Origin of the sequence: Rhodanobacter sp. Root179, assembly GCF_001428465.1 — a bacterium.
Taxonomy (GTDB): domain Bacteria; phylum Pseudomonadota; class Gammaproteobacteria; order Xanthomonadales; family Rhodanobacteraceae; genus Rhodanobacter.
The window spans coordinates 1-52,608 of record NZ_LMHR01000079.1; the positions used below are offsets into that span (position 1 = coordinate 1).

The window sequence follows — 52,608 nt, forward strand, 5'->3', positions numbered from 1 at the left end:
GGGTTTCGCTTTTGACCTTGGCTTCCAAAGACAAGCTCAAGAGCACCCCACCCCAGCCCTCCCCTGCAAGCAGGGGAGGGAGTAAAGCTGCAATCAGCCGGCCTTCTGCAGCGCGGCGATGCGCTCGTCCAGCGGCGGGTGGCTCATGAACAGTTTTTTGAAGCCTTCCGCCAGCGGGCCGGAGATGCCGAACGCGGCGATGGTGTTCGGCAGCGTGCTTTCGCCGTGGTTGACCTTGAGCCGCTGCAGGGCGGAGATCATCGCGCTGCGGCCGGCAAACTGGGCGCCGGCCTGGTCGGCGCGGAACTCGCGCCAGCGCGAGAACGCGGCCACGATCATCGAGGCGAACAGGCCGAACACCACCTGCAGCACCATCACCACCACGAAGTAGCCGATGCCACCGCCGCCACGATTCTCGTCGCGACCACCGCTCATCCAGCTGTCGACGGCGCGACCGACGATACGGGCGGCCAGGATCACCAGGGTGTTCAGCACGCCCTGGATCAGGGTCAGGGTGACCATGTCACCGTTCGCGACGTGGCCGATCTCGTGGCCGAGCACGGCGCCGACCTGTTCGCGATCCATCTGCTGCAGCAGGCCGGAGCTCACCGCCACCAGCGAGCTGTTCTTCGTCATGCCGGTGGCGAACGCGTTCATCTCCGGCGCGTCGTAGATCGCCACCTCGGGCATGCCGATGCCCGCGTTCTGCGCGTGGCGACGCACGGTGTCGACCAGCCAGCGCTCGGTCTCGTTCTGCGGCTGCTCGATCACCCGGGCGCCGGTGGACCACTTGGCGATCATCTTCGACATCGCCAGCGAGATGAAGGCGCCGCCCATGCCGAACACGGCAGCGAAGGCCAGCAGGCCGCCCATGCCGCCGTAGCCGCGGGCGGCGGCCATCTGGTCGATGCCGAACAGGCGGCAGACGATGCTCAGCAGGAGCAGGACGGCAAGGTTGGTGGCGATGAATAGCGCGATGCGGCGCATGGCTGTCTCTCTTGTGGCAGTCATGAAGGGGAATGGTGGATGGTCGAAGATTCGGGGCGGCAAGGCGCGCTTTCAAGGGTCCGGAGCGGCATTTAAGATGCGCCGATGACTTATCGCGGCCGCTTTGCCCCCTCGCCCACCGGACAACTGCACTTCGGCTCGCTGGTCGCCGCGCTGGGCAGCTGGCTGTGCGCGCGGCATGCCGGCGGCGAATGGCTGGTCCGGGTGGAGAACATCGATCCGCCGCGCGAGGTTGCCGGTTCGGCGGCGGCCATCCTGGCGGCGCTGCCCGCGTTCGGCCTGGTCGCCGACGGGCCGGCGCTGTTCCAGTCGACGCGAACAGGAGCGTACGCGGCGGCGATCGAGCAACTGCGTGCCGCCAACGCGCTGTTTCCCTGCTGGTGCAGCCGCAGTGAACTGGCGCGCGGCGACGGCCTTCATCGCGATGCCTGCTGCGTTGCTTCGCCGCAGACCGATCATCCGCCGGCCTGGCGCTTGCGCGCGCCGGACCTCGACGTCGCGTTCGAGGATGCCTTGCAGGGCCCGCAGCGGCAGAACCTGCGCAACGAGGTGGGCGACTTCGTGCTGCGCCGGGCCGACGGCCTGTACAGCTATCAGCTGGCCTGCGTGGTGGACGACGCCTTCCAGGGCATCACCGAGGTGGTGCGCGGGCTGGACCTGCTCGACTCCACGCCGCGCCAGATCTGGCTGCAGCGCTGCCTGGGCCTGCCGACACCGGCGTATCGCCACCTGCCGCTGGTGCTGGACAGGGACGGCACCAAGCTGTCGAAGTCCGCACAGGCGTTCCCGGTCGACCCGACCGACCCCGTGCCGGCGCTGCGACGCGCCCTCGTCTTCCTGCAGTTGCCGCTGCCGCACGCCGCGTGCGGGGTGGACGATTTGCTGCAGCATGCACTGGCGCATTTCGATCCGGCGCATTTGCCGCATTGCAGCGGTCACTCTGTCGGCTGAACGGCTATAACTACGCAACGCGTCGAGGCAACCAGGGGACGGCTGAAACATGCGCCTGCCATGCTTCGGCGCGATCGCATTCGCGCCTAACCGAACAGGAGATTCAGGGAAATGACTCAGCGTACGGCATTGGTCACAGGCGGCACCGGCGGCATCGGCAGCGCAATCGTCCGCTACCTGGCCAGGCAGGGGCATCGGGTGGCCAGCAATTACCGGGACCCGGACAAGGCCGAGGCCTGGCGCCAGGCGATGGCGGCCGAGGGCATCGATGTCTGCCTGGTCGCCGGCGATGTCACCGACCCGGACGCCTGCACGGCGATGGTGCGTGCGATCGAGGAGAAGTGCGGCCCGGTCGAGATCCTGGTCAACAACGCCGGTATCACCCGCGACACCACCTTCCACAAGATGAATTACCAGCAGTGGACGGACGTGATCAACACCAACCTCAACGCCTGCTTCAATGTCACCCGCGCGGTGATCGACGGCATGCGTGCGCGCAAGTGGGGCCGCATCGTGCAGATCAGCTCGATCAACGGCCAGAAGGGCCAGTACGGCCAGGCCAACTACGCCGCCGCCAAGGCCGGCATGCACGGCTTCACCATCTCGCTGGCGCAGGAGAACGCGAAGTTCGGCATCACCGTCAACACGGTATCGCCCGGCTACGTCGCCACCGACATGGTGATGGCCGTGCCGGAAGAAGTGCGCGCCAAGATCGAGGCGCAGATTCCGCTGGGCCGCCTGGGCAAGCCCGAAGAGATCGCCCACGCCGTGGCCTTTCTCACCGGCGAGGAAACCTGCTGGATGACCGGCGCCAACCTGGCGATCAACGGCGGGCAGTACATGGGCTGGTGACGGAGCAGGAGTGAGTGGAGAGGAGTGAGAATAGAGAGAAAGCAGGCTCTTCACTCACTTCTCGCTCATCTTCACTCACTTCTCGCTTTTCCCCAGCAGCTTCTCGATCACCTTGCCCACCGCCGCGAAGGCGAATGCGCCGGTGATGTGGGTGGCCGCGCCCAGGCCGCCGCCGCAGGCCAGGTTCAGCGAATCGCCGCCCGGCGGGCGGGTGCCGCACACGGTGCCGTCAGGTTGCGGGTATTGCACGTTCTGCAGCGAATAGACGGCTGAAACGCCGAAGTAGCGGCTGGCGTTGCGGGGGAAGTTGAAGTCGGCGCGGAGCTTCTTGCGGATCAGGCTGAACATCGCGTCGTGCTCGGTGCGCGACAGGTCGCGCACGCGGATCTGGGTGGGGTCGGTGCGCCCGCCGGCCGAACCCACGCTGACGATCGGCAGCTTGCGCCGGCGGCACCAGGCGATGGTTTCCAGCTTCACCCGGAACGCATCGCAGGCATCCAGCACCACGTCGTAGCCGCGGTCGAGCAGTTCGTCCAGGGTCGAGGTGGTGAGGAAACGCTCGACCGCCTCCAGCCGGATGGTCGGGTTGATCGCATGGGCGCGGGCAGCCATCACGCCCACCTTGGTCTTGCCGTACTCGCCATCCAGCGCATGCAGCTGGCGGTTGGTGTTGGATACGCAGACCTCGTCGGCATCGATCAGGGTGAGCCGGCCCACGCCGCTGCGCGCCAGCGCCTCGACCGCCCACGAACCGACGCCGCCGATGCCGATCACGCACACATGCGCCTGCGCCAGCGTGGCCACGCTGCCGTTGCCGTACAGGCGCTCGACGCCGGCAAAGCGTTCGGCCGGGAAGTTCGGTTCGCTCATCGCGGGCCGCCGTTGCGGCATCGGGTCATCGTTGGACGGATCACGGGCGGGCCTTGCTGTGGGGAGCGGGCATTTTATCGTGGACGGTGGCTACGGGTGCGTCGGCGCAGGGTATCCTTGGCGTTCTCTTCATGATCGGAACCTCATCCATGCGCGCAGCCCTGATGATCCTGCTTGGCCTGGTGATCGGCGTGATCGGCACCGTCAACGTGATGAACGCGCTGAGCGCACGCAATCCGATGCCGAAGGCGGTCATGGATACCATGGGTTATCACGTGGGCGAACTGAAGAACGCGATCAAGGCGAAGCAGTGCGAGCCGGCCAGGGTGCAACACCACCTGGAACGCCTCGCCTCCACCGCCAGCGACATCACGCCGGTGTTCGGCATCAGCGAGAAGACCTTCACCGACGACGCCGGCAAGCTGCAGACCCAGCTGCAGCAGGCGGTGCAGGCCGCGCCAGCCAGTTGCGAGGCGCTGGTGGCCGCCATCAAGCCGGTGGGCGAAACCTGCAAGAGCTGCCATCAGCAGTATCGCTGAGGTTGAAGAGCGACCCCACCCCGCCCCTCCCTGCGACCGAAGGAAGTCCCTTCAGGGGCACGCAGGGGAGGGAGAAAATCAAAACGGGATCTTGCCGCGCAGCATCTGGGCGTACATCACCCAGTCGCCGGCCAGGCTGTACAGCGGATGCCTGAAGGTCGCCGGGCGGTTCTTCTCGAACACGTAGTGGCCGATCCAGGCGAAGCCGTAGCCGCACAACGGTGCCAGCCACAACCAGCGCCACTGCCCGCTGGACACGGCGAGCACGACCACCGCGATCACCAGGCTGCTGCCGATGAAATGCATCCGGCGGCAGCGGCGGTTGCCGTGCTCGCCGAGGTAGAACGGATAGAACTCGGCAAAACTGCTGTAGCCGGACATGGCGAAGCTCCGCGGTGTGGACGGCCCGATTCTGCCGCATCCTTGCGGGATACGGGCCTTACGCCGGCAGGGGAATGAATTCGTCCTCGTCGCCGGGCACGGTGGGAAAGCGCCCTTCGCTCCAGTCCGCCTTGGCCTGCTCGATGCGCTCGCGGCTGCTGGCCACGAAGTTCCACCACAGGTGGCGCTCGCCATCCAGCGGCGCACCGCCGAACAGGATCAACCGGCTTGGTTCGCTGGCGCGCAACGGAGGCGGCTGGTCGCCGGCCTGCACCGCCATCTGGTGTTTGGCGATCTTCAGTTCGCCCCAGCTCACGGAGCCTTCGATCACATGCACGCCGCGCTCGGCGTGCCCGGCCGGCAAGGCCAGCTCGGCGCCGGCCTGCAGGCTTGCTTCCAGCATGAACATCGGCGCGAACACCTTCACCGGTGAACGCTGACCGTAGGCATTTCCCGCGATCAGCACGCCTTCCACGCCCGGCTCGCTGATCCGCGGCAAGGCCTCGCGATCGTGGTGGTGGAACTCCGGCGACACCTCGGCATCGGCCTGCGGCAGGGCGACCCAGACCTGGATGCCGTGCAGCTTCTGGCCTGCGGCACGCTCATCTGGCGGCGTGCGCTCGGAGTGGGTGATGCCGCGGCCGGAGGTCATCCAGTTGACCTCGCCGGGGCGGATGTCGGCCAGGCTGCCCAGGCTGTCGCGATGGCGGATCGCCCCGTCGAACAGCCAGGTCACCGTGGCCAGGCCGATGTGCGGGTGCGGGCGCACGTCCATGCCCTTGCCCGCCGGGAAACTCACCGGCCCCATGTGATCGAAGAACACGAACGGACCGACGTGGCGCGCCTGCAGCACCGGCAGCATGCGACGCACGACGAAGCCGTCGCCGAGGTCGTGCTCACGGGCGTCGGCGATCAACTGGGGACGACTTTCCATCATGTGCTCCTTACCAGGCCCGCTGATATTGCGCTGGCGCGACGATTTTTGCGCCCAGTTGCTGTGCCGCCCGCCGCGGGAAGTAGGGATCGCGCAGGCTTTCGCGGGCGATCAGCACCAGGTCCGCCTCGCCATCGGCGATGATCCGGTCGGCCTGTTCGGCTTCGGTGATCAGGCCCACGGCGCCGGTGGCGATGTCGGCCTCGCGGCGGATCTGCGCGGCGAACGGCACCTGGTAGCCCGGCCCCAGCGGGATCTTCACGTGCGGCAGCAGGCCGCCGCTGGAAACGTCGATCAGGTCGACGCCCAGAGGCTTCACCATGCGCGCCAGTTCCACGCTCTGCGCCGCGTCCCAGCCGCCTTCGTCGGCCCAGTCGGTCGCCGACACGCGCAGCCACAACGGCAACTCGTCCGGCCACACCTCGCGCACGGCGGCCACGACTTCACGGGTCAGCCGGGTGCGGTTTTCGAAGCTGCCGCCGTAACGGTCGTCGCGCCGGTTGCTCAGCGGCGAGAGGAACTGGTGCAGCAGGTAACCGTGCGCAGCATGCACCTCGACCAGCTGGAAGCCGGCCTCCAGCGCGCGTGCCGCCGCGGCGCGGAAATCGGCGATCACCGCCTGGATGCCGGCCTCGTCCAAGGCCAGCGGCACGTTCCAGCCGGTGTCGAACGGCAGCGCCGAGGGCGCCACGACGGGCCAGTCGCCCTGCCCGGCCGGCACCGGACCATGCCCGTCCCAGGGACGCAAGGTGCTGGCCTTGCGCCCGGCGTGGGCCAGCTGGATGCCGGCGATCGCCCCGTGCGCACCGATGAAGCGGGTGATCGGTTGCCACGCCTGCAACTGGGCCTGGTTCCACAGGCCGGCGTCCTGCGGCGAGATGCGTCCCTGCGCCGAAACCGCCGATGCCTCGGCGATCACCACGGCGGCGCCGCCCACCGCGCGACTGCCCAGGTGCACCAGGTGCCAGTCGTTCGGCACACCATCGGTGGCCGAGTATTCGCACATCGGCGAAACCACCAGCCGGTTGCGCAAGGTCAGGCTGCGTTGCTGGAACGGATCGAACAGGTTCATCGGGGCATCCATCGGATCGAAAGGGGCGACATCCGGGCGACGGCGCCGGGAATCAAGCCGTCGACTGGGCGTGTTCGGCGAACAGCGCATCTTCCACGGCGAACCATTCGGCCATGCGCGCCGCGATCGGCGCCGGCGTTTTCATCCAGCCGAAGTGGTCGGCCGGCTTGCCACCCAGATCGTCACGGCTGATCACCTCGATCTGCCGGATGCCCGCACCCAGCTTGCCCAGCAGCCATTCCAGCGAAGCCTGCGGACCGAGCCAGTCCTCCTTCAGGCGCAGCGCCAGCACCGGCAGTTGCAGGGCGGCGAGTTGTGCCTCGAAGTCCTGCGACATGCCCGTGGCGGCATAGCGACCGCTGCGGCCGCTGCGCGCCCAGTCGTCGATCACGCCACGCGCTTCGTTGCCGCCGAAGCCGATGCGCCGACCCGGCAGATGGCCCCTCAGTCGTGCCAGCCACGGCGCCAGCGCATAGGCCGCGGCGATCAGCCAGCCATGCCGGAAGCGACGCCAGTACGGCGAGCCGCTGGCCACCAGCAACAGCCCGGCGAACACCGACGGATGCAGGCTCGCGTAGAGCAGCGCCAGCTGGCCACCCAGGCTGTGGCCACCCAGCCACTTGCGCGCCTGCGGCCAGCGCGCTTCCAGCAGCGCCATCCCGGCAGGCAGGTCATCCTGCAGCAGCTGGCGGTAGGCCCAGTCGCAGCGGCGACCGGCGCGGCGATCGCTGGAACCGATGCCGCGCCATTCGTGCAGCACCACCGCGACACCGCGTTCGGCCAGCGCCTGGGCCAGCGGCAGATAGTGACGAGCCGGAATGCCCATCGCCGGCAGCCAGTACAGCAGCCGCTGCCAGGGACCGGACGGCAACACCGCCAGCAATTCGAAGTGCGCGCCGTCGGCGGCAGTGACCGGGATCACCAGCGGGGTGGCGGCGGAAGCGTCGTCAAAAGAAGGTTTGGACATTCCCACAGGCTAACCAATCGCCGCGACGACCACAAAAAAGGGCCGGCTTGCGCCGGCCCTTCATACAGGTTTCGCTACCGCGATCAAACGGGGGTAACGTCTTCGGCCTGCAAGCCCTTCTGCCCGTCCACGACATTGAAGCTCACTTTCTGACCTTCCTGCAGGCTCTTGAAACCCGAGCCGGTGATGGCGCGAAAATGCACGAACACGTCAGGGCCATTATCGCGGCTGATAAAGCCGAAACCCTTGGCGTCATTGAACCACTTCACAGTACCTACTTCACGATCCGCCATGACTCACTCCGATCCTAATCCGAACGCTGAGACAAACCGGCCCCAACGGGCCGACGGTTTTACTGAGCATGCAGGGTCCGGTGCAACAGTCGGATTCAGGAAATCCCTACCGGGCACTCTTGTAGCCAAGCAGACGCAGCGCGCCAAGCATAACGGATTTTTTGTCGGCAAGTGATTTGTCAAGCGGCGCCGCAGGAGGATATTTCCTGAAGGGAAAACCGGACATCCCTGCGCGGTTTTCCTGTCATGGCCAGCATTAGTACCGGCAAGTTCCCCGGCCCGACGATTCGTTTCGCCGGGTCGGATCGACAAATCAATCTGCCCGCCCTGTTGCACGTCGTGGAAACCCCTGTCCGGCATGGAACAGGAAAATGCCGGATCCCCGTCATGGACCAACCGAACCGCAAGCCGCTGGATTGTCCACCCGATGGCGCCATGCATGGCACCATCGGATGCGCGAATCACGTCCGCATGCATGGGTGCCGATGCCATGGCAGCTGGAAATTCAGGTTTTCTTGACTGGCCACGCGGTCTAGTAGCCGGAGCCGGCCGGAGCCCTGCATGCATGGATCCGCCCACGACCCAGACACCCGAGGAGACCGACATGCCCAATCTGCCCCGCCCGATCCTGGTTGGCGCGCTTGCCGGCCTGTTGCTGGCCGGCTGCGCCGAACACCCGACCACCCGGGCCACCGGCACCACCGGCACGAGCGCCGTCACGCCCGCGCCGGCCAGCCGCGCCCGGCACCAGAACACGTCCGGCACCTCCAGCGCGGGCAGCGATCAGGCAGAGTCGACGGGCGAGACCGGGATTCCCGCCTGCGACGATTACCTGTCGAGTTATCTTGCCTGCCATCGCGCCGCGGACATCTATGCGCCGGACCAGTTGCAGTCGCGTTACGAAGCGATGCGCAGCAGCCTGCTGCGCGATTCGAGGAACCCGTCCATCCGGCCGCAACTCGCGGCGCGCTGCAATTCGCTGTCCACTCAATTGCGCCAGGCACTGGACGGGAAGTCCTGCGCGGAAAATCCCGCACCTGCGGCCAGCACACCGTAAGAACCGCTCAGCCCGGATCGGCAAGCTTCACCTGGGCGGCTCGCCACTGCGCACGCAGCAGCCGGGCCAGCGACGCGGGTTGGGTGGTTCCCAGCCTGATCCTTTCCGTGCCGTGCCATGCCGCGGTGGCCGCGATGGCCCTGGCCACAGCACTCACCAGGGTCGGTTCGGCCTTTGCGTCCGGCTCGAGGAACAAGGCCTTGACCTCGAACACGCCGGTGGCGCGATGCGCCTTGGCGTCCAGCCGGCCGACCAGGCGTCCCCGATGCAGGATCGGCAGCACGAAGTAGCCATAGCGACGCTTCGCGGCCGGCGTGTAGCACTCGATCGTGTATTCGAAGCCGAACATCGCCAGCGCGCGGCTGCGATCCCAGACCAGCGGATCGAACGGCGACAACAGCGTGGTAAGGGTGGCGCGCAGCTTCCCGGCGAGCGCCTTGTCCAGCCATGGGGCATGTTCGCGGTGCACATAACCGGGCGTGCTCCAGCCTTCGACCGGCACCGCCAGCAATTCGCCGCTTTCCACCAGCGGAGCCAGTTCACGATCGCTGACCCGGGGCTTGAGCCGAAAGTAATCGGCAATCCACCCCGCCGGCGTCACGCCCAGCGCCCGCACGGTTTCGAGGATGAAATGCCGGCGCTGTTGCGCCGCCGAGAAGGCGAGCGCGGCGTCGAACGGCGGGTCGAGCCCGGCCAGCACCCTTTCGGCGAGATCGTAGACGCGCTGGAACCTGTCGCGCCGGGCCACCATCAGTTCGCCAAGGGCAAACCATGCCTCCAGCCAGCGCTTCTCCGGCTTCCACTCCCACCACCCCGACGGGGCGGCGCCGCCGCGGCGCTCGAAATCCGCGGCGCGAACCGGGCCGGAGGCGCGGATGCCCGCGAGCAATGCATCCATGTCCTTGCGGTGCTCGCGATGAACGCGCTGCGCATTACGATGCGCCCAATGATGGCTGCGATGATCCTGCCCGCCCCGATGCCAGGCGATGTCGGCGGCGCTGACGAAACACGCCTCATGCGCCCAGCACTCGGCCAGTTGTCCCTGAGCCAGCGCCTCGTCCAGCCACGCTATCGGGTAATCGCCCAGGCGCGAATGCAGGACGAAGTACGGGCTGCGCGCCACCACGTGGATGGTATCGATCTGCAGCATCCGCATGCGCTCGATGGCAGCCACCAGGTCTGCCCGTCGCGGCCGCCGCTTCGGCGGCTGCAACAGGCCCTGGGCGGCCAGCTGCATGGCTCTGGCCTGGGCCAGCTTCAACATGTGGCGGCTTGCTGAAGCGCCGCCCAACGGCCCCGATTCTTCACGCCTTCGTGACCGAAACCTTGAGACGGCATTTACAAATCCCCTGCTAGCGTGGACTTCGTTCGATCGCTGCGGGCGCTTTCCGGCACCCGCCAACTTCACCCGATCATTTTGGCATGGAGTTCCGATGATGAAATATCGCAAACCACTGTTGACCGCCCTTGCCGCCTCGGCCCTGATGCTGGCGGGCCAGGTGATCGCCCAGGACACGACGCCCCAGAGCACGCCGACTCAAGACACGATGCCCCAGAGCACGACGCCCCAGAACACGACACCTCAGAGCACGACTCCCCAGGACACGACAACCCAGGGCACGATGCCCCAGAACACCGCGCCCATGCCCGCCGACCAGACCACCGCCACCATGAATACGCCGAGCGGCGAGCTGACCGTGCATTCGAGCATGCCGACGCCCCCACCGGCCGGTCCGGCGCCCTCGTTCGAGCAGTTGTCCGGCGGCGCCCGCTACATCACCGAGGATCAGGCGTCAGCCTATCCCTTGCTGGCCAACGACTTCATCTACGCCGACCACAACCGCAACGGCCGCATCAGCAAGGACGAGTACCAGCGCTGGACGGCGCAGAAGTAAGTTGCAGTAAAGCGCCGGCCATCCGGGCCGGCGCCGGTTCGTGCCCGCTCCATCCTCATCCACAGTCGACACCAGCTCCGCTAGACTGCTGCGCCCCATCCAGGAATCCGCTCCACATGAAGCCATTGATGGCGGCCGCGGCCGTAACCCTGGGCGGCTTCTGCGCCGCCGCTTCCGTGCATGCGCAGAATCCGGACCCCACCGACATCCGTGGCTGCACGGCGATCGAGAGCGATGCGCAACGCCTCGCCTGCTACGACCACGCCACCGGACGCGTCAACCTGCCGGTGGCCCGCAAGCGCGTGGATGCAAGCACCCGGACGCCGGAGATATTCGGCCGCGACGACAAGCGGGCGTCCGCCGACGAGCCGGGCAACAGCGAGGTGGCGCAGCCGTTGTCATTGCTGGACAGCCGCTGGGAGCTGTCGCCGGAGAGCAAGCTGGGCACCTTCAACATCCGCGGCTACAACCCGGTCTACGTGATGCCGGCGTTCATGACCAGCCACCAGAACAACCAGCCGCACAGCCCGAGCCCCGACAACACGGTCAGTGGCACCAGCGAGCAATTGCAGAACGTCGAGGCGAAATTCCAGCTCAGCCTGAAGGCGAAGGTATGGCAAGGCGTGTTCGGTGACGCCGGCGACCTGTGGGTGGGTTACACCCAGTCATCGCGCTGGCAGGTCTACAACTCGACCCTGTCGCGCCCGTTCCGCGAGACCAATTATGAACCCGAGGCGATGCTGGTGTTCGACACCCATTACCAGGTATTCGGCTGGACGGGCCGCCTGCTGGGCATTGGCGTGGACCACCAGTCGAACGGCCGCGGCGACCCGCTGTCGCGCAGCTGGAACCGGGTGATCGCCGATGTCGGTTTCGAACGCGACGGCTGGACGGTGATGCTGCGTCCGTGGTGGCGCATCCCGGAATCGCGCAGCGACGACGACAACCCCGACATCAGCGATTACATGGGGCGCGGCGAAGTGCAGATCGTGCATGAATGGCGCGGCCAGGAATTCGGCATGATGCTGCGCCACTCGATGCGTGGCGGCAGCCGCAGCCATGGCGCGGCGCGTTTCAGCTGGAGCTTCCCGATGGCCGGCAACCTGCGCGGCTACATGGAAGTGTTCAAGGGCTATGGCGAAAGCCTGATCGACTACAACCACAACGCCATCTACCTCGGCGTGGGCATTTCGCTGCTCGACTGGTACTGAAGACGACGAAGGCCCGGCAAGCTGCCGGGCCTTCGTTCATCGGTGCCGCGTCGCGCCTGGCGCAAACTCAGTGGTGATGGCCACCGGCGCCGTGCACGTGACCATGCTGCAGCTCTTCGGCGGTGGCGTCGCGCACGTCGGTCACCTCGATCGCGAAGTGCAGGGTCTTGCCCGCCAGCGGATGGTTCGCATCGATGAACACCACGCCGTTCTCGACCTTGCTCACGGTGACGTTGATCTGGCCTTCCGGACCGTTGCCCTGGAACTGCATGCCGGGCTGGATGTCCTCAACGCCCTGGAACGCCTCGCGCGGAACCTGCTGCATCAGCTCGGCGTGATGCACGCCGTAACCTTCCTCGGGCGCCACGTGGGCGTCGAACTTGTCGCCCACCGAACGGCCTTCCATCTGCTTTTCCAGGCCCGGCACGATATGGCCCTGGCCATGCAGGTAGGTCAGCGGCTCGCGACCGGCGGAGCTGTCGATGACCTGGCCTTCGTCGTCGGTCAGCGTGTAATGGAAGGCGGCTACGGAGTTCTGGGCAATCTGCATGGTCATCTCGCGATCGGGTTCGGGTTCGCCGGCCACATCGCCGACATGAACCACGCAGTTTAGCAGAGGCTGCCAAGGCGCCTGCGGCAGACCGGAAGGCGGGTCACGCGGGACCCGCGAATCCGGCGTTCCGTGGCCCCGGGCGGCCACTTCCGCCCATCAGCCGCCGAGTCGCGCCAGGGTGTCCTTGCCGATCTTCTCCGGCGTGTCGGTGGAGGCATAACGCCTGACCACTTGGCCTTCCGCATCGACCAGGAACTTGGTGAAGTTCCACTTGATCGATTCGCTGCCAAGGATGCCCTTGCCTTCGCTCTTCAACCACTTGTACAGCGGATCGGCGTGCTCGCCGTTCACCTCGACCTTGGCGAACATCGGAAAGGTCACGTCGTACTGGGTGCTGCAGAAGTTGCGGATCTCGGCCTCGTCACCGGGTTCCTGGTGACCGAACTGGTCGCACGGAAAGCCCAGCACCACCAGTCCCTGGTCGCGCTGGTCCTGCCACAGCGTCTCCAGTCCCTTGTACTGCGGAGTGAAGCCGCACTTGGAGGCCACGTTGACGATCAGCAGCGTCTTGCCGCGCCACTCGGCCAGTGAGCGCGGCTGGCCCTCGATATCGCGAACGGTGAAATCGTAGACGCTGGACATGGCCGGACTCCGTGTTGATGGGTCAATCCGTCAGCATACGCCATCGGTGGCCGGGCCCGTGGCATAGAATGCCGCATCCACCCGCTGGCCAGGCCCACGTCGTGATCCGTTTCGTCGATGTCCACAAGTCCTACCGCGTCGACGGCAGGGACATTCCTGCATTGCAGCCGTTCGATCTCGACATTGCCGATGGCGAAGTGTTCGGCATCATCGGCCTTTCCGGCGCCGGTAAATCGACGCTTATACGGCTGATCAACCTGCTCGAACGACCCAGCGGCGGGCGCATCTTCGTGAACGACACCGAGATGACTGCGCTGGCCGAGCCGGCCCTGCGCGCGCAGCGACGGCGGATCGGCATGATCTTCCAGCACTTCAACCTGCTCGCCTCGCAGACGGTGGCGGACAACGTGGCGTTCCCGCTGCGACTGGCCGGAGAACGCGACACGGCCGCATTGCAGGCCCGCGTGGGCGAACTGCTGGCACGGGTGGGCCTCAGCGACCACGCGGACAAATACCCGTCACAGCTTTCCGGCGGCCAGAAGCAGCGCGTGGGCATCGCCCGCGCGCTGGCCAACCGGCCGTCCATCCTGCTCTGCGACGAAGCCACCAGTGCGCTCGATCCGCAGACCACCGCCTCGGTGCTCGAACTGCTGGCCGAGATCAACCGCGAGCTGAAACTCACCATCGTGCTGATCACCCACGAGATGGACGTGGTGCGCCGCGTGTGCGATCGCGTGGCGGTGCTCGACGCCGGCGTGATCGTCGAGCACGGTCCGGTGGCCGACGTGTTCCTGCACCCGCAACACCCGACGACCAGACGCTTCGTCAACGAGGCCCTGCCCGAGGAAGCGGCCAGCGAACACACGCCATTCGCCCAGGTGCCCGGCCGCATCGTGCGCCTGAGCTTCCGCGGCGACGCCACGCTGACCCCGTCGCTGAGCCGTGTGGCGCGGGAAACCGGCGTGGAATTCAACATCCTGGCCGGGCGCATCGACCGCATCAAGGATCTGCCCTACGGTCAGCTCACCCTGGCGATGCGGGGCGAACAGGTGGACATCGCACTGGCCGCGCTGCGGGATGCCGGCATCGAGATCGAGGAGCTGCCACGATGAATCCGCTGCAAAGACTTTTTCCCAATATCGACGACTGGGGCGAGATCGGCCGCGCCTGCATCGACACCTTGCTGATGCTGGGCGGCTCGCTGGCGCTCACCGTGCTGATCGGCCTGCCGCTGGGCGTGCTGCTGTACCTCACCGGCAAGGGCCAGCTGCGGCCGATGCCGAAGCTCTACGCGGTGACTTCGCTGCTGGTGAACGTCCTGCGCTCGGTGCCATTCATCATCCTGATGATCGTGCTGATGCCGGTCACCTACGCCTTGGTCGGCACCAAGCTGGGCATCCGCGGCGCGATCCCGCCGCTGGTGATCGGCGCCGCGCCGTTCTTCGCGCGGCTGGTGGAAACCGCGCTGCGCGAAGTGCAGCAAGGCGTGATCGAGGCCAGCCAGGCGATGGGCGCCAGCCTGTGGCAGATCGTGCGCCACGTGCTGTTGCCCGAGGCACGCGGAGGCCTGTTCGCCGGCATTACGGTCACCGCGATCGCCCTGGTCGGCTACACCGCCATGGGTGGGGCGATCGGCTCCGGCGGCCTCGGCGACCTGGCCTACCGCTACGGCTACCTCAGCTACAAGTCCGACTACATGCTGGTCACCGTGGTGCTGCTGATCGTGCTGGTGCAGCTGCTGCAGATGATCGGCGACCGCATCGTGCAGCGTTATAAGCAACGCTGACTTGATCATTTGTGCCTGGCGCCATGGGCGGCCTACCTTCGTGGACCGCTCATGGGAATCGCCGCCTTGGAATTGCTGCTCGCCGCCCTCGCCGCCACCCTGGCCCTGCTCCTGCTGGCCGGCTACTGCTCCCGACCCAAGGTCTGACGCGTCATCGTCGGCGCCATCGCACAATTTGTATTTGGCGGTATAGACGTCTATTATTGTGCATTGCACAAGCGAACCTCCGCCATGAAACTGCTCCACGTATTCCTCGCCACGACCCTGATCCTGCTCTCGCTGACGGCCTGCTCCGCGCCAAAACAGGACGACCACACCCTCACCGTGGCCGCTACGGCGGTTCCCCATGCCGAGATCCTCAAACAGGTGAAACCGCTGCTGGCGAAGCAGGGCGTGGACCTGCAGATCAGGGTATTCGCCGACTACGTGCAGCCGAACACCCAGGTGGCCGAGAAAAACATCGACCTGAACTACTTCCAGACCAGGCCGTACCTGGATGCGTTCAACCGCGAACGCGGCACCGACCTGGTGATCGTCGCCGGCGTGCACATCGAGCCGTTCGGTGCGTACTCGCACAAGTACACGAGCGTCGACCAGTTACCCGACGGCGCCAGCGTCACCCTGCCCAACGATCCCAGCAACAACAGCCGCGCGCTGCTGTTGCTGGCGAAACACGGCCTGATCACGCTGAAGGACCCGAGCAACGAGATGTCCACGCTGAAGGACGTCACCGCGAATCCGAAGCAGCTGAAGTTCCGCGAACTGGAGGCGGCGATGCTGCCCCGAACGCTGGACGAGGTGGACCTCTCCCTGATCAACACCAACTACGCGCTGGCCGCCGGGCTGAACCCCACCAAGGACGCGCTGCTGATCGAGGACAAGGACTCGCCCTATGTGAACTACCTGGTCGGCCGCCCCGACAACCGGAACGACCCGCGCGTGCAGAAACTGGCCAAGGCACTGACCAGTCCCGAGATCAGGGCGTTCATCGAACAGAAGTACCACGGCGCCGTGCTGCCCGCGTTCTGACCTCGCGCTCCCTCCCCTACTTGCAGGGGAGGGTTGGGGTGGGGTGCTCCCGACCTTCCTCGCCGCCCGAGCAACCCCACCCCTGCAAGCAGGGAGGAGAAACTCGCCTCACCCCTGCGATGCGGGGATGTCGAAGACCTGCCGCAGGTACGCCACGTACTTCTCGTCGTCGCACATGTTCTTGCCGGGCGAGTCGCTGAGCTTGGCCACCGGCTGGCCGTTGCAGCGGATCATCTTGATCACGATGTTGAGCGGCACAGGGCCCACATCGTTGGTGAGGTTGGTGCCCACGCCGAACGCCAGCAGGCAGCGGCCGCGGAAGTGCTCGTACAGCTGCATCACCTTGGGTATGTCCAGCCCGTCGCTGAACACCAGCACCTTGCCGCGGGGATCGACCCGGTTCGCGCAGTAGTGCGCCAGCACCTTGTCGCCCCAGGCGAACGGATCGCCGGAATCGTGGCGGGTGCCGTCGAACAGCTTGCAGAAGTACATGTCGAAGTCGCGCAGGAAAGCGTCCAGCCCGTACACGTCCGACAACGCGATGCCGAGGTCGCCCCGGTATTCCTTCGCCCACGCCTCCAGCGCCGCCACCTGCGAATCGCGCAGGCGCGGGCCCAGCGCCTGGTGCGCCTGCAGGTATTCGTGCGCCAGCGTGCCCAGCGGCGTCAGGTCGAGCTTGCGCGCCAGCCACACGTTGCTGGTGCCAGCCAGCTGGGCGCCGAGTCCGTCGCGCAGCGCCGTCACCACTTCTTCCTGCCACACCCGCGAGTGGCGCCGGCGCGTGCCGTAGTCGGCGATCTTGCAACCGCTGTAATCCGGCGTGTCGCGCAGCAGGGCGATCTTCGCCTGCAGGCGTCGGCGCCCTTCGCCGAGATCGAGGCCGGCGCTGGTGTTGCGAAAGTACACCTCGTTGACGATCGCCAACAGCGGCACCTCGAACAGGATGGTGTGCAGCCACGGCCCGCGGATGCGGATCTCGATCTCGCCATTGCCTGCGGCGGCCGGCGCGATGTCCACGTACTTCTCGTTGAGCTGGAACAGCCCCAGGAAATCGACGAAGTCGCTCTTGATGAAACGCCAGGTGCGCAGGTAGTCGAGCTCGTCCGGCGTGAAGCGAAGCTGGCACAGCGCCTTCAGTTCGCCGCGGATCTCGTCGATGTACGGCACCAGGTCGACGTTCGGCGTGCGGCACTTGAAGCGGTACTCGACCTGGGCCGCGGGATACTGGTGCAAGACCACCTGCATCATGGAAAACTTGTACAGGTCGGTGTCGAGCAGCGATTCGATGATCATCAGTGGCCCAGCGGCGAACGGGAATGGTCCATTATCCATGCCGCAGCCGCGCCCACGCGATGGACAAAAAAAAACCCCATCAGCCAGGGGAGGACTGATGGGGTTTGTCAGGTGGCATCCAGGGGAGGAAATGCCGACCCCTCAGTGATGCGATCAACTGCCTCACTTTTTGTCGCCCTCACGGCGATACACAGGCTTAGTGTGGGTGAGCCCATGTGAGTTCAATGTGCATGACGGGGTTCGTTCAGCTGGGCGACAGGCTGTCCGAAACGCGCGCTGTCGCCACGGGGCATCCCTTGTGTTCTACGATCGCCGCTTCCCGTCGGAGTCCACCATGAAACTGCTGATCGCCGGCCTGTTCGCCCTGAACCTGTTGCTGCCGGCCACTGCCGCCGAGCTGAAGATCGATCTCGGCCACGGCCCGACCACCTGGCAAACCGGAGCGCTTCTGAAACGCGGCGACGTGCGCACGATCAACGTGCCTGACGACGTGGCCTTCGGCCGGCCGATGCGCTATCGCGCGGTGCCGCTGAACGATCTGCTGCAAGGGCTCGACGCCGGCGACCACCTGCAGTTCGTGGCCAGCGACGGCTTTGCCGCCGAAATCCCCGCCGCCCTGCTGCTGAACGGGAAAGGCAGCACGGCCTGGCTGGCGATCGAGGACCCGGCGCAACCGTGGCCCCGACTGCCTCGCGACAAGGGCAGCGCGGGACCGTTCTACGTGGTCTGGACCCGGCCGCAGGCCGCTCATGTGGGCCCGGAGCAATGGCCGTACCAGCTGGCCGCCATCCGCAAGCTGGCCGGGGTCGCCGCGCGCTTCCCGGCCCTGCAGCCCGACCCGTCGCTGCCCCCCGACAGCCAGGTGCGACAGGGCTTCGTGGTGTTCCAGCACACCTGCCTGGCCTGCCACACCCTTAACGGCCAGGGCGACGCAAAACTCGGCCCGGACCTGAACCTGCCGCACAATCCCACCGAATACCTGCGCGCCGACCTGCTGCGCGCCTTCATTCGCGATCCGCAGTCGCTGCGGCGGTGGCCGCAGGCGAAGATGCCCGGCTTCGACCGCAGCGCGCTCTCCGACACGGACCTGGACGCCGTGCTGGCCTATCTGCGACACATGGCCGGACGCAAATCCACGCCGTGACCGCCGTACGGCTCAGCTGCGGTCGACGATCCGGCTGATCCGCCCACCGGCGAACTCGAATTCCGACTCGCCCTGCAGCGTCAGCTCGGCGCCTGCGCGCGGGCCGTCGGGCACGTCCGCGGCGAACACGCCGCGCCAGGCAATCGTCACCAGCACGGAGGCCGGCCGAAACTCCCAGGCGGTGATCGTCTGCCGGCGCTCGGCGAACAGCGCTGCACCCTGCTCGGCCAGCTGGCGGAACTCGGTGGTGCCATGCGTGGCGACGTTGAGCTGGCCGTCCGCAATGTTCTCGAACAGGACGTCCGGCGTCAGCGTGGCCAGCATGCCGTCCACGTCGAAACGGTTGTAGGCCTCGACGTAGCGCTGGATCAGCTCCCGCTTTTCGGCATTGACCATGGCGACACTCCGGCGATGGGGGCTTCAGTCTGCCCCGGAACAGGCACCGTTGCACAGCTGGCGCAGCGCGGCGTCGCGTTCGGCCTTCGGCTTGCGGGCCAACTGCCGAACGTCAGCGTAGAAAGCGGGCCAGCTGCGCTCCGATCGCGCGAACAGTGCGGCGAACGCGGGCGTCCATTGCTCGTACAGGCCGAACGGAAGCAGGCGGGCGTTGTTGATCGGCGCGGCAACCCAGGCGTCATACCGATGCTCACCCGGCCAATGGCTGTCACGCCACTGCGCATAGCGGACACGGAACGCCGCCAGCTCGCGCTGCTTGCCCGCCTCCATCGTCGCCTGATCGCCACCGTCCGCGTAGACGATTCTCAGCCGGTTGCGCAGGTCGAGCACCAGCCGGGTGAAGCCGTCTTCCATCGCCTGGCGCCGGCCATCCGCGGGCGGCAGTCCGCGCGAGCGGCGCCACTGGCGCAGGCCTTCCTGCTGCACGAAGCTGGCAAACGATTCATTGAACGTCGTGTCGCCCTTCACGTAGACCAGCTGGTGGGCCAGCTCATGGAAGATCGTGCCGTCCAGTTCGTCGTCGTCCCAGCGCAGCATGCTTGACAGGATCGGATCGTCGAACCAGCCCAGGGTCGAATAGGCCGGCACGCCCCCGACCCACACGTCGTCGCCGCGGGCACGCAGCCGCGCCGCATCCTGCTGCGCGGCGACCTCGCTGAACCAGCCCCGGTAGGCGACGCAGCCGGCGATCGGAAAGCACTGCGGCACCGCCTGCACCGAGTAGCGCGGCGTGGCGAACACGTTCCACACCACGTACGGGCGGTCCAGCGAAACATAGGTGGCATAGCTGCGATTGTCCGGCAGCGCGAGTTGCCTGCTGGCGAACGCCCGCGCCTGCTGCGCCAGCCGCAGCCGCGTGGCCAGGGGCGCCGGCGTGGCGGGATCAGCGATCACCTTGTCCAGCGCACGCCGATGGAGAACCAGGCTGCCCTGTCCGTGCGCGGCCTGCGCGTAGTAGCGAAGACTGTTGCAGCCACACGACAAGAGGCTCACCGCAATGACTGCGATGAGCCTCGGCAACAGCCCGCATGCAGAACCGGCAGCGCGCATTCCCTGCCGCTAGTGCCGGGCGTCAGTGGCGATCATTGCCACGCTCACGATGGCCGTGGCTGCCGCCACGCCCGCCTCCGCCACTGCCGTGCGAACGCTGTCCGGAGCCGTGCGAGTCGGAACCACGCCAGCCGGAATCCCGGGAACCCCGGCGATCACCGCCGTGGTATCCGCTGCCGCCGTCGCCCCGATGGCCGCCATCGGAACGCCCCTGCCAATGCCCGGCATGACGATCGTAGTCGCGACGTCCACGGTAGTCGTCGTGCCGGTAGCGCGAACCGCCGTACCAGACGCTGCCCACGCCAACGCTCACACCGGGTGCATAACAGCAACCGTAGTAGCCGCCGCCGTAGCCGTAATAACCGTTGCCGTAGTAGCCACCGTAGTAGGACGGCGCCACGTAGGTGGCGCCGCCGTCGCCGTAGTAGGCATCGCCGGCGTCACCCGAACCACGCACGTAGCTGTAGCCCGGATCGTAGTAGCAGCCCGACAGTGTCGCCGCGGCGACCACCATGAGCAGACCGGATAGAACGCGTTTCATGACCTGTCCCCGCTGTGGATGTGCATCGCCAGACTGCGGCCAACCGCTTGAACGGGCGCTAAAAGCCACCTGCGCGAGAAACCGGCGTTCAACCGCCGGCCATGTCCGCCACCGCGCGCCGGTCATGAACCCTCCGGCCCGGCAGGTGCGACTCAGCTGTTGCTGCGCTTGGCCTGCTCGCCACGTTGCGGTGCCAGCACGCGGCCATCGGAACCCTCGATCTCGCCGGTCGCCGAAGGATGCAGCTCGGCATGACCGCCTCCCGGCTGGGCCGGATTCGCATCCGGCCAGGTCGGTCCCTGGCGCACCCGCTCGTTCTTCGCCTCCAGCAAGGCCTGGATCTTCGCCACGGCGTCTTCCTGGCTGATGTGCTCGATCGGCGCTTCCATCGGCGGCTTGCGGGTGGCGGCCGGCTTCCGCGGCGTGGCCGTCCGAACGGAAGACACGGCCGCGGGTTTCTTCGCGATCGGTTTCTTCGCGGCAGGTTTCCTGGCCATCGGCGCGGGGGCAGCGGCTCGCTTCGCGACCGGCTTCCGGGCCACGGATTTCGCGCCCGCCGGCTTGCGGGCGGCCGGCTTCTTCGCGACGGGCCTTTTTGAAGCCGCCTTCTTCACCGCGGCTTTCCTGACCGGGGCCTTCTTTACCGCGGATTTCTTGGCCGGCGCCTTTTTCGCCACGGGCTTCTTGGCCGCCACCTTCCTGGCTGCGGGTTTCTTCACCGCCGCCTTCTTCGCGGCCGGAACCTTCTTCGTCACCGCCTTCCTGACCGCCGACTTCCCGGCAACCGTCTTCTTCGCGACGGCCTTTTTAGTCACGCCGGTCTTCTTGCCGGGAGCTTTCTTTGCTGCGACCTTGCTGGCTGCCGCCTTGCGCGGAGCTGCCTTGGTGGAGGCGGCAGGTTTGCGGGAAACCGACTTCTTTGCCGCGGACTTCTTGGCAACCAACTTTCTGGACGTGGCCATGCGTTAGTTCTCCTGCGGTGATCGATGACGTAGTGCGTCCCAGTATGCACGCCTCGGCCGCGTCGGGCATTTCGCAATGCAGAAACCGTTCATCATCGGAAGGTCGGTTGCATCAGCGCGCTGAGGAAATGTCCCAGCACGCGTGGCTCGACCAGCAGGGTGAACAACACGCCATAAGCCGCACCCCACAGGTGCGCGCTGTGATTGACGTTGCCCTGTCCGCGCTGGTCCATGTAGATCGAATAACCGGTGTAAAGCACCGCATAGACGATCGCGGGCATCGGGATCACCAGCACGATGATGCGCGACCACGGCGCCAGCAGGACGAAGGAGAACAGCACGGCCGACACCGCCCCGGAAGCGCCCAGGCTGCGATAGTTCGGATTGGCCCGGTTCTTCAGATAGGTCGGCAGGATCGAGACCACCAGGCCACCGATGTAGAACAGCGCAAAACCCAGCGTGCCCAGGCGCGCGGCGAAGAAACTCTCCATCGCCCGGCCGAAAAAGAACAGCGTGACCATGTTGAACAGCAGATGCATGGCATCCGCATGCACCACGCCGTAGGTCACCAGGCGGTGGTATTCGCGCTGGCGGGTGATCGCCGGCGGCCACAGGATCAGGTCGTTCATCAGGCGGCTGTTGTTGAACGCCATGAACGAGACGATGCAGGTGATGGCGATGATGAGCAGGGTGATCAGCATGGACGGTTCCGCGTCGGGCAGCAAAAACACGCATCTTGGGGCCAGCGTCATGGCTTGTCGACTCGACGCGCGGCTTGCCACCGAGCGATGGAAAGCTTCCTCCCCGCCATGGCGCTTATGTGCCGCGCTTGCACCGACATGACGAATCGTTACTGCCGCCGGCCGCGCGCGCCCGCTATCATTCGGCGCTTTACGCGGCGCCTGGCGCCCGATGAACCGAGCTGATGGATGCCATGACCCCGCTCCGCTATCTGCACCTGGACGTCTTCGCGGCCACCGCTGGCGGTGGCAATCATCTGGGCGTGGTGATCGGCGCGGACACCTGGAGTACCGCGGCGATGCAGCGCTTCGCCCGCTGGACCGCCCTGGTCGAGACGACCTTCCTGCTGCCGCCGACCGATCCGAAGGCCAGCTATCGCGTGCGCATTTTCACGCCGCACAAGGAGATCCCGTTCGCCGGCCATCCCAGCATCGGCAGCGCCCATGCCGCACTGGCTTGCGGCCTGGCCGAGCCACGCGACGGGATGCTGTGGCAGGAATGCGGCGCCGGCGTGTTGCCGATCCGCATCGTGGGCCACGGCGAAACACGCGAGCTGCTGCTGCAATCGCCCGGCGAGCGCGTGCTGTCCACCGGACTGGATGCCCATCCCCTGCTACCCGCGGCGCTGGCCGGCATCCGGACCGGCCTGCTGCCGCCCGCCCTGGTCGACGGTGGCCGGCGCTGGTGGCTGGCCGAGGTCGCCGATGAGGCCAGCCTGCGTGGATGGCAGCCGGAACACGCGGCAATCCTGGCGCTGGCCCAGGCGAGCGACAGCATGGGACTATGCGCATTCGCTCGCGCCGACAGCGGGCGGCAACTGGTGGTGCGCGCCTTCCCGGCCGGTGTGGGCATCGTCGAAGATCCCGCGTCCGGTGCGGCCAACGGCCTGATCGCCGCCTACCTCGCCCACGCCGAACCGCACGGACTGCTCGCTCGCGGCTACGAAGTCAGCCAGGGCCGCGAGATCGGCCACGATGCGCGCCTGGTCGTGCACATCGACACCGATGCAATCTGGGTCGGCGGCTGCAGCCGCACCGTGGTCGACGGCAACCTGCACTGGGAAACTTCGCTCTCCTAGAAGCGCAGCGTTCTCAACGCGAAGCGCAGCGTTCTCAGCGCTCGTCCAGATGGGCGCGGCGAGCCGCCACCAGGGCCAGTGCGGACCAGTCGAGTTCCTCGTCGCCGGCAGCCAGTGCCTCCAGCAGGCTGTCGCGCAACACGCCGGCAAACGGCAGCGGCACCCGCGCCGCATCACCCGCAGCGAGAGCCAGCCCGACGTCCTTGTAGCCCAGTGGCAGGGCGAATCCGGCCGGCTTGAAGCGCTGTTCGGCGATCAGCTTGCCGTAGCCCTGATACGCGGGCGCGGCGAACAGCGTATGGGTCATCACCTCGAGGAAATCCGCCGCACCCACGCCGTAGGCACGGGTCAGCGCAGTGGCTTCGGCCATGCTTTCGATGGCGCTGGCGAGCATGAAGTTGCCCGCGATCTTCGCCACGTTCGCACGCTCCGGCGCATCCCCCATCGGCCACACCCTGCTGCCCATCGCCTGCAGCAGTGGCTGCACCTTCTCGATCGCCGCGGGAACACCCGCCGCGAGAATGTTGAGCTTCGCCGCCGCTGCCATGTCCGGCCGGCCGAACACCGGCGCGGCCACGTAGGCCAGCCCGCGCTCTTCGTGGGCTTGCGCCAGTTCCTGCGCCAGCGCCACCGAGATGGTGGCGTGGTTCACATGCACCATGCCCCGATCCATCGCATCGAGCAGGGCGTGTTCCAGGAACACCTCGCGCACGGCCTGGTCGTTGGCCAGCATGCTGCAGAGCACATCGCCCTGGGCGGCGCGATCGGGCGTGCTGGCCACCTTGGCACCCAGTGACGCCAGCGGCGCGCAAGCCGCCTCGGAGCGATTCCACACCGTGACGCTGTGCCCCGCGGCAATCAGGTTGCTGGCCATCGCGCTACCCATGGCACCGAGACCGATGAATCCGACTTTCATGAAACCTTCCTCGACAGGAACCAGCGCGCAGTCAAGCACGCGTCGCGTTCAGGTATCGCGAAACGCCACCGCGGATCGTCTCGCGCGGCGGGCTACTGCAGGCCGGGCAGCGCGTCCAGGCAGCGCTGCCGGCACAGGTAGCGCTTGTTGAGGCCGTGGCTGTCGGACAGGTAGGCCGCGCCGCCGGCGAAGATCTGCCACTGCCGCAACTGCCCCGACATTTTGATCGAACCGCTGTAGCTGCACGGCAGGATCATCGCCTCGTCGTGGAAGGTCTCGCCATCGACTTCGTCGGCCAGCCGGAAATAGGTCGCCACGTCGGCGCGGGTCAGGGTCAGCGAACTGCACATGTCGTGATCGGGCCGCGACGGGTCGATCTGCCGCGCCAGCGAAACCACCTCGACCGCATCGTCGTGGCGCACCGGTGCGCAGGCGATCAGGGCGATGCCCAGCAGCGACGCGACCACAACCGTCTGCAACACGCTCATGGCTTGGCTCCGGTCAGCAGCGACTGCAGCAGCTGCGCACCTTCGGAGACTTCCTTGCGGGCGATCGCGCCGTGGGCGTAGACGTCGCTGAGCAGGTTGAGCTTGAACTGGGCGACCAGGATGTCCACCAGGTATTTCACCGACTTCAGCTGCTCCGGCGTCGGCAGCTCGAACGCCTTGTTCGCGGCCACGAACTTCCCCACCACCTCGATGCCCAGGGAGTCGCTGTTGGCCGGATACCGCTGCGGATAGGTCTTGGCCACTTCATGGCGCGAAAGGTTCTTCGCCCGCGTGCTGAACGACAGGCCTTTCTCGTGGAGCAGCGCGGTGATCGTCTTCAGCTCCTGCGGATCGCAGTTGCTTTCCGCCTGGCAGCGCGCCACCAGGATGCCCACGTGCCAGCAGACCTGGTCGACGCGGGCGGTCTGGTAGATCTTGCCAAGCTTGTCGATCAGGAAATGCGCGCCGGTGGTCTTGCCGCCTTCGTAGGCGCTCAGGGTGCCGGTGGCCGACGAGGAATCGGTACGGTGCAGCACGATCGAGGCGACCGACGTCAGGGCACCATGCTCGATCGACGTGTAGAGCTTCACTTCGACTTCCGGGTCGATCAGCTTGCCGTTTTCCACCGTGGCCATGGCCTGCTTCCCTTGGATGAAGAGCCTGCGTTCCCGGGCATCCAGCGAGCCGCGCCGGGAGATCCTGTCCGGCGATGCTGCGGCCGCGGACCGGGGGCGTCAAGTGACTTGTGCCGAGCGGATCAGGACCCTAGGCCACGGCGCCGGCCGCCTGGCCCGAGGCCCAAGCCCACTGGAAGTTGTAGCCGCCCAGCCAGCCGGTGACATCCACCACTTCGCCGATGAAGTACAGACCGGGTACCCGTTTCGACTGCATGGTGCTGGAGGAGATGCCGTCGGTGTCGACGCCGCCCAGGGTGACCTCGGCGGTGCGATATCCCTCGGTACCGCTGGCGATGATCGGCCAGGCGTTGAGCTGCGTGCCAACCTGCACCAGCTCGGCGTCGCGGTACTGGCGCATCGGCCGATTCTCAAACCACTGCTCGCACAGCCGTTGCGCCAGCCGTTTCGGCAGCAGCTCGCCCAGCACCGTCTTCAACTCGGCCAGCGGTCGCGCCGCGCGCTGTTCGACCAGGTGCGCGCCGACGTCGCTGTCCGGCAACAGGTCGATGCGCAGGTCGTCGCCGGGTTGCCAGTAGGAAGAAATCTGCAGGATCGCCGGCCCGCTGATGCCGCGATGGGTGAACAGCAGGCCGGCGCGAAAACTCTGCCTGCCCACGCGGCTTTCCACCACCGGCAAGGCCACGCCGGCGAGGTCCTGGTAATGCTCCTGATGCTTGCCGCTCAAGGTCAACGGCACCAGGCCGGCGCGCACGGGCAAGACCTGATGGCCGAACTGTCGCGCCAGCTCGTAGCCGAAACCGCTGGCGCCCATGCTGGGAATCGACAGACCGCCGGAGGCCACCACCAGCGATTCGGCATGCACCTCGCCGCGCGCGGTGTGCACGCTGAAACCCTCCGGCGTCTTGCGCACGCGCTGCACGCCGCAGCTCGCCTCCACCGTGACGCCAGCGGCAGCGCATTCGTCCAGCAGCATGCGCACGATCTGTTTCGACGAATCGTCGCAGAACAGCTGGCCCAGTTCCTTCTCGTGGTACGCGATGCGGTGCTTCTCGACCAGGGCGATGAAATCCCACGGCGTGTAACGCGCCAGCGCCGACTTGGCGAAGTGCGGATTGGCCGACAGGTAGTTGGCCGGCGTCGTGCCCATGTTGGTGAAATTGCAGCGCCCGCCGCCGGACATCAGGATCTTCTTGCCGACCTTGTTGGCATGGTCGACCACCAGCACGCGCCGGCCGCGCTGCCCCGCGGCGATCGCGCACATCAGGCCGGCGGCGCCGGCGCCGATGATCAACACGTCCACTTTCACGAATAAGGGTTCCCGCCCGCTGCTGGTTGCGCATTATCGCCCAGTCGCATCGCTTACACTTCCGGGCCTGTTCCCCAGCGAGCCACCGCCATGCCTTCCTTTGACGTGATCTCCGAAGTCGACAAGCACGAACTGACCAATGCGATCGACCAGGCCAACCGCGAGCTGGGCACCCGCTTCGACTTCAAGGGCGTGGACGCGAAGTACGTGCTGGACGATTCGGTGATCACCCAGAGCGCGCCCAGCGACTTCCAGCTGCAGCAGATGCTGGACATCCTGCGCGGTCGCCTGGCCGCCCGGAAGATCGACATCCGCGCGCTGGACATGAGCGAGCCCGAAGTGAACCTGGGCGGCGCGCGGCAGAAGATCACCGTCAAGCAGGGCATCGAGCAGCCGGTGGCGAAGAAGCTGGTGGCCACGTTGAAGGCGGCCAAGCTCAAGGTCGAGGCGCAGATCAACGGCGACAAGCTGCGCGTCAGCGGCAAGAAGCGCGACGACCTGCAGGAAGCGATGGCCGTGCTGCGCAAGGCGGACGTGGAACTGCCGCTGCAGTTCGACAATTTCCGCGATTGATCGGAATCCCTACGCCTTCGACAACAGGCGTCCGCCCATCGCCGCATTGACAGCCACCACGAAGGCCACCGCCGCCGCGTGGGTCAGCAGGTCGGTGGCGGCCGAATCGTAGGCGTGGCAGATCTCCAGCAGGCTGGCCGAGGCGGCCGCGCTGGCCAGGCCGATCAGCACCGCGGTGCGCACCGGTCGCAGCGGGCAGGCGCGGCGCAACAGGACCACCAGCAGCGCCGACAGTGGCACCGAGAAGCTGATGATGAACAGCAGGCAGTCGGCCGACTGATGCAGGCCAGCCACCTCGGTGCCCGGCGCGATCCACGTGCGCAGGCAACCCAGGCCGCTGGCGCCGATCCACAACGCCGCCGCGGGCAGCGGCAGCCATGCCCAGGCACGGCTGCGCCCCGGCACGCCCAGCGCGAACGCCGCCCACGCGCCACTGATCGCCGTCGCCACCGCGCCAAGGCCGGCCCAGGCCAGGTCGGGAGTTGCCGCCCAGCGCAGGCGCATCGGCTGGATGCCGTAATGCATCACCAGCAGCACCGCGATCGCCACCACCGCCAGCAACCATCCCGCCGTGCGCAGCCACGGCGGCAACAGGCGCCGCACCGGCACCAGCTCGGTGCCGAGCCGGTCGATCAGTGCCTCATGCGGTCGCAACTCGGACATGGCCTCAGGGTTCTCCGTGGAAACGTTCGCGCAACGCCTTCAGGGCGCGATGCAGGTTCACTTTCAGTGCGCCGGTGTTGCGCCCGGTCAGCTCGGCCGCCTCGCTGAGCGAGCGCTCACGCAGGCCCAGTTGCTCGATGGCCTCGCGCTGGCCCGGCGGCAACTCGGCGATCGCGTCGCGCAGGCGCTGCGCGCGCTCGTCGCTCTCGGTGGCGGAGCTGGCATCGCCCTCTTCGGCATGGCTGTCGAAGGCGTGTTCGTCGTGCACCTCGCGACTGTCGCGCCGACCGCGGCTGCGCAGGGCGTCGATCGCGCGGCGACTGGCGATCGCGGTCAGCCAGGCGTCGTACGAGCGCGCCGGGTCGTAGGTATGGCGCACCCGATGCACGGTGATCAGGGTTTCCTGCACCACGTCATCCAGATGGTCCGGCGCCACGCCCTGGCGTCGCGCGGCGGCACGGATCAGCGCCACCGAGTCGGCCAGCAGCTTCTCGTAGGCGCGTCGGTCGCCGGCCTGGGCAGCCGCCATCCAGGCCGCCCGACGCTGGTCGGGCGACTCGCTGTCGCGGGCTTCGGTAAAGTCGACTGGCACGATCCGGCAGGGACCCGTCCGCAAACAAAGTCCGCTATCTAGGCCCAACAGGCCGTTGGCAGTCAAGGCTTGCGACATGCGTGCTCCATCGTGTGACCCTCACCCTCTTTCGCCGCATCCGCCGCCCGGGTTACCTCGTAAACCTCGGGTAACCGGCGACAGTCCCCCGGCGAAAGACCAGACAACCACCCACGGATGACATCCCATGCTCGTGTTGATCCTCGCCTATCTCGGCGGCGTCCTGACCATCCTCAGCCCCTGCATCCTGCCGGTGCTGCCGTTCGTGTTCGCCCGATCGGACAAGCCGTTCATGCGCAACGGCTTCCCGATGCTGCTGGGCATGGCGATCACCTTCGCCGGCGTGGCCACGCTGGCGGCGCTCGGCGGCGGCTGGGCGGTGCACGCGAACCAGTACGGCCGGATCATCGCGCTGGTGGTGCTGGCCTTCCTGGGCCTGACCCTGCTGTCCACCCACCTGGCCGAATGGATCACCCGCCCGTTCGTGGCGCTGGGCAATCGCCTGTCGCAACGTTCCGCCACCGACGGCGATTCGATCTGGGGCTCCGCCGGCCTGGGCGTGGCCACCGGCCTGCTGTGGGCGCCGTGCGCGGGGCCGATCCTCGGCCTGCTGCTGACCGGCGCGGCGCTGAATGGCGCCAGCGTGCAGACCACCCTGCTGTTGCTCACCTACGCTGCTGGCGCGGCGACCTCGCTGGGCCTGGCGCTGCTGATCGGCGGCAAGGTGTTCGCCCTGATGAAGCGCTCGCTGGGCGCCGGCGAATGGGTGCGCCGGGCGCTGGGCGCGCTGGTGCTGTGCGGCGTGGCCGCCATCGCGCTGGGTCTGGACACCGGCCTGCTCACCCGGGTGTCGCTGGCCAGCACCGGCGGCATCGAACAGAAACTGATCAACGCCGTGCGCCCCGCGCCTGCTCCCCAGCCGGCGCTGAAGGCCGGTGAACCGCTGCCGGTGGAAGGCACGATGCCGTCGCTGGCCGGCGCCACGCAGTGGCTCAACAGCGCGCCGCTGAGCACCGAATCGCTGCGCGGCAAGGTGGTGCTGGTCGATTTCTGGACCTACTCCTGCATCAACTGCATCCGCTCGCTGCCCTACGTGCGTGGCTGGGCCGACAAGTACAAGGACCACGGCCTGGTGGTGATCGGAGTGCACGCGCCGGAGTTCGCCTTCGAGAAGGACCCGGCCAACGTGGCCAAGGCGGTGAAGGACCTGGGCGTCGACTACCCGGTCGCGCTGGACAACGACTACGCGATCTGGAAAGGCTTCAACAACGAGTACTGGCCCGCGCATTACTTCATCGACACGCAGGGGCAGATTCGCCATCACCACTTCGGCGAAGGCGAGTACCGGCAAAGCGAGGACGTGATCCGCCAGTTGCTCACCGAAGCGGGCCAGAAGAACCTGCCAGGCGGCTACGTCAGCGACGATCATCGCGGTGTCGAGGCGGCCGCTTCGGACGATCCCACCCGTTCGCCGGAAACCTATGTCGGCTACGCCCGCGCCCGCAACTTCGTCGGCGGCCGGGTGGCGCACGACGACGCGCATGACTATCACGCACCGAGCGCGCTGGCGGCCAACCAGTGGTCGCTCGACGGCCGCTGGACGGTACGCGACGAGAATGCCCGGCTGGAGCAGGCCGGCGGCGCCATCGTCTACCGCTTCCGCGGTCGCGACCTGCACCTGGTGCTCGGCCCGGCGGCGGACGGCAAGCCGATCCGCTTCCGCGTCACCATCGACGGCAAGCCGCCCGGCGCCGACCACGGCATGGATACCGATGCCGACGGCAACGGCACGATCGACAGCCAGCGTCTCTATCAGCTGGTGCGCCAAGCCAACGGCAGTGGCGAGCGGCTGTTCGAAATCACCTTCCTCGACCCGGGCGTGCAGGCTTTCGCCTTCACCTTCGGCTGATTCCCCACCCACCGTTCCGGAGGTTGCCATGTCACGACTTGAACAAACCCTCGCGATGGATCGCCGCCGCTTCCTGCGCGCCGCGCTCGGCGGTGGTGCCGTGCTGCTGGCCGGTGGCGGCCTGCTCGCCTCGCGCGTGCGCGCCGCGGCCAGCACGCCGGTCGGCCAGCCCGGCAAGGTGCTGGTGGAAATCTTCGACGACCACGGCCGCGATCTGGGCCCCCGCGAAATACCGCGACTGGTGCTGACCGACGCCCAGTGGCAGCAGCGCCTGCCGCCGGCGTCCTACGACATCATGCGGCGCGACGGCACCGAACGCGCGTTCAGCGGCGAGCACGAGCGCCCCGCCGTGGCCGGCCTGTTCCGCTGCAGGGCGTGCGACACCGCGTTGTACGACGCCGCCACCGAATTCGATTCGGGCACCGGCTGGCCCAGCTTCTGGCAGCCGATCGCCGCGCGCAACGTGATCGAGCAGAGCGACCACCTGTTCGGCATGACCCGCACCGCGATCAGCTGCAAGGGCTGCGACAGCCACCTCGGCCATGTCTTCGACGATGGTCCCGCACCCACCGGCCTGCGCTACTGCATGAACTCGGTGGCGTTGCGTTTCGTTGCGCGCACGGCAAGTTGAGTCAAGCGCGATGTACCGCAGATAACCTGCCGGCGTTTCACCGACGATGCCGTCACGTGGCCTGCGCATACTGCAGGCGACATCCGCCTGCGGGAGATCGCCATGAAACGCCTGGCCCGATTTGCGCTTGCATCATTGTCGCTGGCGTCGTTGTCGCTGGCCGTACCGGCGCTGGCACACGCCGAGGATGGCTACGTCACCGGCAACGTCAATCTTCGCGCCGGCCCCGATTCGGGCTATCCGCTGATCGACGTGATTCCCGCGGGCACCGAGGTGAACGTGCAAGGCTGCACCGAAGGCTGGGAATGGTGCGACGTGATCGTCTACGGCAACCGCGGCTGGGTGGCCGGCAACTACGTCGAATACGAATATCGGGACGGGCCCGTGCTGCTGCCCGCGTACGGAGCCCGGATCGGCATTCCGATCATCACCTTCGTGATCGGCACCTACTGGGACAACCACTACCGCAGCCGCCCGTTCTATCGCGAGCGCGATCGCTGGTATCACCGTCCCATCGTGCATCGACCGCCGCCGCCACCGATGCGCCACCCTTACAGACCGCCGGTGCATGGTGCGCCCGGCTACGGACGTCCGCCGCTCCACCGGCCGGCGGCGCCGCGGCCGGTGCTGCCTCGTCCTGGCCAGTCTCCGCACCCAAGCGGCGACCATCGGCCTGCGCACGACAACGCACCTCGGCCGACCCGGCCGCCCGTCTCGCGGCCGCCGCAGCATGCGACGCCACGACCGACGCCGTCCGGTCGACCGGTGCAGTCCAGCCGTCCCGCACCGCAGAATCGAGCGCCGACGCAGCACCCCACGCAAGCAGCCGGCCATGCTCCACCGGCGCGATCGGATCACGGCAAGCCGAAGCAGAAACAGTCCGACCACCGCAAGGACGAACACCAAGGCCACTGAATCGTCGTGCGTGAACGCGAGTCACCCATGGACATGGGCGGAGGCCTGCAATCTTCCGCCCGTTTCCCCTCGAGCTTTCCCGTGCCGCGCGATCGCATCCCTGCCACGTCCGTCTGCAGACGAGTTCGGACTGCATGCGTCACCGGCTGTCACGCACTCCATGGCCACCAACCGCGACCATGGAGTGCGTAACGATCCGCCGCGCGCTCGAACGGATTGCGCACGCTGATCCCACCGCACACCAGGTAAGCCGGCAGGAACAGCGGCCCCAGAAGCATGTACTGATAGACGTGCGCGCGTTCGTGGTCGGCCAGCGAGATCGCCGGCTCCACGCAGCGGCCGGCGCGATGGGCATAGGTGGCGCACGCCACATCCAGTTGCGGCCCGGTGTGCACGATCACATTGCCCAGCGTCAGCGCGCCGCCCGCGCCCCACGGCCAGCTTCGCACCACCACCGCCCGCTCCCGCCGCTGCCAGCGCATCCGCGCGCCGAACGGGAGCGCGATGCAGCCGAGCAACAGTCCCGCCGCGCTGTTGGGCAAAGTCCACAGCATGCCCAGCGCAAGCAGTCCGATGCGCAGCAGCGACGTTCCAGGCTTGTGGACTCGACTTGGATTCACGCTGGCCAGCCGCCATCTGATCGGCATGGGCGCACGGCGCCTGCCGGAGATCGGAGTTTGCCATGAGTACACCGCTTGCCATTCCCTGCCCGCACTGCAGCGCCCTCAACCGCGTGCCGGCCGACCGCGTGGCCGAGCACCCGAACTGCGGCCGCTGCAAGCAGGCGCTGTTCGAGGGACATCCGGCGGAACTGACCGCGGCGAACTTCGACGCGATCGCCGGCCGCGGCGACCTGCCGGTGCTGGTGGATTTCTGGGCGCCGTGGTGCGGGCCGTGCGTCGGCTTCGCGCCGGTATTCGTGCAGGCCGCCGGCAAGTTCGAGCCGCGCCTGCGGCTGGCCAAGCTGGATACGGAAGCGCAACCGCAGATCGCGGCGCGCTTCAACATCCGCAGCATTCCCACCCTGATCATGTTCAGGCAGGGCCGCGAGATCGCGCGGCAATCCGGCGCACTGAATGCGGCGCAGTTGCAGCAATTCGTCGAGGGTGCGCTGGCGCGCGGCTGATCAGCGCGCCACGGTGCCCGCGGCCTGCCAGCGCAGCCAGTCGATCACCGCGGCCACCGCCGCGCGTGGTTTCGCCGGCGGTCGCACGATCCAGTACGAAGTTCCCAACGGCACGCCGAGTTCGCCGAACGGACGCAGCAGGCTGCCATTCGTGACGTCGTCCGCGGCCAGCCGATGGCGCGCCAACGCCACGCCCTGCCCCTGCATCGCCGCCCGCAACACCAGGTCGGACGAGGTGTAGCGCGCACCGCCCTGCAGCGCGAGCTTCGCCGGTCCGTGCACGCTGCGCCACGCTTCCCATGACGCCTGCGGGTCGCGGTCGTGCAGCAGGCGCAGGCCAGCCAGTTGCGCCGGCTCCGATGGGCGTCCGGACGTCTGCCACAACGTGGGGCTCATCACCGGATACAGCGCATCGTCCATCAGCGCTTCGGCATGCAAGCCCGGCCACGGCCCGGTGCCCATGCGGATCGCCAGGTCGATGCGGCCATCGTCCAGCGCGTCCAGCCGCTGCTCGACCTGCACCGACAGCTCGATCTTCGGGTGCGCCTTTTCCAGCGCGGGCAGGCGCGGCAGCAACCAGCGGATCGCGAACGAGGGCGAGGTGGACAGCGTCACCGCGTGCGCCGGCCGGGTCTCGCGCAACGCGGCCACCGCCTGCTCGATGCCGCGCAGGCCGGCCAGCGTGGCACGCCCCAGCGCCTCGCCCTGCGGCGTGAACACCAGCGCGCCGCGACCGGCCGAGGCGCGCAGCAAGGGCACGCCCAGCCAGCGATCCAGTTCGGTCAGGTGCCGGCTCACCGAGGAGTGCGCCAGGCCCAGCTCGCGCGCGGCGGCGCGCACGCCGCCGTGGGCGTAGACCATGGCGAATGCGCGCAGGGCATTCAGCGGCAACTCGTTCATGGTCGCAATTCTAGACCATAGATTGGACAGCATCGACCACTGGCATGGCCGAGCATGCATGGCATTCGACCATTGCGGAGCACGACCCATGGAGCAACTGCTCGCCGCCGCCGGCCTGCTGTGCGTGGCCGCGATCACGCCCGGCCCGAACAACCTGGTGATCCTGCGCGCAGCCGGAACCGCCGGCATGCGCCGCACGCTGCCGATGATCGCCGGCATCGTGCTCGGCGGCCTGTTGTTGCTGGCGGTGACGGCACTGGGCGCTGCGGCGGCCTTTGCGGCACTCCCGTCGCTGCGACGCTGGATCGCCCTGGCCGGGGCGCTGTATCTGGCCTGGCTCGGTGCTTCGCTGTGCATCGCCGGGATGTCGCCACCAGGCGACACGACGACTTCGTCGCCATTGCCTGCCGGCGCGCTGGGACTGGTCGGCTTCCAGTTCCTCAACCCGAAAAGCTGGCTGCTGGTGCTGACCGTGCTGGCCGCGATGCCGGCCACCGACGCGCACGATTATCTGCTGCTGGTGGCGATGTTCGTGCTGATCCCCACGCTCTGCCTGTGGCTGTGGGCCGCGCTCGGCGCCTCGCTGGCGCGCTGGCTGGCCCGGCCGATCGCGCGACGCGGCGTGGACATCGTCAGCGGCGCCTTGCTGGTCGCCTGCGCCGTGCTGTTGCTGATCAAACCCTGACCTGACCGGAGACTTGCGATGACCTTTCACCCCGCTCCCGCCCGCCGCGTGCTTTGCCTCGCCGGCAGCCTGCGCCGCCAGTCCTGGAACCGTCGCCTGTTGCACGCCGCCGCACTGCAGGGGCCAGCGAGCCTGCAGCTGGACGTCCATGACGCGCTGGCTGCCGTGCCCCTGTTCGACGAGGACCTGGAGTCGCACGATCCGGCCGGTCCGGCCGGCGTGCAGGCGTTGCGTGCCGCGGTGGCCGCCGCGGACGGCCTGGTCATCGCCACGCCCGAGTACAACCAGGCGATCCCTGGCGTGCTGAAGAACGCGCTGGACTGGCTGTCGCGCGAGAGTCCCATCGGCGAGGTGCTCGCCGGCAAGCCGGTCGCCGTGCTCGGCGCCAGCAGCGGCCCGTGGGGCACCCGGCTGGCACAGGCCTCGCTGCGCCAGGTGCTGCACACCTGCGGCGCGCTGGTGATGCCGGCGCCGAGCCTGTTCGTGGCCCGCGCCGCCGAGCGCTTCGATGCCCAGGGCTGGCTCACCGACACCGCCACGCTGCAATCGCTGCAGTCCTTCCTGCTGGGCTTCGACTCATGGATGGAACGCGTGGCGCCGCCGGCTACGCTGGAGCAGCCGCGAGCCATGCCGGGCTGAGCCATGGCTGCGCCCACCCATGCCTTTCAGCACACTCGGCGCAACTGCCGCGCGTTTAGGCTTCGGTCTTTACGTCCGAGGAGAGGCCTGTGCGCAAGTCCCTGCCGTTCGCCCTGATGGTCGCCCTGCTGTTGCCTGGATTCACCACCCCGGCCGCCGCGGCCGACAGCGACAAGCCGGCGGCGAGCGCCCAGGCGGCGGGCAAGGATGGCTTCCAGCTGCCGCCGTTCCCCGCCGACGCGCACGTGACGCAAACCGCCACGGTCGACGGCCGCACGCTCAAGTACACGGTCACCGTCGGCTCGCTGCCGGTGCGCGACGAGAAAGGCAAGACCACCGGCGAGGTGGTGTTCACCGCCTACACCATGGCCGGCAACGACCGGCCGGTGACGTTTGCGCTGAACGGCGGCCCGGGCGCCTCGTCGGTCTACCTCAACCTGGGCGCGATCGGCCCGAAGAAGGTGGACTTCGGCGTCGAGGGCGACTCGCCGTCCGAGCGCCCCACTCTGCACGACAACCCCGGCACCTGGCTGGGCTTCACCGACCTGGTCTTCATCGACCCGATCGGCACCGGCTACAGCCGCGCGCTGGTCGATGACAAGGAGGCAACGAAGCAGTTCTACAGCACCGACGTCGACATCAAGTACCTGTCACGGATCATGTACGACTGGCTGGTGAAGAACGGCCGCATGGATGCGCGCAAGTACTACGTGGGCGAAAGCTACGGCGGTTTCCGCGGCCCGCGCATCACCGAATACATGCAGACCCAGCTGGGCGTGGCGATGAGCGGCGTGACGCTGATCTCGCCGTATCTCGACCCCGGCGCATGGAGCGACGACACCGTCTCGCCGCTGCCGTGGATGACTACCCTACCGTCGATCGCGGCGGCGCACCTGGAGCGCGAAGGCAAGCTCAGCGCCGAGACGATGGCGCCGATCATCGCCTATACGCGCGGCGAGTACGCCACCACCCTGATGAAGGGACGTTCCGACCCGGCCGCCACCGAAGCGATGATCCGCAAGGTCACCGAGCTGACCGGGCTGGACCCGCTGTTCGTCAAGCGCTCCGGCGGCCGCCTCGAAACCCAGGCCTACCTGCGCGAGGTGTATCGCGCCGAGGGCAAGCTGGGCAGCCGCTACGATTCCAACGTCACCGCGTGGGACCCGTTCCCGTACGCGCCGCGCCAGCAGACCGGCGACCCGATCCTCAACGGGATCATCGCGCCGACCACCACGGCAATGGTCCACTTCGTCACGCAGACCGTGGGCTGGAAGGTCGACGGCCGCTACAACGCGCTCAGCTACGAAGTGAACCGCCTGTGGCACGAGGACGACGACGCACAGGAGGGCTCGGTGAAGGAACTGCGCCAGGCCGTGGCCAACGACCCCGGCCTGCGCGTGCTGATCGCCCACGGCTGGGACGACCTGTCCTGCCCGTTCATGGTCTCGGTGCTGGCCGTCGACCAGATGCCGGCGATGGGCGACCCGTCGCGCGTGCAGGTCAAGGAATACCCGGGCGGCCACATGTTCTACGCCCGGCCCGACAGCCAGGCCGCGCTGACCGCCGACGTGAAGCAGCTCTACGGCGTGAAGTGATCCCTGGAGGCGGGCCGGCTTCGCGCCGGCCCGTCGCCGCTCAGCGCGCCACGGCGCTGGCGCGCACCAGGTATTGCACGCTGAACATCCGCTGCGGGTCCAGCCAGGTGCGCATCACCGCCAGCCCGGCCTTTTCGGCCAGGGCGGCGAAGTCTTCCAGCGAGTACTTGCAGCTGTATTCGACCTGGATCACTTCTTCGGCGCGGAAACCCACCTTGCTGCTGCCGATCTTCACCTGCTGCTCGCGGCTGCTGACGATATGCGTCTCGATGCGGCCGGCCATCGGGTTGTAGCGCGCGTGGTGGCGAAAGGCTGAAAGATCGAAATCGCTGCCGATCTCGCGGTTCAGCCGCGCCAGCATGTTCAGCGTGAACTCGGCGGTGACGCCGGCGCGATCGTTGTAGGCCGCTTCCATCTGCGCAACGTCCTTCTTCAGGTCCACGCCGATCAGGATGCCGCCCGCGTCGCCCATCTCGTTGCGCATCTTGCGCAACAGGTCCACCGCGTCGCGCGCCTCGAAATTGCCGATGGTGGAACCGGGGAAATACAGCACCGTCCGGCGCGGTGCGCGCGGCGGGATCGGCAGGCGCAAGGGCTTGCTGAAATCCGCACACAACGGCTGCAGCGGCAGCTGCGGGAACTCCAGGGCGAGCCTGCGCACGCTCTCGTTCAACGGCGCTGGCGAGATCTCGACGGGCACGTACGACACCGGGTCGTGCATCTCGCGCAACAGCATGCGGGTCTTCAAGCCGCTGCCGCTGCCGTATTCGACCAGCCTCACCTCGCTGCCCAGGCTGTCGGCGACGCTGGCGGCGTGTTCGTCCATCAGGGCGACTTCGCAGCGGGTCAGGTAATACTCGGGCTGTTCGCAGATCTGCTCGAACAGGGCCGAGCCACGCTCGTCGTAGAACAGCCACGAAGGCAGGCGCTTGAGTTTCAGGCCCAGGCCGTGCCGGGCGATCGCCAGCAGGTCGTTCAGTGGCGGGCGGCGATCGTCGTCGCCGGTACTGCAGGGTTGTACGCTGCTCATCGATCCTGTCCCAGTCGCAGCCCGGCAAACTGCCAGCGGGCGTGTGGCGGAAAAAAATTGCGGTAGGTGGCGCGCAGATGGTCGCGCGGCGTGGCGCACGAACCGCCCCGCAGCACCCACTGCCCGCACATGAACTTGCCGTTGTATTCGCCCAGCGAACCGGGCAGCGGGCGAAAGCCCGGGTAACTGATGTAGGGTGAGGCGGTCCACTCCCACACGTCGCCAAACATCTGCAGCAGCCCCTCGCCAGCCACGGCTGGCTGCGGCTGGCAGCGTCCCTGGTCCTGCAGGTTGCCGTGCACCGGCAGGCCCTGCGCGGCCGACTCCCATTCCGCTTCCGTGGGCAGTCGTGCGCCGGCCCAGCGCGCGAACGCCTCGGCCTCGAAATAGCTCAGGTGGCAGACCGGCTCCTGCGGATCGATCGCGCGCACGCCGGCCAGGGTGAACTCGCTGGCCAGGTCGTCCTGCCAGTAGATCGGATGCTGCCAGCCCTCGCGCTGCACCGTGGCCCAGCCTTCGGACAGCCACAGACCGGGCTCGCGATAACCGCCTTCGCGGACGAAGGCCAGGTACTCGGCATTGGTCACCAGCCGGTTGGCCAGCGCATGCGGCTGCAGCAGGGTCCGGTGGCGTGGGGTTTCGTTGTCGAAGGCGAAACCCTCGCCGCGATGGCCGATCTCGACGATGCCCTCGCCGCCATCGATGTAGCGCAGCGGCACGGCCTTCGCGCCAGCCTCGGCGAGGATCGGCGCGCGATATGCGGGCTGCAGCGGATTGCACCAGAACGCGTGCTTGATGTCGGTCAGCAGGAGTTCCTGGTGCTGCTGCTCGTGATGCAGGCCCAGTTCGATCAGCGAGGACAGTTCGGCGTCGTCCTGGCGGGCCAGCAGGTCGGCCACCATGTTGTCGATGCGCCTGCGGTAGTCGCGCACCTCGTCCAGCGAGGGGCGCGACAGCAGCCCGCGTTGCGGTCGCGCATGCATCGGCCCGACCGACTGGTAGTAGGAATTGAACAGGTAATGCCACGCCGGATCACGGGGCCGATAAGCCGGGTCGCGCCCCAGCACGAACTGTTCGAAAAACCAGGTCGTGTGGGCCAGGTGCCATTTGCCGGGGCTGGCATCGGGCATCGATTGCAGCTGCAGGTCTTCGGCGCTGAGGTTGGCGCAAAGTTCCAGGCTGCGCCCGCGCACCTTGCCGAAGCGGCTGCCGATGTCTTCCGCCGCCAGCGTTCGCGAGGCCATCAGCCGGCCCTCCGGGACGACGTCCCGGTGCCAGCGTGGAAACGGGAGTCGGTGATGTAGTCTCGGGTCACATGCATATTCCCCAGCATGGCGGATCAACCGTTCACTTCTTGTGACAAGAGTATCGCGGATACTCCGTCTGCTCTCCCCATGCCGGCACATCGCGGCATGCAGCTGCCGTGGCTGGATCACGGTTCGCACCATCCCGAGAAAGCGAGGCACGTCCGATGAAACTGATCCTCCCCCTGATGATGCTTGCCCTTGCCGCCGGCGCGGGTACCGCGCAGGCGGCCGACAAGGCGGCCCATCCGCCCCTGCCCGCCGGCGAGTGCATCGACACGACCCAGATCAACGAATGGCACATCGTGGATGCACGCACCGCAATCGTGCGCACGGGCCCGAAGCGCTACCTGGTCGAATTGCGCCATGACTGCCCGCGGCTGGGCATGGTGCCAGCGGGACTGAGGTTCCGCCCCAACCGCTCCAATGCCATCAACAATCGAGGGCGCATCTGCGGCGAGACGGGCGAGACCGTGCGCTCGCGCCAGCAGCCGCCGTGCGCGATCGATTCGGTCAGCCGGATCGACAAGCAGCGCTTCGACGAGCTCAGCGCCAGGGCGAAGCGTCACGGCAGCGGCGCGGAACAGCCCACGACCTTGCCCGCCCACTGACAGAAGCATCCCGCAAAACGACAGGGGCCCGGATGACCGGGCCCCTGTTCAAGCGCTTTCAGCGATGAGCGCGATCAATCGTCGCCGTAGCCATCGTCGCGGATGTAGCGCGTCTGGTACGGGTCGTCGTAGACCACGGTGCGCGTCTCCACCACGCGACGGGTGACCACCGGCTCCTCACGGTAGATCACGGTGCGCGGCTCGCGATAGACCGGCGCGTCGTAATACACCGGCGCCGGGCGCAAGGCGTTGTCGACCAGGCCGATCACGGCGCCCGTGACGATCGCGCCGGCGATCCAGCGACCGCCGCTCCAGTGACCACCGCCGTGACGGTAATAGCCACCGTGATAGCCGCCATGGTAGCCACCGTGATAACCGCCGCCATGGTAGCCATGTCCGCGCGCCGACGCGCTCAGCGGCATCGCCACCGCCGCTGCAACCGCCAGGCCGATGGCCCCCAGCTTGCCTGCACCACTGAAACGTCGAGTCATGAGTGTTCTCCGTTGTACGGGCAGATGCTCGTCGGATCAGGCTTAATGTGCACTGAAGGGTTCACTTTTTGATGCGGGCGCTGTCCCAGGGATTGATGCCCGGATCGGCCTTGCGTCGCCGCAACAGCCAGCAGCCGTGGATGTCGGCGCGGCGGGCGAAGTCGAACGGGATGCTGGGCGCGCTCCAGTCCTCGATCTCGAAGTACGTTTCCAGCGCCTCCCGGTCCAGCTTGAAGCGGCGGAAGTTGTTGGAGAACACGATCACGCCGTCGCGGGTCAGCCGCTCGTTGCAGGCTTCCAACAGCTTCACGTGATCGCGCTGCACGTCGAAATCCTCGGCGCGCTTGGAGTTCGAGAACGTGGGCGGGTCGACGAAGATCAACCCGTAATGGCCGCGGTCGCGCTGCAGGAATTCCAGCGCGTCGAATTGCATCAGCCGGTGGTCGACACCGGTGAAACCGTTCAGCGCCAGGTTGCGCGAAGCCCACTCCAGGTAAGTCGCCGACAGGTCGACGCTGGTGGTTTCCAGCGCGCCGCCCGCCGCCGCATGCACGCTGGCGGTGGCGGTATAGGCGAACAGGTTGAGGAAGCATTTCCCGTGGGCCAGCTCGCGCACCTTGCCGCGCACCAGGCGGTGGTCGAGGAACAATCCCGTATCGAGATAGTCGGTGAGGTTGACCAGCAGCTTCAGACCGTCCTCGTCCACTTCGATGAACTCGTTGCGCTGGTCCATCTGGCCGTATTTCGAACCACCCTTGCCGCGCTCGCGGGTCTTCAGCGCGATGCGTTCGCGCGGCACGCCGAGCACTTCGCCGGCGACCCGTGCGATCTCGCGCATGCGCAGGCGGGCCACGTCGGCGGGCACATCGGCCGGCGCGCGGTACTCCTGGATGTGCAGGTGGTCATCGCCATGCGTGTCGCCGTAGACGTCGATGGCGGCGGCGTACTCGGGCAGGTCCTGGTCGTAGGCGCGCCAGCAGTGGATGCCCTCGCGGGCCAGCCGCTTGCGCAGGTGCCGGACGTTCTTTTCCAGCCGATTCTTCAGCATCTGCGCGCCGGGAGACAACGGCTTCGCTTCACGCGGCTGCTCGTCGCGCGGCTTCAGGTCGAACGTCAGCAGCACGGTTTCCAGCGCGCCGTTGTACAGCGCGTAACGCTTTTCGGCATGCAGTTGCATCGCGCGGCCCAGTTCGACGTCGCCGGCCAGCACGGCGGCGCGCCAGCCGCTGAAACGCTGGCGCAAGGTGTCGCCCAGCGCGCGGTACAGCTTCGGCATCTCGGCGCGATCGCCGAGGCGCTCGCCGTACGGCGGATTGGTGATCACCAGGCCGTGTTCGACGCCGGACGGTGGCGCGGCGCGCGTCATGTCCTGCTTGTCCAGGGTGAAGAAACCCGCCACGCCCGCTTCCTGCGCATTGCGTTTGGCCGTCTGCACCATGCGCGGGTCGGCGTCGCTGCCGAAGAACACGCTGCGCAGCGTGCGCAGGCCGTTCTCGGCGCGCTGCTTCGCCTCGTCCAGCAGGCCGCGCCACAGCGCGATGTCGTGCTGCTGCCAGCCGAGGAAACCGAAGTATTCGCGGCGCAGGCCCGGCGCCACGTCGGCGGCCATCAGCGCGCCCTCGATCAGCAAGGTGCCCGAACCGCACATCGGATCGAGCAGCGCGCCGCCGGCCGCGTAGACTTCCGGCCAGCGCCCGCGCAGCAGCATCGCCGCGGCGAGGTTTTCCTTCAGCGGCGCCTCGCCCTGCTCCTCGCGCCAGCCGCGGCGGTGCAGCGGCGAGCCGGCGAGATCGAGCGACACGGTGGCGCGGTCGCGGCGCAGACGCAGGTTGATGCGGATGTCCGGCTCGTCGGTGTCGATGTCCGGACGCGAACCGTCGCGCTGGCGGAACTGGTCGACCACGGCGTCCTTGGTACGCAGGCCGATGAACTGGCTGTGGTTGAGCTTGCTCATCGCGGTGCCGGCATCCACCGCGAAGGTGGCATGCGCGGCCAGGTGTTCACTCCAGTCGATGCCCTGCACGCCGCGGTACAGCGCGTCGTCGTCGGCCGCGTCGAACTCGGCCAGCGGCAGCAGGATGCGGCTGGCCAGGCGCGACCACAGGCAGGCCTTGTAGGCGGTTTCGAGCGTGCCGGAAAAATGCGCGCCGGCCAGCGCCTCGCGCACGTCGCCGGCGCCAATGGCGACCAGTTCGTCGCGCAGCAGGTATTCCATGCCCTTGGGGCAGGTGGCGAAGAACGCGCGCGTTGCCGAGGTGTTCATGCGGCGGCCTGCTGGTCGAGCAACAGCCGGAACTGGGCGCTGATCGTGTCCATGCTGGCAGCCAGTCGGTGATCGTCGTCCAGCACCAGCAGCGGCAGGCGCCGCCGCGCGGCGAACGCGTGCACGCCGGCCAGCGGGCAGACATCGTCGCGCCAGCCGTGAATCAGCATGGCGGCACCGTCGGTGCGCAAGTCAAAGCGGCGCGCATAGCCGGGGATTTCGCTGGGGGTGGCCAGCAGCAACAGCCCGGCCACCGGCACCTCCAGCGAGACCAGTCCGGAAACGAACGCGCCCATGCTGGAACCGACCAGCAGCGGCGGCGCGTCGAGCGCCTCGATGGTGGCGCGCAGGCGGGCGATCCGCGGTGCCACCGAGCCGGCATGGCCGCGGCTGTCGTCGGCGCGGTAGTCCGGCCGCTGCGTGCGCCAGCCCAGCGACTCGGCCAGTGCGGCCAGCGCGCTGACCTTGGTCGCCTCGGGGCTCGAATCCGAACCGTGCGAAAGAATGATCTGGCCGCGCATGGCGGTCTCCATGAAAGTGCTCGAAGCAAGGCACGCATGGTAACAGGCGGCGTTTCCGCCGCGGCCGCGGCACGTGCGAAACTGCCGCGCATGAGCCTGACCATCCACGACCAGCCCCTGCCCTACGTCGACCTGCTGCCCGAGCGCCCCGCCGCGGCGGTGGAGCTGGTGGTGATCCACTGCACCGAGCTGCCGGACCTGGCCATCGCCCGCGAATACGGCGAGCGCGTGCTGCACCCCAGCGGCGCCGGCAACAGCGGCCACTATTACATCGACCGCGATGGCGCGGTGTACCGCTACGTGCCCGGCACCCGCGTGGCCAACCACGTGCGCGGGCACAACCCGAACTCGATCGGCATCGAGCTGGTGAACCTGGGCCGCTATCCGCACTGGTGGGATTCGCGCCAGCAGCAGATGACCGAGCCTTACACCGATGCCCAGATCACCGCGTTGCGCGCCCTGCTGGCCGAGCTGCGCCGGGATTTCCCGAACCTGCGCCAGATCGCCGGCCATGAACAGCTGGACACGGACCTGATGCCGGCCAGCGACGATCCCGCCATCCGGATCCACCGCAAGCTCGATCCCGGCCCGTTGTTTCCGTGGGCCGAGGTGCTCGAAGCTTGCGGCCTGAACCGGCCGGCGGTGCCGTAAGCGCGGCCGGCGCCCGCTATAATCGCGGGCTTACGTCCCCGCGAGTCCGACTCCATGTCACCCAACCACGTCACCGAACTGGTCGAGCTGCTGCAGCTCGAGCGACTGGAAGACAACCTGTTCCGGGGCCAGAGCCGCGACATCGGCACCCGCTTCGTGTTCGGCGGCCAGGTGCTGGGACAGGCCTTGTCGGCTGCCCAGCAGACGGTCGATCCGGCCCGCGAGGCGCATTCGCTGCACGCGTATTTCCTGCGCGCCGGCGACATCCGCGCGCCGATCGTCTACAGCGTCGAACGCACCCGCGATGGCGGCACGTTCTCCTCGCGGCGGGTGGTGGCGATCCAGCATGGCCAGCCGATCCTGAACGGTTCGATCTCGTTCCAGGTGCCGGAAACAGGCGTCGAACACCAGACCTCGATGCCCGAGGTGCCGGCGCCCGAAGACATCGAGCCGATGCATCCGCTGCCGCCGGATGAACTGGCCCGCCTGCCGGTGAAACTGCAGCGCTGGCTCGGCATCGACGGCCCGTTCGAGTTCCGCCAGGTGTGGCCCCGCGACGAGCTGCATCCGGTGAAGCGTCCGCCAATCCAGCACATCTGGTTCCGGCTGACCTCGCCGATCGACGACTCGGCGATCCTGCACCGCGCGCTGCTGGCGTATGCCTCGGATTTCCACCTGATCGGCACCGCCACGCTGCCGCACGGCATCTCGTACATGACCCACAACGTGCAGATGGCCAGCCTCGACCACGCGCTGTGGTTCCACCGTCCGTTCCGCGTCGACGAATGGCTGCTGTACACCTTCGACAGCCCCACCGCCCAAGGCGGCCGCGGGCTCGCGCGCGGACAGATCTTCAGCCGCGACGGGCACCTGGTCGCCTCCACCGCGCAGGAAGGCCTGATCCGCGTGCGCAACGACTGATCGCGTAGACTCCCGCCCATGCGCCAGATCTATACCTCTCCCCGCGAGCAGAACATCGATACCGTGGTCGCCCTGATGGCCGAGCACGGCATCGAGGCCACGGTGTCCAACCGCTCCAACTACAACCGCTCCAGCTGGCAGCGTTTCAGTTACTCGCAGCGCCAGGAAGATCGCAGCCGCTGGCCCCAGGTGTGGATCACCAGCGCCGACGATTACACCCGCGCCCGCGCCCTGCTGCGCGAGATCGGCATCGAGCCGGTGGTCCGTTATGGCGAGGAGCTGGCTGCTGCACGCAACCCCACCCCGATGGACCGGCGCAGGCTTACCGTCGCCCGGGTGCGCCGCATCGTGCTGCTGGTGGTGCTCGGCGTGGCGGCGGTGGCGATGCTGCGCAATCTGCACGTGTTCTGAATCGACCACGTGCGGCGCCGCCTGCCGCGGCATAGAATCGGTCCATGCGCCGATCCGACCAAGTCCGGCTGTTCCAGACGCTGCCCCATGCGTGCGGCTATTACGCCGACCGCACAGCGCAGAACCTGGTGCTCGATCCGGCCGCGCCCAACCTGGACCAACTTTACGGCCCCGCGCTGGAACGCGGCTTTCGCCGCGCCGGCGGCCACCTGTATTTCCCCCATTGCGCCAGCTGCCGCGCCTGCACGCCGTGCCGCATCGACGTGGCGAACTTCCAGCCGGACCGCAGCCAGCGCCGCTGCCTGCAGCGCAACACCGACGTGGTCGTCACCGAATGCATCCCCGGTTACAACCGCGAACGCCATGCGCTCTACGAGCGCTACCTGCACAGCCGGCATGCCGGCGGCGGCATGGACGACGCCGAGGCCAGCGACTTCCGCCGCTTCCTCACCGCGCCGTGGAGCCCCACCGTGTTCATGGAGTTGCGCGCGGGGCCACGCCTGCTGGCCGTGGCGGTGACCGACATCTGCCTCAACGGCATTTCCGCCGTCTACACCTTCTACGAGCCGGAGGAAGCCGGGCGCAGCCTCGGCACCTTCGCGATCCTGCAACAGGTGGAACTCGCCCGGCGCCGCGGCATCCCGTGGCTGTACCTGGGCTTCTGGATCGACGGCCACCCGAAGATGGATTACAAGCGGCGCTTCAAGCCGCTGCAGATCCGCACGGCCCAAGGCTGGACCGACATGCCATAGGACGGGCAGTCCGTCCTACGAAGGCTCTCGCTGCGGGTACGGAAACAGCTTCTCCAGCGGAATCGACAAACCGTCGTCGCCGACCACGCGGCAATGCCCGCGATTGAGCTGGCGCGGTTCGCTGACGCCGCAGCTGTGGGCGATGATGCCCACTTCGTGCATCACGTTCTTCGCGTAATGGAATACCCGCTCGGCCTTGTCGGTGACCACCAGGCCACGCTGCAGTTTCGGATTCTGCGTGGTGATGCCGGTGGGACAGGTGTTGCGGTTGCACTGCAGCGACTGGATGCAGCCCAGCGCCAGCATGAAGCCGCGCGCCGAATTGACAAAGTCCGCACCGATCGACAACGCCCACGCCACGTCGTAGGCGGTGATGCACTTGCCCGAGCAGACCACCTTGATGCGTTCGCGCAGGCCCTTGACGATCAGCATGTCGATCAGCGCCGGCAGCGCCTCGTGCAGCGGCAGGCCCACGCCTTCCATCAGGGTCTGCGGCGCGGCGCCGGTGCCGCCCTCGGAGCCGTCGACGATGATGAAGTCGGGCGCGCTCCCGATGCCGCGCCGATGCACTTCATCGCACAGCTCGCCGATCCATTCGGCGCCACCCAGCACCGCCTTGAAGCCCACCGGCTTGCCGGTGAGCTCGCGGATGTGGGCGATGCTGTCCATCAGCTGCGCGACGTTGCCGATGTCCAGATGGCGGTTCGGGCTTTGCGAATCCTCGCCGACCGGAATGCCGCGGATCGCCGCGATCTCGGCGGTGACCTTGGCGCCGGGCAGCAGGCCGCCCATGCCGGGCTTGGCGCCCTGGCCCAGCTTGATGCTGACCATCTTCACCTGCGGGTGCGCGCAAATCGCCAGCAGCTTCTCGTCGTCGAGCTTGCCGTCCGGCGTGCGCACGCCGTACTTGGCCGTGCCGATCTCGAAGATGATGTCGCAGCCGCCTTCCAGGTGATACGGCGCCAGGCCGCCTTCGCCGGTGTCCATCCAGATGCCGGCCTTGGCCGCGCCGCGCGACAGTGCCCGCACCGCCGGCGCCGACAGTGCGCCGAAGCTCATCGCGGAAATATTGAAGAACGCGGCGTGGCTGTACGGCTCGCGCGCGTACGGGCCGATCGTCACCGGCACCGGCTCGACATGATCGGTGCCCAGGTCGGGGAACGGCGCATTGACGAAGAACGGCACGCCTTCGGCCCGCAAGTCACGGCTGGAACCGAACGCGTTGGTGTTGTCCACGTTCTTCGCCGCGCGATACACCCAGGTGCGCTGGGCGCGGTTGAACGGCATTTCCTCGCGGTCGCTGGAATACAGGTATTGGCGGAAGAACTCGCCCAGGTGCAGGAACCAGTAGCGGAAGTGCCCGATCACCGGGAAGTTGCGCAGCACCGCGTTGCCGGTCTGGTTGCGGTCGACCACCCAGGTCGCCAGCAGCACCACCACCGCCAGCGCCAGCAACAGCAGCGCGAACGCCGCCGCCAGCTCGACCACCACCACCAGCCAGTGCGCGAATCCGCCTGATTCCATCCTTGCCTCTCCCCGATCAAGGGCTCGCCGTCAGCGCGAGCGGTTACGACTGGAAAACCGTCGTCGATAGCGCAGAGCCTATCGCATCGGATCGCGGCATTCTTCCGATCACAACTCGATGCGCAGTTTTCCGGCGGCGCGCACGGCCTTGCCCACTGCTTCGTTCAGCGTGCCGGCCCGCGCCAGCGCCACCGCCATGCGCCGGCGCCCTCTCACCTCAGGCTTGCCGAAGAGCCGCAGTTGCGTGTCCGGCTCGGCCAGCGCCTCGGCCACGCCGTGGTAGCGCGGTCCCGCGCCCTCGCCTTCGACCAGCACCGCGCACGAGGCCGACGGCCCGTACTGGTGGATCACCGGGATCGGCAGTCCCAGGATCGCCCGCGCATGCAGCGCGAACTCGGAAAACTCCTGCGAGATCAGGGTGACCAGGCCGGTGTCGTGGGGTCGCGGACTGACCTCGGAGAAGATCACCGCATCGCCCTTGACGAAGAACTCCACGCCGAACACGCCCCAGCCGCCCAGCGCGCCGGTGACCGCCGCGGCCTGGCGCTGCGCCTCGGCCAGCGCGGCATCGCTCATCGGCTGCGGCTGCCACGACTCGCGGTAGTCACCGTCTTCCTGGCGGTGGCCGATCGGCGCGCAGAAGCTGACGCCATCGGTATGCCGCACGGTGAGCATGGTGATCTCGTAATCGAAATCGACGAAGCCCTCGACGATCACCCGGCCCTTGCCCGCGCGCCCGCCGGACTGGGCGTAATCCCACGCCTGCTGCAGTTCGTCGTCGCCGCGCACCACGCTCTGGCCCTTGCCGGAGGAACTCATCACCGGCTTGACCACGAACGGATAGCCGATCGCGGCGGCTGCGGCGCGGTACTGCGCCTCATCGTCGCAGAAGCGGTACGGCGAAGTCGGCAGTTGCAGCTCCTCGGCGGCGAGCTTGCGGATGCCTTCGCGGTCCATCGTCAGCCAGGCGGCACGGGCGGTCGGGATCACCCGCTGTCCTTCCTTCTCCAGCTCGATCAGGGTCGGCGTGTGGATCGCCTCGATCTCCGGCACCACCAGATCGGGCTTTTCCAGCTCGATCACCGCACGCAGCGCCTTGCCATCCAGCATGTCGATCACGTGGCTGCGATGAGCCACCTGCATGGCCGGCGCATTGGCGTAGCGATCCACCGCGATCACCTCGACCGCGTAACGCTGCAGTTCGATCGCCACTTCCTTCCCCAGCTCGCCGGAGCCCAGCAGCAGAACGCGCAGCGCGTGGTCGGAATGGGGCGTGCCGAAAGGCTTCATCGGGTTCTCCGGTGCGGACAAACCGGCATTGTAAGCGGCCGCCCGGGTCGTCGACCGCCGTCCCTGCCGGGATCACGAAGGGTCACTTGCGCTTGATATCATTTTGATATCTAATCATCTCACCTCAGGGAGACTCCTCATGAACGAACACAATGGCTTTTCCGTCGCCGGCATCCCTTTCGTAGGGTTGTGCCTGGTACTGGCCGGGATCGGCGTGGCACTGGTGGTATCCGCCATCCACGGTCATCCGGATGCCCCTCCGCTGTTCCAGGTGTTCACCGGCGTGATCCTGCTGGCGATCGACAGCTTCATGCTCAAGGGCTTCTTCCAGGTTGCCCCGAATGAAGGCCAGGTCCTGCAGTTGTTCGGCAAGTACGCCGGCACCGTGCGCCACGAGGGCCTGCGCTGGACCAATCCGTTCTACAGCCGCCAGCGCATCTCGCTGCGCGTGCGCAACTTCGAGAGCGGCAAGCTGAAGGTCAACGACAACGACGGCAACCCGATCGAGATCGGCGCCGTGGTGGTATGGCAGGTGCTGGACACGGCCGAGGCGGTGTTCTGCGTCGACGACTACGAAAACTACGTGCACATCCAGAGCGAATCCGCGCTGCGGCAGATGGCGCAGAGCTACCCCTACGACGCCCACGAGGACGGCAAGCCCTCGCTGCGCAGCCACGGCGACGAGATCAACACGCACCTGCGCGACGAGATCCAGACCCGCCTGGGCAAGGCCGGCGTGCAGGTGGTGGAAGCGCGCATCAGCCACCTTGCCTACGCCCAGGAAATCGCCCAGGCGATGCTGCAGCGGCAACAGGCCGGTGCGATCATCGCCGCCCGCACGAAAATCGTCGAAGGCGCGGTGAGCATGGTCGAGATGGCGCTGGACCAGCTCAGCCAGCGCGGCGTGGTGAACCTGGACGAAGAGCGCAAGGCGGCGATGGTCAGCAACCTGCTGGTGGTGCTGTGCGGCGAGCGCGGCACCCAGCCGGTGCTGAACACCGGCACGCTGTACTGAGGGGATGGTCATGGGCAGCCTCATCGCCATCCTGCTGATCGTGTTCATTGCGAGCCACGCCGCAAGGCGTGGACGCCTGCGGCGCTGAGCCGGCATGGCCGCCGAAAAAAAAGCCTATCCGCTGCGCATCAACGCCGTCGTGCTGGACGCGATGCAGCGCTGGTCCGATGACGAACTGCGCAGCCTCAACGCACAGATCGAATACGTGCTGCGCGAGGCGCTGCGCAAGGCTGGCCGCCTGAAAGGCAACCCCGGCACGGCCGCGGTCGACCACGACCCGGACTGACCTCCACTGCAAGAGCATCACTCCATGCCAACCATCGCGCCCGCCGCCCTGCCCGTCAAGGGGCCCCATCTGAAGCTCGCCATGCTGCTCGGCGTGGCCGGTTTGCTGTCCACCCTGGCGCTGTGGCCGTATCTGCTGGTGCTGATGCCGCAGAAACTGGCTGCACTGCCCTTGCCCCTGCCGGTCGTGGTGGCGGCGCAGACGATCCAGGCTGGCGTGATGTGCTGGCTGCTCGCCTGGCTCGGCTTGTACCTGGGCGCGCCGCACGGACTGGATGCACCGTGGCTGCGCAGTCGGGTCTATCGGCGTCCGCTCGAACCGGGGCGGCCCGCGCGCTGGGGCCTGGCCATGTCGCTCGGCGCGGGCGCTGCCGTGCTGGTGCTCGGCCTGTCGTTGCTTGGGCCCACGCTTCCGGCCGAACATGCCACCAGCGCCGCAGGCTGGGCCTGGCGTGGCGCGCTGGCGTCGTTCTATGGCGGCATCGTGGAGGAAGTCGGCTGCCGGCTGCTGCTGGTCAGCCTGTTCGTCTGGCTGCTGGCGCGAAGCCACCGCAACGTGGCGCTGCCGTGGATGTTCGTGATGGCCATCGTGCTGGCCGCGCTGCTGTTCGGCGCCGGCCATCTGCCGGCAGTCTTCGCGATCACGGCGACACCGGCATCGTTGCTGATCGGCAAGATCGTCCTGCTCAACGCCGTGGTCGGAACGGTGACCGGCGTGCTGTTCTGGAAGTACGGCCTGGAGCACGCGATGCTGGCGCACTTCTGCGCCGACCTGGTGCTGCATGTGATCGCACCACTGGCCGGCGGCGCCTGATTCGCTCAGCGCGGATCGAAGGCCACCTGCTGCAGCTGGGGCAGCTTCAACAGGCGCAGCTTTGAACCCTGCCGATCCATCACGAGCAGCAACGAGCCCAGCTGCGCGATCGAATGAACGTCCGGCAGCCCGTCGTCTGCACCCAGTCGCTCCAGTGGACGGCCGTCGTTGGCGTCGTAGACCACCAGTTCGCGGGTCTCCGGGTCCACCACCAGCAGCCAGTCGTGGGCCGCATCCCGCCAGTGCACCAGCTGGCCGACCGGGTCGGTCTCATCTGCCCCGGCAGAAGCCGGCAACCACGACCACGACAGCCCCAGCGACAACGCCGCAAGCAGGATCAGGCCGGGCCCGCGCAGCTTGTGCAGAAAGAGGCCGGGCGACCATGTCGCACGTGAGCGCTGCCAGGGGACGGTCTGCGTATTCATGCAAACACGATCGCAGCCGGGCATGACGGCGGCATGACACTCGCAAGAACTATTCGTTGCGCGTACGCAGCGTCCAGCCAAGCGCAAGCCAGCCGACCACCAAGGCCAGCCCGCCGAACGGCGTGATGATGCCCACCCAGCGCGGCGCACCCAGCGCCAGCGCATACAGGCTGCCGCTGAACAACACGATGCCGGCGCCGAACGCGAGCAGCGCCACCCGGCCGCTGCGGCCACGCCCCAGCGCAGCCGTCATGACCAGCGCCAGCGCATGCCACACGTGGTAGTTCACCGCCGTATGCCACAACTCCGTGCCACGCCCGTCGAGCACGCCGCGCAGCGCATGTGCGCCGAACGCGCCCAGCAGCACCGCGCTGGCTCCGGCAATGCCGACCAGCACGGCAACACGGGTACTGACAGGTTGTCGCATGGTGCTCGTATCCCTGGCCGGCGAACCCGGCAACGCGGCCGGTGTCGTATGCTTGAACGGATGAAGACCAAGGATTCTCGCATGAAGCCCCGCCACTGGCTGCGCCCCGCGCTGCTGCTGTTGCTGCTCGCTGTCGGCCTGTTGCTGGGCGGCTGTCAGCACGACCAGCCGCCGTTCCGGCTGACCAACATCAGCGGCCACATGCCCGATCTCGACTTCAAGCTCACCGACGACAACGGCAAGGCGGTCACCGGCGCCGACTATCGCGGCAAGGTGGTGCTGCTGTACTTCGGCTACACCCATTGCCCCGACGTCTGCCCGCTGACCCTGGCCCAGTTGCACGTGGTGATGCAACGGCTGGGACCATTGGCCGACGACGCGCGCATCCTGTTCGTCAGCGTCGATCCGGCACGCGACACGCCAGCGATCATGCACGCCTACGTCAACGCGTTCGATCCGCGCGCGGTGGGCCTGGTCGGCAGCGCTCGCGCCGTCGAAACGTTGAGCAAGCGCTACCGCTCGGCCTTCACCCGCGAACCGGGCGATGCCGACGGCAATTACGAGGTCAGCCACAGTTCGGCGATCTACGTGTTCGACCGCGAGGGCCATGCCCGCGTGCTGGCCACCCCTTCCGCCTCGCACGACGACCTCGTCCACGACCTGCACCTGCTGCTGAACACCGGAGCCCACGAATGAAACTTCCCCGACTGTCGCTGCTGTGCGCCGGCCTGCTGCTGGCCGGCGTCGCCCACGCGGCCGATGCCGACCACATCCATGCCAGCCATGCGTGGATTCGCGTGCTGCCCGGCGCCCTGCCCGCCGGCGCCTATGTCACGCTGGAAAACGACAGCGGCGCGCCGATCGCGTTGCGCGGCGCCAGCAGCACGATCTACGCCGAGGCGATGCTGCACCAGAGTTCGACCGCCGGCGGCGTCAGTCGCATGAGCATGGTCGACTCGCTCGACGTGCCCGCG

62 protein-coding genes and 1 pseudogene (1 of these 63 only partly in view) are annotated in these 52,608 nt (G+C 67.5%); 29 read left to right on the forward strand and 34 right to left on the reverse strand.

All coding sequences use genetic code 11. From position 1 onward, the window contains the following. Positions 1–93: 93 nt before the first annotated feature. Complete coding sequence (htpX, locus tag ASD82_RS10030; protein WP_056717697.1) at positions 94–987, reverse strand: protease HtpX; 894 nt, start codon at positions 985–987, stop codon at positions 94–96. Between the two features lie 105 nt (positions 988–1,092). Here htpX and gluQRS point away from each other — a divergent pair, with 105 nt between their 5' ends. Together gluQRS and ASD82_RS10040 are read left to right on the forward strand one after the other, a co-directional pair. After that, a complete protein-coding gene (gene gluQRS / locus ASD82_RS10035) occupies positions 1,093–1,959 on the forward strand; it encodes a tRNA glutamyl-Q(34) synthetase GluQRS (RefSeq protein ID WP_056717698.1) in 867 nt (288 codons plus the stop codon). A gap of 111 nt (positions 1,960–2,070) precedes the next feature. Continuing rightward, complete coding sequence (locus ASD82_RS10040) at positions 2,071–2,811, forward strand: beta-ketoacyl-ACP reductase (RefSeq protein WP_056717699.1); 741 nt, start codon at positions 2,071–2,073, stop codon at positions 2,809–2,811. 75 nt (positions 2,812–2,886) lie between these two features. Here the strand turns inward: ASD82_RS10040 and ASD82_RS10045 are convergent, their stop codons facing one another. Next, a complete protein-coding gene (locus ASD82_RS10045; protein ID WP_056717700.1) occupies positions 2,887–3,681 on the reverse strand; it encodes a tRNA threonylcarbamoyladenosine dehydratase in 795 nt (264 codons plus the stop codon). A gap of 149 nt (positions 3,682–3,830) precedes the next feature. On the opposite strand from ASD82_RS10045, the gene ASD82_RS10050 reads away from it, so the two are divergent. After that, positions 3,831–4,220: a cytochrome c gene (locus ASD82_RS10050; RefSeq protein ID WP_056717701.1), complete on the forward strand. Its 390-nt coding sequence runs from the start codon at positions 3,831–3,833 to the stop codon at positions 4,218–4,220. 78 nt (positions 4,221–4,298) lie between these two features. Here the strand turns inward: ASD82_RS10050 and ASD82_RS10055 are convergent, their stop codons facing one another. The 5 genes from ASD82_RS10055 to ASD82_RS10075 all read right to left on the reverse strand — a co-directional run bounded on the left by ASD82_RS10055 (position 4,299) and on the right by ASD82_RS10075 (position 7,867). Beyond that, entirely contained in the window at positions 4,299–4,601 is a 303-nt protein-coding gene (locus ASD82_RS10055) for a DUF962 domain-containing protein (RefSeq protein ID WP_056717702.1), read from the reverse strand. 58 nt (positions 4,602–4,659) lie between these two features. Next, positions 4,660–5,535, reverse strand: coding sequence for a pirin family protein (locus ASD82_RS10060; protein ID WP_056717790.1), 876 nt, complete (start codon positions 5,533–5,535; stop codon positions 4,660–4,662). Between the two features lie 10 nt (positions 5,536–5,545). Beyond that, positions 5,546–6,607 (reverse strand): NADH:flavin oxidoreductase/NADH oxidase, encoded by a 1,062-nt coding sequence (locus ASD82_RS10065; RefSeq protein ID WP_056717703.1) that lies wholly within the window; start codon positions 6,605–6,607, stop codon positions 5,546–5,548. 52 nt (positions 6,608–6,659) lie between these two features. Further along, a complete protein-coding gene (locus tag ASD82_RS10070) occupies positions 6,660–7,574 on the reverse strand; it encodes an alpha/beta fold hydrolase (protein ID WP_056717704.1) in 915 nt (304 codons plus the stop codon). Between the two features lie 83 nt (positions 7,575–7,657). After that, entirely contained in the window at positions 7,658–7,867 is a 210-nt protein-coding gene (locus tag ASD82_RS10075; RefSeq protein ID WP_007806273.1) for a cold-shock protein, read from the reverse strand. Positions 7,868–8,471: 604 nt separating this feature from the next. Here ASD82_RS10075 and ASD82_RS10080 point away from each other — a divergent pair. Continuing rightward, positions 8,472–8,924: a hypothetical protein gene (locus ASD82_RS10080; protein WP_056717705.1), complete on the forward strand. Its 453-nt coding sequence runs from the start codon at positions 8,472–8,474 to the stop codon at positions 8,922–8,924. A gap of 7 nt (positions 8,925–8,931) precedes the next feature. Here the strand turns inward: ASD82_RS10080 and ASD82_RS10085 are convergent, their stop codons facing one another. Continuing rightward, positions 8,932–10,188 carry a crosslink repair DNA glycosylase YcaQ family protein gene (locus ASD82_RS10085; RefSeq protein WP_056717706.1) on the reverse strand — a complete coding sequence of 419 codons (1,257 nt, stop codon included), beginning with the start codon at positions 10,186–10,188 and terminating at the stop codon, positions 8,932–8,934. Positions 10,189–10,360: 172 nt separating this feature from the next. Here ASD82_RS10085 and ASD82_RS10090 point away from each other — a divergent pair, with 172 nt between their 5' ends. Both ASD82_RS10090 and ASD82_RS10095 read left to right on the forward strand, forming a co-directional pair. Further along, positions 10,361–10,819 (forward strand): hypothetical protein, encoded by a 459-nt coding sequence (locus ASD82_RS10090; RefSeq protein WP_056717791.1) that lies wholly within the window; start codon positions 10,361–10,363, stop codon positions 10,817–10,819. 116 nt (positions 10,820–10,935) lie between these two features. Continuing rightward, on the forward strand, positions 10,936–12,030 hold the full coding sequence (locus ASD82_RS10095; RefSeq protein ID WP_056717707.1) for a phospholipase A: 1,095 nt from the start codon (positions 10,936–10,938) through the stop codon (positions 12,028–12,030). Between the two features lie 67 nt (positions 12,031–12,097). Here ASD82_RS10095 and ASD82_RS10100 read toward each other — a convergent pair whose 3' ends face one another. Further along, positions 12,098–12,580, reverse strand: a complete 483-nt coding sequence (locus ASD82_RS10100) for a peptidylprolyl isomerase (protein WP_040672940.1) — start codon at positions 12,578–12,580, stop codon at positions 12,098–12,100. A gap of 159 nt (positions 12,581–12,739) precedes the next feature. Next, entirely contained in the window at positions 12,740–13,225 is a 486-nt protein-coding gene (locus ASD82_RS10105) for a glutathione peroxidase (protein WP_056717708.1), read from the reverse strand. 101 nt (positions 13,226–13,326) lie between these two features. On the opposite strand from ASD82_RS10105, the gene ASD82_RS10110 reads away from it, so the two are divergent. The 3 genes from ASD82_RS10110 to ASD82_RS10120 all read left to right on the forward strand — a co-directional run bounded on the left by ASD82_RS10110 (position 13,327) and on the right by ASD82_RS10120 (position 16,040). Continuing rightward, positions 13,327–14,337 (forward strand): methionine ABC transporter ATP-binding protein, encoded by a 1,011-nt coding sequence (locus ASD82_RS10110; protein WP_056717792.1) that lies wholly within the window; start codon positions 13,327–13,329, stop codon positions 14,335–14,337. Beyond that, positions 14,334–15,011 (forward strand): methionine ABC transporter permease, encoded by a 678-nt coding sequence (locus ASD82_RS10115; RefSeq protein WP_056717709.1) that lies wholly within the window; start codon positions 14,334–14,336, stop codon positions 15,009–15,011. The genes ASD82_RS10110 and ASD82_RS10115 overlap by 4 nt, the downstream gene beginning before the upstream one ends. 231 nt (positions 15,012–15,242) lie before the next feature. Beyond that, positions 15,243–16,040, forward strand: coding sequence for a MetQ/NlpA family ABC transporter substrate-binding protein (locus tag ASD82_RS10120; RefSeq protein WP_056717710.1), 798 nt, complete (start codon positions 15,243–15,245; stop codon positions 16,038–16,040). A 108-nt stretch (positions 16,041–16,148) separates the two neighbouring features. Here ASD82_RS10120 and pncB read toward each other — a convergent pair whose 3' ends face one another. Beyond that, positions 16,149–17,333 (reverse strand): nicotinate phosphoribosyltransferase, encoded by a 1,185-nt coding sequence (gene pncB, locus ASD82_RS10125; protein ID WP_056717711.1) that lies wholly within the window; start codon positions 17,331–17,333, stop codon positions 16,149–16,151. A gap of 334 nt (positions 17,334–17,667) precedes the next feature. On the opposite strand from pncB, the gene ASD82_RS10130 reads away from it, so the two are divergent. Then, complete coding sequence (locus ASD82_RS10130; protein ID WP_056717793.1) at positions 17,668–18,477, forward strand: cytochrome c; 810 nt, start codon at positions 17,668–17,670, stop codon at positions 18,475–18,477. Between the two features lie 12 nt (positions 18,478–18,489). Here ASD82_RS10130 and ASD82_RS10135 read toward each other — a convergent pair whose 3' ends face one another. From ASD82_RS10135 to ASD82_RS10160, 6 genes and pseudogenes are all read right to left on the reverse strand, one after another. Then, positions 18,490–18,873: a nuclear transport factor 2 family protein gene (locus ASD82_RS10135; protein WP_056717712.1), complete on the reverse strand. Its 384-nt coding sequence runs from the start codon at positions 18,871–18,873 to the stop codon at positions 18,490–18,492. 24 nt (positions 18,874–18,897) lie between these two features. Beyond that, entirely contained in the window at positions 18,898–19,926 is a 1,029-nt protein-coding gene (locus tag ASD82_RS10140) for an aminopeptidase (RefSeq protein ID WP_056717713.1), read from the reverse strand. 79 nt (positions 19,927–20,005) lie between these two features. Then, positions 20,006–20,524 carry a hypothetical protein gene (locus tag ASD82_RS10145; RefSeq protein ID WP_235580685.1) on the reverse strand — a complete coding sequence of 173 codons (519 nt, stop codon included), beginning with the start codon at positions 20,522–20,524 and terminating at the stop codon, positions 20,006–20,008. Positions 20,525–20,676: 152 nt separating this feature from the next. Further along, positions 20,677–20,913 (reverse strand): hypothetical protein, encoded by a 237-nt coding sequence (locus ASD82_RS18095; protein WP_056717714.1) that lies wholly within the window; start codon positions 20,911–20,913, stop codon positions 20,677–20,679. Between the two features lie 231 nt (positions 20,914–21,144). Then, positions 21,145–21,486 (reverse strand): annotated as a pseudogene (locus ASD82_RS18100) (hypothetical protein); the annotation flags it as partial. Positions 21,487–21,578: 92 nt separating this feature from the next. Beyond that, a complete protein-coding gene (locus tag ASD82_RS10160; RefSeq protein WP_056717794.1) occupies positions 21,579–22,187 on the reverse strand; it encodes a rhomboid family intramembrane serine protease in 609 nt (202 codons plus the stop codon). A gap of 233 nt (positions 22,188–22,420) precedes the next feature. Here ASD82_RS10160 and ASD82_RS10165 point away from each other — a divergent pair, with 233 nt between their 5' ends. Further along, entirely contained in the window at positions 22,421–23,305 is an 885-nt protein-coding gene (locus ASD82_RS10165; protein ID WP_056717795.1) for a PhzF family phenazine biosynthesis protein, read from the forward strand. Positions 23,306–23,339: 34 nt separating this feature from the next. Here ASD82_RS10165 and ASD82_RS10170 read toward each other — a convergent pair whose 3' ends face one another. The 4 genes from ASD82_RS10170 to ASD82_RS10185 all read right to left on the reverse strand — a co-directional run bounded on the left by ASD82_RS10170 (position 23,340) and on the right by ASD82_RS10185 (position 26,653). Continuing rightward, positions 23,340–24,221: an NAD(P)-dependent oxidoreductase gene (locus ASD82_RS10170; RefSeq protein ID WP_056717716.1), complete on the reverse strand. Its 882-nt coding sequence runs from the start codon at positions 24,219–24,221 to the stop codon at positions 23,340–23,342. A gap of 92 nt (positions 24,222–24,313) precedes the next feature. Then, positions 24,314–24,709 (reverse strand): hypothetical protein, encoded by a 396-nt coding sequence (locus ASD82_RS10175; RefSeq protein WP_056717717.1) that lies wholly within the window; start codon positions 24,707–24,709, stop codon positions 24,314–24,316. Further along, positions 24,706–25,344: a peptidoglycan recognition family protein gene (locus ASD82_RS10180; protein ID WP_200946231.1), complete on the reverse strand. Its 639-nt coding sequence runs from the start codon at positions 25,342–25,344 to the stop codon at positions 24,706–24,708. The genes ASD82_RS10175 and ASD82_RS10180 overlap by 4 nt, the downstream gene beginning before the upstream one ends. 130 nt (positions 25,345–25,474) lie before the next feature. Next, positions 25,475–26,653, reverse strand: a complete 1,179-nt coding sequence (locus tag ASD82_RS10185; RefSeq protein ID WP_082585303.1) for an NAD(P)/FAD-dependent oxidoreductase — start codon at positions 26,651–26,653, stop codon at positions 25,475–25,477. 90 nt (positions 26,654–26,743) lie between these two features. On the opposite strand from ASD82_RS10185, the gene ASD82_RS10190 reads away from it, so the two are divergent. Continuing rightward, positions 26,744–27,226, forward strand: a complete 483-nt coding sequence (locus ASD82_RS10190) for a YajQ family cyclic di-GMP-binding protein (RefSeq protein WP_056717718.1) — start codon at positions 26,744–26,746, stop codon at positions 27,224–27,226. A gap of 9 nt (positions 27,227–27,235) precedes the next feature. Here ASD82_RS10190 and ASD82_RS10195 read toward each other — a convergent pair whose 3' ends face one another. Both ASD82_RS10195 and ASD82_RS10200 read right to left on the reverse strand, forming a co-directional pair. Continuing rightward, positions 27,236–27,889 (reverse strand): NrsF family protein, encoded by a 654-nt coding sequence (locus ASD82_RS10195; protein WP_056717719.1) that lies wholly within the window; start codon positions 27,887–27,889, stop codon positions 27,236–27,238. A 4-nt stretch (positions 27,890–27,893) separates the two neighbouring features. Then, positions 27,894–28,481 carry a sigma-70 family RNA polymerase sigma factor gene (locus ASD82_RS10200; protein ID WP_235580686.1) on the reverse strand — a complete coding sequence of 196 codons (588 nt, stop codon included), beginning with the start codon at positions 28,479–28,481 and terminating at the stop codon, positions 27,894–27,896. A gap of 205 nt (positions 28,482–28,686) precedes the next feature. On the opposite strand from ASD82_RS10200, the gene ASD82_RS10205 reads away from it, so the two are divergent. The 3 genes from ASD82_RS10205 (at position 28,687) to ASD82_RS10215 (ending at position 31,954) form a co-directional block, all read left to right on the forward strand. Continuing rightward, the gene (locus ASD82_RS10205; RefSeq protein WP_056717720.1) at positions 28,687–30,408 is read left to right on the forward strand and encodes a cytochrome c biogenesis protein DipZ; all 1,722 of its coding nucleotides are present in this window, start codon (positions 28,687–28,689) and stop codon (positions 30,406–30,408) included. 28 nt (positions 30,409–30,436) lie between these two features. Further along, positions 30,437–31,039 carry a peptide-methionine (R)-S-oxide reductase MsrB gene (gene msrB, locus ASD82_RS10210; protein ID WP_056717721.1) on the forward strand — a complete coding sequence of 201 codons (603 nt, stop codon included), beginning with the start codon at positions 30,437–30,439 and terminating at the stop codon, positions 31,037–31,039. A 102-nt stretch (positions 31,040–31,141) separates the two neighbouring features. Continuing rightward, the gene (locus ASD82_RS10215; RefSeq protein WP_056717722.1) at positions 31,142–31,954 is read left to right on the forward strand and encodes an SH3 domain-containing protein; all 813 of its coding nucleotides are present in this window, start codon (positions 31,142–31,144) and stop codon (positions 31,952–31,954) included. A gap of 149 nt (positions 31,955–32,103) precedes the next feature. Here the strand turns inward: ASD82_RS10215 and ASD82_RS10220 are convergent, their stop codons facing one another. Further along, the gene (locus tag ASD82_RS10220) at positions 32,104–32,508 is read right to left on the reverse strand and encodes a hypothetical protein (protein ID WP_056717799.1); all 405 of its coding nucleotides are present in this window, start codon (positions 32,506–32,508) and stop codon (positions 32,104–32,106) included. A 128-nt stretch (positions 32,509–32,636) separates the two neighbouring features. Between ASD82_RS10220 and trxC the strand changes: the two genes are divergently transcribed. Next, positions 32,637–33,080 (forward strand): thioredoxin TrxC, encoded by a 444-nt coding sequence (gene trxC, locus ASD82_RS10225; protein WP_056717723.1) that lies wholly within the window; start codon positions 32,637–32,639, stop codon positions 33,078–33,080. Here trxC and ASD82_RS10230 read toward each other — a convergent pair whose 3' ends face one another. Next, complete coding sequence (locus ASD82_RS10230) at positions 33,081–33,980, reverse strand: LysR substrate-binding domain-containing protein (RefSeq protein WP_056717724.1); 900 nt, start codon at positions 33,978–33,980, stop codon at positions 33,081–33,083. 88 nt (positions 33,981–34,068) lie between these two features. Here ASD82_RS10230 and ASD82_RS10235 point away from each other — a divergent pair, with 88 nt between their 5' ends. The 3 genes from ASD82_RS10235 (at position 34,069) to ASD82_RS10245 (ending at position 36,899) form a co-directional block, all read left to right on the forward strand. Beyond that, positions 34,069–34,665: a LysE family transporter gene (locus ASD82_RS10235; protein ID WP_056717725.1), complete on the forward strand. Its 597-nt coding sequence runs from the start codon at positions 34,069–34,071 to the stop codon at positions 34,663–34,665. Positions 34,666–34,683: 18 nt separating this feature from the next. Then, positions 34,684–35,304: an NADPH-dependent FMN reductase gene (locus tag ASD82_RS10240; RefSeq protein ID WP_056717726.1), complete on the forward strand. Its 621-nt coding sequence runs from the start codon at positions 34,684–34,686 to the stop codon at positions 35,302–35,304. 89 nt (positions 35,305–35,393) lie between these two features. Further along, positions 35,394–36,899 carry a peptidase S10 gene (locus ASD82_RS10245; RefSeq protein WP_056717727.1) on the forward strand — a complete coding sequence of 502 codons (1,506 nt, stop codon included), beginning with the start codon at positions 35,394–35,396 and terminating at the stop codon, positions 36,897–36,899. A gap of 40 nt (positions 36,900–36,939) precedes the next feature. Here ASD82_RS10245 and egtD read toward each other — a convergent pair whose 3' ends face one another. After that, entirely contained in the window at positions 36,940–37,929 is a 990-nt protein-coding gene (egtD, locus tag ASD82_RS10250; protein ID WP_056717728.1) for an L-histidine N(alpha)-methyltransferase, read from the reverse strand. Next, on the reverse strand, positions 37,926–39,173 hold the full coding sequence (egtB, locus tag ASD82_RS10255) for an ergothioneine biosynthesis protein EgtB (protein ID WP_056717729.1): 1,248 nt from the start codon (positions 39,171–39,173) through the stop codon (positions 37,926–37,928). Before egtB ends, egtD begins: the two co-directional genes overlap by 4 nt. 227 nt (positions 39,174–39,400) lie before the next feature. Between egtB and ASD82_RS10260 the strand changes: the two genes are divergently transcribed. Next, positions 39,401–39,844: a DUF6491 family protein gene (locus ASD82_RS10260; RefSeq protein ID WP_056717730.1), complete on the forward strand. Its 444-nt coding sequence runs from the start codon at positions 39,401–39,403 to the stop codon at positions 39,842–39,844. Positions 39,845–39,918: 74 nt separating this feature from the next. Here ASD82_RS10260 and ASD82_RS10265 read toward each other — a convergent pair whose 3' ends face one another. The 3 genes from ASD82_RS10265 to ASD82_RS10275 all read right to left on the reverse strand — a co-directional run bounded on the left by ASD82_RS10265 (position 39,919) and on the right by ASD82_RS10275 (position 43,119). Next, positions 39,919–40,335 (reverse strand): hypothetical protein, encoded by a 417-nt coding sequence (locus ASD82_RS10265; protein WP_056717731.1) that lies wholly within the window; start codon positions 40,333–40,335, stop codon positions 39,919–39,921. Positions 40,336–40,396: 61 nt separating this feature from the next. Next, on the reverse strand, positions 40,397–42,598 hold the full coding sequence (gene rlmKL / locus ASD82_RS10270; protein ID WP_056717732.1) for a bifunctional 23S rRNA (guanine(2069)-N(7))-methyltransferase RlmK/23S rRNA (guanine(2445)-N(2))-methyltransferase RlmL: 2,202 nt from the start codon (positions 42,596–42,598) through the stop codon (positions 40,397–40,399). Further along, the gene (locus ASD82_RS10275) at positions 42,595–43,119 is read right to left on the reverse strand and encodes an alpha/beta hydrolase (protein WP_056717800.1); all 525 of its coding nucleotides are present in this window, start codon (positions 43,117–43,119) and stop codon (positions 42,595–42,597) included. Before ASD82_RS10275 ends, rlmKL begins: the two co-directional genes overlap by 4 nt. Before the next feature lie 90 nt (positions 43,120–43,209). On the opposite strand from ASD82_RS10275, the gene ASD82_RS10280 reads away from it, so the two are divergent. The 4 genes from ASD82_RS10280 to ASD82_RS10295 are packed head-to-tail and all read left to right on the forward strand — an operon-like array spanning position 43,210 to position 45,854. Continuing rightward, positions 43,210–43,770, forward strand: coding sequence for an N-acetylmuramoyl-L-alanine amidase (locus tag ASD82_RS10280; protein ID WP_056717733.1), 561 nt, complete (start codon positions 43,210–43,212; stop codon positions 43,768–43,770). A 54-nt stretch (positions 43,771–43,824) separates the two neighbouring features. Next, entirely contained in the window at positions 43,825–44,691 is an 867-nt protein-coding gene (locus ASD82_RS10285) for an acyl-CoA thioesterase II (protein ID WP_056717734.1), read from the forward strand. A gap of 18 nt (positions 44,692–44,709) precedes the next feature. After that, positions 44,710–45,102, forward strand: a complete 393-nt coding sequence (locus ASD82_RS10290; protein WP_056717735.1) for a DUF2007 domain-containing protein — start codon at positions 44,710–44,712, stop codon at positions 45,100–45,102. A gap of 44 nt (positions 45,103–45,146) precedes the next feature. After that, a complete protein-coding gene (locus ASD82_RS10295) occupies positions 45,147–45,854 on the forward strand; it encodes an arginyltransferase (RefSeq protein ID WP_056717736.1) in 708 nt (235 codons plus the stop codon). Positions 45,855–45,869: 15 nt separating this feature from the next. On the opposite strand, the gene ASD82_RS10300 is transcribed toward ASD82_RS10295, so the two are convergent. Together ASD82_RS10300 and purT are read right to left on the reverse strand one after the other, a co-directional pair. After that, positions 45,870–47,378, reverse strand: coding sequence for an FMN-binding glutamate synthase family protein (locus ASD82_RS10300; RefSeq protein ID WP_056717737.1), 1,509 nt, complete (start codon positions 47,376–47,378; stop codon positions 45,870–45,872). A gap of 108 nt (positions 47,379–47,486) precedes the next feature. Further along, positions 47,487–48,668 (reverse strand): formate-dependent phosphoribosylglycinamide formyltransferase, encoded by a 1,182-nt coding sequence (gene purT, locus ASD82_RS10305; protein ID WP_056717738.1) that lies wholly within the window; start codon positions 48,666–48,668, stop codon positions 47,487–47,489. Between the two features lie 139 nt (positions 48,669–48,807). On the opposite strand from purT, the gene ASD82_RS10310 reads away from it, so the two are divergent. The 3 genes from ASD82_RS10310 to ASD82_RS10320 all read left to right on the forward strand — a co-directional run bounded on the left by ASD82_RS10310 (position 48,808) and on the right by ASD82_RS10320 (position 50,782). Further along, positions 48,808–49,683 (forward strand): SPFH domain-containing protein, encoded by an 876-nt coding sequence (locus tag ASD82_RS10310; RefSeq protein ID WP_056717739.1) that lies wholly within the window; start codon positions 48,808–48,810, stop codon positions 49,681–49,683. A 94-nt stretch (positions 49,684–49,777) separates the two neighbouring features. Further along, on the forward strand, positions 49,778–49,969 hold the full coding sequence (locus ASD82_RS10315; RefSeq protein ID WP_056717740.1) for a hypothetical protein: 192 nt from the start codon (positions 49,778–49,780) through the stop codon (positions 49,967–49,969). A gap of 24 nt (positions 49,970–49,993) precedes the next feature. After that, a complete protein-coding gene (locus ASD82_RS10320) occupies positions 49,994–50,782 on the forward strand; it encodes a CPBP family glutamic-type intramembrane protease (RefSeq protein ID WP_056717741.1) in 789 nt (262 codons plus the stop codon). 5 nt (positions 50,783–50,787) lie between these two features. Here ASD82_RS10320 and ASD82_RS10325 read toward each other — a convergent pair whose 3' ends face one another. Then, complete coding sequence (locus tag ASD82_RS10325) at positions 50,788–51,207, reverse strand: hypothetical protein (RefSeq protein ID WP_200950283.1); 420 nt, start codon at positions 51,205–51,207, stop codon at positions 50,788–50,790. A 49-nt stretch (positions 51,208–51,256) separates the two neighbouring features. Further along, complete coding sequence (locus tag ASD82_RS10330; RefSeq protein WP_056717742.1) at positions 51,257–51,634, reverse strand: DUF423 domain-containing protein; 378 nt, start codon at positions 51,632–51,634, stop codon at positions 51,257–51,259. Positions 51,635–51,715: 81 nt separating this feature from the next. On the opposite strand from ASD82_RS10330, the gene ASD82_RS10335 reads away from it, so the two are divergent. Both ASD82_RS10335 and ASD82_RS10340 read left to right on the forward strand, forming a co-directional pair. Next, positions 51,716–52,330: an SCO family protein gene (locus tag ASD82_RS10335; protein WP_056717802.1), complete on the forward strand. Its 615-nt coding sequence runs from the start codon at positions 51,716–51,718 to the stop codon at positions 52,328–52,330. Further along, positions 52,327–52,608, forward strand: the 5' portion of a protein-coding gene (locus ASD82_RS10340) for a copper chaperone PCu(A)C (protein WP_056717743.1). It continues 228 nt past the right edge of the window; the window shows 282 of its 510 coding nt (coding positions 1–282); it begins with the start codon at positions 52,327–52,329; its stop codon lies beyond the right edge, outside the window. Before ASD82_RS10335 ends, ASD82_RS10340 begins: the two co-directional genes overlap by 4 nt.

What these genes read in the sequence shown, in the direction of transcription:
- ASD82_RS18095 (WP_056717714.1), bottom strand. Translation starts at nt 20,913, where the DNA reads ATGGAAGCGCCGATCGAGCACATCAGCCAGGAAGACGCCGTGGCGAAG.
- trxC (WP_056717723.1), top strand. Translation starts at nt 32,637, where the DNA reads ATGAGTACACCGCTTGCCATTCCCTGCCCGCACTGCAGCGCCCTCAAC.
- ASD82_RS10330 (WP_056717742.1), bottom strand. Translation starts at nt 51,634, where the DNA reads ATGCGACAACCTGTCAGTACCCGTGTTGCCGTGCTGGTCGGCATTGCC.
- ASD82_RS10190 (WP_056717718.1), top strand. Translation starts at nt 26,744, where the DNA reads ATGCCTTCCTTTGACGTGATCTCCGAAGTCGACAAGCACGAACTGACC.
- ASD82_RS10145 (WP_235580685.1), bottom strand. Translation starts at nt 20,524, where the DNA reads ATGAAACGCGTTCTATCCGGTCTGCTCATGGTGGTCGCCGCGGCGACA.
- htpX (WP_056717697.1), bottom strand. Translation starts at nt 987, where the DNA reads ATGCGCCGCATCGCGCTATTCATCGCCACCAACCTTGCCGTCCTGCTC.
- ASD82_RS10175 (WP_056717717.1), bottom strand. Translation starts at nt 24,709, where the DNA reads ATGAGCGTGTTGCAGACGGTTGTGGTCGCGTCGCTGCTGGGCATCGCC.
- ASD82_RS10195 (WP_056717719.1), bottom strand. Translation starts at nt 27,889, where the DNA reads ATGTCCGAGTTGCGACCGCATGAGGCACTGATCGACCGGCTCGGCACC.
- ASD82_RS10070 (WP_056717704.1), bottom strand. Translation starts at nt 7,574, where the DNA reads ATGTCCAAACCTTCTTTTGACGACGCTTCCGCCGCCACCCCGCTGGTG.
- ASD82_RS10315 (WP_056717740.1), top strand. Translation starts at nt 49,778, where the DNA reads ATGGCCGCCGAAAAAAAAGCCTATCCGCTGCGCATCAACGCCGTCGTG.
- ASD82_RS10280 (WP_056717733.1), top strand. Translation starts at nt 43,210, where the DNA reads ATGAGCCTGACCATCCACGACCAGCCCCTGCCCTACGTCGACCTGCTG.
- ASD82_RS10165 (WP_056717795.1), top strand. Translation starts at nt 22,421, where the DNA reads ATGACCCCGCTCCGCTATCTGCACCTGGACGTCTTCGCGGCCACCGCT.
- ASD82_RS10300 (WP_056717737.1), bottom strand. Translation starts at nt 47,378, where the DNA reads ATGGAATCAGGCGGATTCGCGCACTGGCTGGTGGTGGTGGTCGAGCTG.
- ASD82_RS10080 (WP_056717705.1), top strand. Translation starts at nt 8,472, where the DNA reads ATGCCCAATCTGCCCCGCCCGATCCTGGTTGGCGCGCTTGCCGGCCTG.
- ASD82_RS10260 (WP_056717730.1), top strand. Translation starts at nt 39,401, where the DNA reads ATGAAACTGATCCTCCCCCTGATGATGCTTGCCCTTGCCGCCGGCGCG.
- ASD82_RS10220 (WP_056717799.1), bottom strand. Translation starts at nt 32,508, where the DNA reads ATGCTGTGGACTTTGCCCAACAGCGCGGCGGGACTGTTGCTCGGCTGC.
- ASD82_RS10135 (WP_056717712.1), bottom strand. Translation starts at nt 18,873, where the DNA reads ATGGTCAATGCCGAAAAGCGGGAGCTGATCCAGCGCTACGTCGAGGCC.
- ASD82_RS10085 (WP_056717706.1), bottom strand. Translation starts at nt 10,188, where the DNA reads ATGTTGAAGCTGGCCCAGGCCAGAGCCATGCAGCTGGCCGCCCAGGGC.
- ASD82_RS10065 (WP_056717703.1), bottom strand. Translation starts at nt 6,607, where the DNA reads ATGAACCTGTTCGATCCGTTCCAGCAACGCAGCCTGACCTTGCGCAAC.
- pncB (WP_056717711.1), bottom strand. Translation starts at nt 17,333, where the DNA reads ATGATCATCGAATCGCTGCTCGACACCGACCTGTACAAGTTTTCCATG.
- ASD82_RS10240 (WP_056717726.1), top strand. Translation starts at nt 34,684, where the DNA reads ATGACCTTTCACCCCGCTCCCGCCCGCCGCGTGCTTTGCCTCGCCGGC.
- ASD82_RS10045 (WP_056717700.1), bottom strand. Translation starts at nt 3,681, where the DNA reads ATGAGCGAACCGAACTTCCCGGCCGAACGCTTTGCCGGCGTCGAGCGC.
- gluQRS (WP_056717698.1), top strand. Translation starts at nt 1,093, where the DNA reads ATGACTTATCGCGGCCGCTTTGCCCCCTCGCCCACCGGACAACTGCAC.
- ASD82_RS10105 (WP_056717708.1), bottom strand. Translation starts at nt 13,225, where the DNA reads ATGTCCAGCGTCTACGATTTCACCGTTCGCGATATCGAGGGCCAGCCG.
- ASD82_RS10335 (WP_056717802.1), top strand. Translation starts at nt 51,716, where the DNA reads ATGAAGCCCCGCCACTGGCTGCGCCCCGCGCTGCTGCTGTTGCTGCTC.
- ASD82_RS10235 (WP_056717725.1), top strand. Translation starts at nt 34,069, where the DNA reads ATGGAGCAACTGCTCGCCGCCGCCGGCCTGCTGTGCGTGGCCGCGATC.
- ASD82_RS10180 (WP_200946231.1), bottom strand. Translation starts at nt 25,344, where the DNA reads ATGGCCACGGTGGAAAACGGCAAGCTGATCGACCCGGAAGTCGAAGTG.
- msrB (WP_056717721.1), top strand. Translation starts at nt 30,437, where the DNA reads ATGTCACGACTTGAACAAACCCTCGCGATGGATCGCCGCCGCTTCCTG.
- purT (WP_056717738.1), bottom strand. Translation starts at nt 48,668, where the DNA reads ATGAAGCCTTTCGGCACGCCCCATTCCGACCACGCGCTGCGCGTTCTG.
- egtB (WP_056717729.1), bottom strand. Translation starts at nt 39,173, where the DNA reads ATGGCCTCGCGAACGCTGGCGGCGGAAGACATCGGCAGCCGCTTCGGC.
- ASD82_RS10095 (WP_056717707.1), top strand. Translation starts at nt 10,936, where the DNA reads ATGAAGCCATTGATGGCGGCCGCGGCCGTAACCCTGGGCGGCTTCTGC.
- ASD82_RS10230 (WP_056717724.1), bottom strand. Translation starts at nt 33,980, where the DNA reads ATGAACGAGTTGCCGCTGAATGCCCTGCGCGCATTCGCCATGGTCTAC.
- ASD82_RS10130 (WP_056717793.1), top strand. Translation starts at nt 17,668, where the DNA reads ATGAAACTGCTGATCGCCGGCCTGTTCGCCCTGAACCTGTTGCTGCCG.
- ASD82_RS10215 (WP_056717722.1), top strand. Translation starts at nt 31,142, where the DNA reads ATGAAACGCCTGGCCCGATTTGCGCTTGCATCATTGTCGCTGGCGTCG.
- ASD82_RS10055 (WP_056717702.1), bottom strand. Translation starts at nt 4,601, where the DNA reads ATGTCCGGCTACAGCAGTTTTGCCGAGTTCTATCCGTTCTACCTCGGC.
- egtD (WP_056717728.1), bottom strand. Translation starts at nt 37,929, where the DNA reads ATGAGCAGCGTACAACCCTGCAGTACCGGCGACGACGATCGCCGCCCG.
- ASD82_RS10295 (WP_056717736.1), top strand. Translation starts at nt 45,147, where the DNA reads ATGCGCCGATCCGACCAAGTCCGGCTGTTCCAGACGCTGCCCCATGCG.
- ASD82_RS10075 (WP_007806273.1), bottom strand. Translation starts at nt 7,867, where the DNA reads ATGGCGGATCGTGAAGTAGGTACTGTGAAGTGGTTCAATGACGCCAAG.
- ASD82_RS10120 (WP_056717710.1), top strand. Translation starts at nt 15,243, where the DNA reads ATGAAACTGCTCCACGTATTCCTCGCCACGACCCTGATCCTGCTCTCG.
- ASD82_RS10275 (WP_056717800.1), bottom strand. Translation starts at nt 43,119, where the DNA reads ATGCGCGGCCAGATCATTCTTTCGCACGGTTCGGATTCGAGCCCCGAG.
- ASD82_RS10310 (WP_056717739.1), top strand. Translation starts at nt 48,808, where the DNA reads ATGAACGAACACAATGGCTTTTCCGTCGCCGGCATCCCTTTCGTAGGG.
- rlmKL (WP_056717732.1), bottom strand. Translation starts at nt 42,598, where the DNA reads ATGAACACCTCGGCAACGCGCGCGTTCTTCGCCACCTGCCCCAAGGGC.
- ASD82_RS10060 (WP_056717790.1), bottom strand. Translation starts at nt 5,535, where the DNA reads ATGGAAAGTCGTCCCCAGTTGATCGCCGACGCCCGTGAGCACGACCTC.
- ASD82_RS10325 (WP_200950283.1), bottom strand. Translation starts at nt 51,207, where the DNA reads ATGAATACGCAGACCGTCCCCTGGCAGCGCTCACGTGCGACATGGTCG.
- ASD82_RS10205 (WP_056717720.1), top strand. Translation starts at nt 28,687, where the DNA reads ATGCTCGTGTTGATCCTCGCCTATCTCGGCGGCGTCCTGACCATCCTC.
- ASD82_RS10265 (WP_056717731.1), bottom strand. Translation starts at nt 40,335, where the DNA reads ATGACTCGACGTTTCAGTGGTGCAGGCAAGCTGGGGGCCATCGGCCTG.
- ASD82_RS10170 (WP_056717716.1), bottom strand. Translation starts at nt 24,221, where the DNA reads ATGAAAGTCGGATTCATCGGTCTCGGTGCCATGGGTAGCGCGATGGCC.
- ASD82_RS10050 (WP_056717701.1), top strand. Translation starts at nt 3,831, where the DNA reads ATGCGCGCAGCCCTGATGATCCTGCTTGGCCTGGTGATCGGCGTGATC.
- ASD82_RS10285 (WP_056717734.1), top strand. Translation starts at nt 43,825, where the DNA reads ATGTCACCCAACCACGTCACCGAACTGGTCGAGCTGCTGCAGCTCGAG.
- ASD82_RS10100 (WP_040672940.1), bottom strand. Translation starts at nt 12,580, where the DNA reads ATGCAGATTGCCCAGAACTCCGTAGCCGCCTTCCATTACACGCTGACC.
- ASD82_RS10290 (WP_056717735.1), top strand. Translation starts at nt 44,710, where the DNA reads ATGCGCCAGATCTATACCTCTCCCCGCGAGCAGAACATCGATACCGTG.
- ASD82_RS10090 (WP_056717791.1), top strand. Translation starts at nt 10,361, where the DNA reads ATGAAATATCGCAAACCACTGTTGACCGCCCTTGCCGCCTCGGCCCTG.
- ASD82_RS10320 (WP_056717741.1), top strand. Translation starts at nt 49,994, where the DNA reads ATGCCAACCATCGCGCCCGCCGCCCTGCCCGTCAAGGGGCCCCATCTG.
- ASD82_RS10115 (WP_056717709.1), top strand. Translation starts at nt 14,334, where the DNA reads ATGAATCCGCTGCAAAGACTTTTTCCCAATATCGACGACTGGGGCGAG.
- ASD82_RS10160 (WP_056717794.1), bottom strand. Translation starts at nt 22,187, where the DNA reads ATGCTGATCACCCTGCTCATCATCGCCATCACCTGCATCGTCTCGTTC.
- ASD82_RS10040 (WP_056717699.1), top strand. Translation starts at nt 2,071, where the DNA reads ATGACTCAGCGTACGGCATTGGTCACAGGCGGCACCGGCGGCATCGGC.